Raw genomic sequence first — 57671 nt, 5'->3', positions numbered from 1 at the left:
AAGCGCTTGAACTATATCAAAAAAGCATTAAAATTGGGCAACGAACCCTAAATAGCGGAACTTGGTACAAAAGTTTTTTAGGTGCCGTGGCCGCTTTGTCTCTAAAGAAAAACAATGAAGCTCTTTCTTATCTTAATACAGTAACTACTGATTATCCTCCTCAAAGTATTTTTGATAAAATGCTGGTAGCTTTTACGAAAGCTAATTGTTACGCTACTTTAAAAAAGTATGATCTGGCAGAAAAATATTTTATCGAAATGGATTTTTATGCTAAACAATTAAAGACACCCGAAACCTTTAGAGAAGTTATTCATGGTTATGCCACGATGTCTTATTTTTACTCATTTACAAATAACGCACAAAAAGCCAAACTTTATGCCAATAAGGTTTTTATGCTCTCTAAAACCAGCAATAAACATTACAACTCAGAAATTTTTCAATATTCATTATATAAAATTGATTCCATTAACGGCAATTATCTTGGTGCTTTAGAACATTACAGAAATGTAAAAAAACTAAGTGATTCTACACATGGTGTTTCTAAAACCAAGCAAATTGATGAGCTCAAAATTGAATATGAAACTAAAAATAAAGAGCAAAAAATTGCACTTCTAAACGATCAGTCGAAACTGCAAAAAAGCGAATTGCAAAAATCTAAACTTTTAAATAGTGTCTCGATCTGGAGCCTGATTTTATTACTTATTACAATTGGACTATTGTACAACAGATACCGATTAAAACAACGAAATCACGCCAAACTAGAACTTAAAGAAAAAGAAATCAATCAGAAAAATATAAATCTTAGACATTTATTGGATGAAAAAGAATGGCTTTTGAAAGAAATTCATCATCGTGTAAAAAATAATCTTCAAACGGTTATCAGTCTTTTAAATTCACAATCGGCATATTTGGATAATGATATGGCTTTGTCTGCAATAAAAAATAGTCAGCACAGAATTCATTCGATGTCATTGATTCATCAAAAATTATATAATTCTGAGAATATTTCGACAATTAACATGCCTAATTATATTAGAGAACTTGTCGAATATCTTAAAGAATCTTTTTCGCTTGGGCAAAAAATCAGATTTGAATTAAAAATAGATCAGCTGGAATTAGATGTAGCACAAGCCGTTCCGCTTGGACTTATTTTAAATGAAGCCATTACCAATTCTATTAAATATGCGTTTCCGGATGAACGAAACGGGATGATTTATGTAACGCTTGAAGCAACAACTGAGAATCATTATTTACTAACAATTTCGGATAACGGAATTGGAATTGATACTGATTTTAGTGCTAAAAAGCTAAACTCGTTTGGAATGAGTCTGATAAAAGGTTTAAGTGACGATTTAGAAGCCAAATTTTCGATGGAAAACAATAACGGAACTATTTTGAAAATTGAATTTTCACAAGAATTTCCAATGAATCAAAAAAGAAAAGTAATTTAAAACCTAAATTTGTAATGTTAAAATGAATTTCGATTTTAACCTTTTCCTCAAATGATACACAAAATTTTAATTATAGACGACGAAGAAAAACTTAGAAGTCTATTGGCACGCATTATAAAATCGGAAGGATTTGAAGTTATTGAAGCCAAAGATTTAAAATCAGGTTTTAAAAAATTGGAACAAACAGATATTGATGTTGTTTTGTGTGATGTAAAATTACCGGATGGAAACGGCGTTGATTTTCTTCAAAACATAAAAGGAAGTTTTCCTTTGGTCGAAGTTATTTTACTTACCGCTTTTGGGAATATTCCTGATGGTGTTCAGGCCATGAAAAACGGTGCTTTTGATTATATCGTAAAAGGCGATGACAACGACAAAATTATTCCGCTTCTTTATAAAGCTGTAGAAAAAGTACAATTACAGAAAAAAGTAAAACAACTCGAAAAACGTATTGGTGATAAATATTCGTTTAATACTATTATAGGAAAATCAAAAGGAATTGAACAGGTTATTGATTTGGCAAAAAAAGTCGCCAAAACCGATTCGACTGTTTTACTAACGGGTGAAACCGGAACGGGAAAAGAAGTTTTTGCACAAGCAATTCATGAAAATAGTAATCGTGTCGGTAAATCTTTTGTGGCCTTAAACTGTAGTACTTTTAGCAAAGAAATTCTTGAAAGCGAACTTTTTGGACACAAACAAGGAGCTTTTACAGGAGCTTTAAAAGATAAAAAGGGTTTTATTGAAGAAGCCAATGGTGGAACTTTATTTCTCGACGAAATTGGAGAAATGCCAATTGAACTGCAGGCCAAATTATTACGTGTTCTGGAAACCAGCGAATACATACCGATTGGTGATACAACTCCAAAAAAATCTAATTTCAGATTAATTGCCGCAACAAACCGGGATTTAAAAACAGAAAGTGATGAACACCGTTTTCGTTCTGACTTGTATTTTCGATTGAATATTTTCGAAATAAAACTGCCGCCATTACGCGAAAGAATTAAAGATATTGCTGCGATAACGAATTATTTCGTCAAACAATTTTCTGAAAAAACGAATAAAAAAACATTAAACATTTCAGATGATTTTCTTCAAAAATTAGAAAATTATTCCTGGCCGGGAAATATTCGGGAACTTAAAAATGTGATTGAAAGATCTGTTATTCTGAATAATGGAGACACTCTAACTTCAGATGTTTTACCTTATGAAATGCAGCATCAACCTGAAAAACCTACAAAATCAATGTCGGCATTTTCGATGCAAAGCGTTGAGAAATTACATATTCAGAAAGTTTTAAATTATACAAAAGGTAATAAAGCAGAAACGGCAAGATTACTGGAAATTGGAATTGCGACTTTGTATCGAAAATTAGAAGAATATAGTATTCAATAAAAAAATAAAATTCCAATCCCCATAGTTGTCTGGACAAATTCCAAATTCCATTTAAAAGCTCCAGCGGAGCGATATATCTGGGTTGCTAAATATGTCACCCCGATGGGGTTCTAACAACAAATCTATGTTTTTCTATAAATATGGCGTTCCTCCGGAACTCAAATTTTAAAATTAAAATCCTTATCATTTCAATAAAAGCTTATCATTTTGATAGGCTTTTTTTATGCCTGTTTTTTGGCACAAAACCACATTCCATTTATTTACAACACTTTATCTACAACTTTACTTTTTCGGAACATATTTTGGCATAAGGAGGAAGAACAAAAAAATTCATTCAAAATGAAAAATCAAGTCACCTCAATCTACAAACAAGCCGAACGCTTTGCTGAAATTACTAAAAAATCTATTATTTCCGGAAATATTGTGAGAGCCAAAAAATGTCTGGCACTTGCTGAACGGTTATTTATTACAGGAAGTTTTGAAACCAAAAATGCGATTTCAAATGTCTACATTTTCTCCGTCTCCTCTTTTATGGAAATGCGTCACTGCAATATTTCTCATCTTTTTCCTCAAACGCTTAAAGCGGAATATATCAAGCAGGTTAATACTTCTGGCGTATAAAAAAGTTTAATCGGTTAATTGTTTAATCGAATGACAATCTAAAATCTGAACTCTAAAATAATCTTATGATCACTTTTCTTTTACTCGCATTGGCAGTTTTACTATTTGCCATTTGTTTTAAATCTGTAGAATTCTTTGAAAAAATCTAAATCATGACAGCACTATTTATTGTTTCCATCGCCGTTTTTGGTTATTTGGTTTATGTACTAATCAAACCAGAAAAATTCTAAAAAATGAAAAAGTCACAATCCCCAAAAAAGCTGCTACTATATGTATTTGCGGCCTGGACATTAGCTTTTGTAACACTTATTATGTTTTTATAAAAGTCTAAAATTTATTTAATTTCTAACAAACAAAATATGAACACAGAATTATTTGGCCTCATTAGTATTTTTATCATTTCGATAGTTTTAGCGATTCCCGTGGGAAAATATATTGCTAAGGTTTATTTGGGAGATAAAACTTTTCTTGACCCGATTTTCAATCCAATTGAAAAATTTATTTTTAAAATTAGTGGAATTAATTCCACAGAAGAAATGAACTGGAAAGAACATTTAAAAGCACTTTTAAGTGTAAATATGGTTTGGTTCTTTCTTTGCTTTTTTGTTTTACTTTTTCAGGGATCGTTATTTTTAAATCCTGATAATAATCCATCTATGACACCGGATTTAGCATTTAACACTGCTATTTCATTCGTTGTAAACTGTAATTTACAGCATTATTCAGGCGAAACCGGACTTTCATATTTGTCACAAATGGTTTTAATGTTCCTGCAATTTGTTTCTGCAGGTGTAGGAATGGCCGCTGCAGCAATGGTTTTCACTGCAATGCGAGAAAAAACAACCGACAAATTGGGTAATTTTTACAATTATTTCATCAAAAGCTGTACTCGCATTTTATTACCACTTTCTGCGATTGTAGCAGTTGTTCTATTATTTAGCGGAACTCCTATGACTTTTGAAGGCAAAGATGCAATTACCACTTTACAAGGAGACAATGTTGAAGTTTCCCGAGGACCTGCAGCAGCGTTTATTGCTATTAAACATATAGGTACAAACGGAGGAGGTTTTTTTGGAGCCAATTCAGCACATCCTTTAGAAAACCCAACTTATTTAACGAATGCAGTTGAACTTTGGGCACAATTAATTATTCCGTTTGCAATGATTTTTGCGCTTGGTTTTTTCCTTAACAAGAGAAAATTATCCTATATCATTTTTGGTGTAATGACGGTTGGTTTTTTACTATTGGTAATTCCAACAGTTATGACCGAACTTAACGGAAATCCGGCTATCGAAAAAATGGGAATCGCCCAAACAACCGGAGCGATGGAAGGAAAAGAAGTTCGTTTTGGTCCGGCTATTTCAGGCTTCTGGAGTATTGCCACAACGGTAATTTCTACAGGTTCTGTAAACAGTATGCACGATAGTTCAATGCCGCTTTCAGGAGCTATGCAGTTGTTAGCCATGATGGTTAATGCCTTTTACGGAGGCTGTGGCGTTGGTTATTTAAACTTCTACATTTTTATCATTTTGGCTGTATTTATTTCCGGTTTAATGGTTGGTCGAACTCCTGAATTTTTAGGAAAGAAAATCGAAGCACGGGAAGTTAAAATTGCTGCTTTTATTGCGATTCTTCATCCACTTTTAATATTAGCAGGAACAGCTTTGGCTTCTTATTTTACTGCACATGACACAGCAATGGGGTATTGGTTTAGCGGAAACGCTACAGGCTGGTTAAACAATCCGGGAAATCACGGATTCTCAGAAATGTTATATGAATATACTTCTAGTGCTGCTAACAATGGTTCTGGTTTTGAAGGTTTGGGAGATAATAATCCGTTTTGGAATATCACTACGGGAATTGTTTTACTATTAAGCCGTTTCATTCCTATAATAGGTCCATTGGCAATTGCAGGATTATTGGCTAATAAAAAATACATTCCTGAAAGTGCGGGAACATTAAAAACTGATACTACCATTTTTGGAGTTATGGTTTTTGCCGTAATCGCAATTATAGCTGCTTTATCATTCTTCCCGGCTTTGGCTTTAGGTCCATTGGCAGAATATTTTACACTAAAATAAAAATGCAGCAAATATTTTTAAACACATAAAACATAAACGCAAAATATTTCAAACATAGCCCGTGGTTTCAACCACGGGAAACGAATTCCGGGAACAAAGATTCTGACATACGTTGCGTCCCAGCGGTTGAAACCGCTGGCTATGCTCTATAATCTATGTGTTTTTAGTGCATAACATTTAACAAATAACATTTAACTTTTTACAAGAAAATGACAACTAATAAATCCGCATCATTGTTTGAAAGCAAACAGGTAAAAGAAGCCTTAGCGCAGTCTTTTGTGAAGCTTAATCCAAAATTGATGATCAAAAATCCGGTAATGTTTACCGTAGAAATAGGAACTGCTATTATGTTTGCCGTTTGTATTTCCATTTTAATGGGCGCGACAGACCAAGGCAGTTTCACTTATAATTTAATTGTGTTTTTAATTTTATTAGCAACGCTTTTGTTTGCCAACTTTGCCGAAGCAATTGCCGAAGCCAGAGGAAAAGCACAAGCAGATAGTTTAAGAAAAACACGTGAAGAAACTCCGGCAAGACAAATTTTACCTAACGGCGAAATCAAAAACATCAGTTCTTCTGAATTGAAAAAAGGAGATATTTTCGTTTGTGAATCTGGCGATTTAATTGCAACTGACGGAGAAATTATCGAAGGATTGGCAACCATTGACGAAAGTGCTATTACCGGAGAAAGTGCTCCTGTTATTCGGGAAGCTGGTGGTGATAAATCTTCCGTTACCGGAGGAACAAAAGTGTTATCTGATAAAATTAAAGTAATCGTAACATCAGAACCAGGCGAAAGCTTTCTGGATAAAATGATTGCTTTGGTTGAAGGTGCAAGCCGCCAAAAAACACCAAACGAAATTGCCCTGACTATTTTATTGGCAGCATTTACCTTAATCTTCGTGATTGTTTGTGTTACGTTAAAACCATTTGCAGATTATGCTAATGCGCCAATTACAATCGCTGCATTTATTGCCTTATTCGTCTGTTTGATTCCAACTACAATTGGCGGTTTACTTTCTGCAATTGGTATTGCGGGAATGGACAGAGCGTTGCGTGCCAACGTAATTACAAAATCAGGAAAAGCGGTTGAAACTGCCGGAGATATTGATGTATTGCTTTTGGATAAAACCGGAACAATCACTATTGGAAACAGAAAAGCAACCAATTTTTATCCTGCAAATGGAGTTACTGAAGAAGATTTTATAAAATCTGCCGTGTTAAGCTCACTAGCAGATGACACTCCGGAAGGGAAAAGTATCGTGGAACTGGCAGGAGCCGAAACTGCCAATAAATTATCAATTGAAGGTGCTACTTTAATAAAATTTACTGCAGAAACCAGAACTTCCGGAGTTATTTTAAAAGACGGAACCAATATTAGAAAAGGTGCTCAGGATGCTGCAAAAAATATTGCTAAACAAGCCGGAAATGCATTTCCCGAAGATACCGCTCAAAAAGTAATTGATATTTCTACAAACGGAGGAACGCCGTTGGTTGTCATTAAAAACAATCAGGTTCAGGGTGTTATCGAATTGCAGGATATTATTAAAACCGGAATGAAAGAACGTTTTGACCGATTGAGAAAAATGGGTGTAAAAACAGTTATGGTTACGGGAGATAACCCGCTTACGGCTAAGTTTATTGCAGAAGCTGCCGGTGTTGATGATTTTATTGCCGAAGCAAAACCTGAGGATAAAATGAACTACATCAAAAACGAGCAAAACCTTGGTAAACTTGTTGCCATGATGGGTGACGGAACCAACGATGCTCCTGCCCTTGCGCAAGCCAATGTGGGTGTTGCCATGAACAGCGGAACCCAGGCTGCAAAAGAAGCCGGAAACATGGTCGATCTTGACAATGATCCAACAAAATTGATTGAAATTATTGAAATTGGAAAACAGCTTTTAATGACTCGCGGAACGCTTACTACTTTCTCGATTGCGAATGACGTTGCGAAATATTTTGCTATTGTTCCGGCACTTTTTATAACTGCAATTCCAGCTTTGCAAGGTTTGAATATTATGCATTTGCATAGTCCGGAAAGTGCGATTTTATCAGCGGTAATTTTCAATGCGATTATCATTCCGATTTTGATTCCGCTTGCGTTGAGAGGTGTTGATTATAAGCCAATCGGAGCAAGTGCAATCCTTAAAAGAAACCTGTTGATTTATGGTTTAGGTGGTTTAATCGTCCCTTTTATCGGAATTAAATTAATTGATTTACTGGTAGCTGTATTTATTTAAGGTTCTGAGATGCTAAGACTCTAAGATGCTAAGGTTTCCTATTGGAGTCAAAAATCCTGAACCTTCAAAAACTCAAATTAAAAACACGGACTTTGATTGCTAATCTTCGAAGAAAAAAAACTTAGAACCTTAGCAACTTAGTCCCTTAGAATCTCAAAAAATGAAAACTATATTCTCACTATTAAAATTCACCTTGATTACTGTAATTCTGTTTGCAGTTATTTATCCTCTTGCAATTTACGGAATTGCACAATTTGCTCCGAATCAGGGAAAAGGAGAAACTATTTCGGTTAACGGAAAAGTGGTTGGTTACCAAAAAATTGGTCAGAAATTCGATAAGTCAAATTATTTCTGGGGAAGACCTTCGGCTGTGGATTACAATGCTGCAGGAAGCGCCGGAAGCAACAAAGGACCAAGCAATGCCGATTATCTGGCTTTGGTTCAAAAAAGAATCGATACGTTTTTAATTGTTCATCCTTATTTGAAAAAATCGGAGATTCCATCAGATATGGTTACGGCTTCTGGAAGCGGATTGGATCCGAATATTTCTCCAGCAGGCGCTTTGATTCAGGTGAAACGTGTTGCTAAAGAACGAAAATTATCTGAAGAAAAAGTAAAAGCTTTGGTTGAAGCGAATATTAATACTCCAAAAGTTATGGGAACTCCAACGGTTAATGTTTTGGAATTGAATGTTGCTTTGGACGGATTGAAGTAATACGTTTTTAAACCCGACAGGTTTTAAAAACCTGTCGGATTTGACAAAGCGTTAGAAAATAAATACCTACAAGGTTTTAAAAACCTTGCAGGAGAATAAAACACCTTTTTACCCCAAAAGCCCTAGCCCCGATAGTAGTGGAAATCCTTTTGTGCGGGGGTTCCGCACAAAAGATTGAAACGGATAGCGGGAAACAGCTCCTTAAAAACCTACTAATAAATACTTACACGGTTTTAAAAACCTTACAGGAAAAACAAACACTCTTTTACCCCAATAAAAATGAAAAAAATAATACTTACAGCTTTAATCGCATTCGGTTTTAGCAATTTACAAGCACAAGAAGAATCAAAAAGTCCGTTTACGTTTTCAGGATATGTAGACGTTTATTATAGCTATGATTTCGCAAAACCGGAAGATCATACTCGTCCGGGATTTTTTTACAGTTATAACCGAAGCAATGAAGTGAACCTGAATTTAGGTTTGGCAAAGGTGAATTATTCAAAAGATAATATTCGCGGGAACTTTGCTTTAATGGCGGGAACTTACGCCCAATATAATATGTCTGCAGAACAGGATTTATTGAAAAATGTTTATGAAGCTAATGTTGGTGTGAAGATTTCGCAAAGTCATAATTTATGGATTGATGCGGGAATTATGCCTTCTCACATTGGTTTTGAAAGTGCGATTGGAAAAGATTGCCAAACTTTAACCCGAAGTATTCTGGCTGAAAACTCTCCGTATTATGAAGCGGGAGTAAAAATTGGCTACACATCAGAATCTGGTGCGTGGTATTTGGCCGGAATGTATTTGAACGGCTGGCAGCGAATTCAGAAAATTGACGGGAATCAAACGCCTGCTTTTGGAACGCAAATTACTTATAAACCAACGGATAAAGTGGTTTTGAACTGGAGTACGTATGTTGGAAATGAACAACCTGATATTGACAAAAAATGGCGTTATTTCAACAATTTTTACGGGCAATTTAAGGTAACAGATAAAACAAATATTACGGCTGGTGTTGATATTGGTTCGCAACAATCGGCTAAGAATAGTGACAAATATGATACTTGGTTTTCACCGGTTTTGATTTTGCAATATAAACCAACGGATAAAATTCAATTAGCAGCGCGAGGTGAATATTATAGTGATGAAAAAGGTGTTATTATCCCGATAGCTATCGGGACGGAAACGCCAAACGGATTTAAAACTTACGGATTTTCGGCTAACTTTGATTACTTAGTTACTGATAATGTAATGTTTAGAATCGAAGCAAGAAATCTTTCCAGCAAAGATGAAATCTTCACAAAAAATAACGTTCCAACGGATACAAATACGTTTGTAACGACTTCGTTGGCGATTAGTTTCTAAACATTAAAATTGATTTTTTTTACCATTAAGATATTACGAAAGTTAAGCTTTGCCTTAATGAACCTATATTGAGAAAATTAAGCTTTGCCTTTATTGACTTAATATCTTAATGGTAAAATAAAAAACTTTGTGACTTAGCGCCTTCGTGGCAAAAAACATGAAAGAAGAAAAAGAAAATAACGCACAGCACTTTCTGGATTTAATTCAGAAATCACGAAAAGGAAAGTTTAAAGTCTACATTGGTATGAGCGCCGGTGTGGGGAAAACTTTTCGTATGCTGCAGGAAGCGCATTCGCTGTTGAAAAACGGAATTGACGTAAAAATTGGTTACATCGAAACGCATATGCGAAAAGAAACGCATGAACTTTTATCTGGTTTGCCCGTGATTCCGCGGCGAACCATTTTCTATAAAGGAAAACAGCTTGAAGAACTTGATGTGCAGGCAATAATTAACTTAAGACCCGAAGTTGTTATTGTCGATGAATTGGCGCACACAAATATTGAAGGAAGCAAAAATGAAAAACGCTGGCAGGATGTTTTGGAGATTCTGGAAGCGGGAATTAATGTGATTTCGGCTGTGAATATTCAGCATATTGAGAGTTTGAATGAGGATGTAAAACGTATTACAGGAATTGACGTTCAGGAGCGGATTCCGGATAATGTTTTGCGTTTGGCTGATGAAGTTGTCAATATCGATTTAACTTCAGAAGATTTGATTGCGCGTTTGAAGGAAGGAAAAATTTATACGGCTGATAAAATTCAGACAGCTTTAACCAACTTTTTCAAATCGGAACAAATTCTGCAATTGCGTGAATTGGCTTTGAAAGAAGTTGCAAGTCAGGTCGTTAGAAAAGTCGAAAACGAAGTACCTCAACTGCACGCTTTAAAACACGAAAAATTGTTGGCATGCATTAGCAGTAACGATAAAACAGCAAAAATTGTTATTAGAAAAGCGGCGCGTTTGGCCAGTTATTACAACGGATCCTGGTATGTTTTGTATGTTGAAACTCCGCAGGAAAGCAGCACCAAAATCGCATTAGACAAACAACGCCATTTGATTAATAATTTTAAACTCGCGGTACAATTAGGTGCAGAAGTCATTAAATTGGAACACAAAAATATTGCCGATGCAATTGTAATTGCGGTAGAAGAAAAACAAATTACAACTGTCTGCATCGGAAAACCACATTTGAATTTATTTAAAGTAATTTTGTCTACAACAATTTTCAGGCGTTTGTTAAATCGGCTTTCATTATCAAATGTTGACCTGGTTATTTTATCGTAAAAAATTTCTAAACCATATAAGTTATATAAGTTCATTTAAATTAGGGTGTGTGAAAATTAACCGCAAAGTTCGCTGAATTTTTTTGCTCGCAAAGTCGCAGAGATGCAAATTTTTGTCTTCTTTACTTAATTATGCATCTTCTTATATTACTTTATATGGTTCAAAAAAATAAATGTTTTTTAAACAAACATCATGAGAATTAAAACTAAATTGAATCTGGGAGTTGGGTTATTATTTTTATTAATAATTATACTCACATTGGTAAGTGCTTTTTATATTTTTTCGATAAAAAAAGACACTGAGAATATTCTAAAAGCGAATTATAATACGCTGGAATATTCCAGAAATATGCTTTTGGCATTAGACGAAATTAACGCTAATAAAGAAAATGCGATTGTTACTTTTAAAGAAAATCTCTTAAACCAAACGAAAAATGTTACCGAAGCCGGAGAGAAAAAAGGTACCGATAGTCTAAAGAAAAACTTTGCTCTTTTAGAAAAAAACAGTTCTGATGAAAGTTTAAAAATGCAAATCAGACAGGATATTTTTGAGATCATGAAACTCAATATGAATGCCATAAAACAGAAAAGCGATATCGCCAAACATACCGCCGAAACTGCCAATTTATGGATTGCTATTGTGGGAACTTTGTGCTTTTTAATCGCCTTTAATTTGCTGATTAATTTGCCTCATAATATTGCCAACCCAATTAAAGAATTAACGTTGAGTATTAAAGAAATTGCCAATAAAAATTATTCAGAACGTGTGCATTTTACCAACCACAATGAATATGGAGATTTGGCAAAATCGTTTAATACCATGGCGCAAAAACTTCAGGAATACAACAATAGTAATTTGTACAAATTATTTTTTGAGAAAAAACGACTGGAAACGCTTATTAATAATATGCACGATCCTATTATTGGTTTGGATAATGAAGGAATTATTTTGTTTGCGAATGATGAAGCCTTGAAAATTATTGGTCTAAAACTGGAAGATGTTATTGGGAAACCCGCTTCTGATTTGGCTTTATCGAATGATTTAATGCGTTCCTTAATTTTAAAAGAATTAGATTCTGATTCGCAGAAAAAGAAACCTTTGAAAATTTTTGCTAACGGAAAAGAAAGTTATTTCGATAAAGAAACGATCAATATTACGATAACGCCAACGGGTGAAGAAAAAGAAATTAATATTGGCGATGTTATTATTCTGCGAAATATTACCTTGTTTAAAGAACTTGATTTTGCCAAAACCAATTTTATTGCCACCGTTTCGCACGAATTAAAAACGCCAATTGCTTCGATAAAACTGAGTTTGCAATTGCTTCAAAATAACAAAACCGGCGATATGAACGACGACCAGAAACAATTGGTTGAAAGTATTAAAGATGACAGTCAGAGGTTATTAAAAATTACGGGCGAACTGCTGAATTTATCACAACTGGAAACCGGAAATATTCAGTTGAATATCGAAAAAAGCAATCCTTATGCGATTGTAAATTATGCTGTTGAAGCGGTAAAAGTTCAGGCAGAACAAAAGCAAATTAAACTTATTATTGATGCCGATGAAAACTTGCAGGATGTAAAGGCCGATAGCGAAAAAACAGGCTGGGTTTTGATTAATTATTTATCGAACGCGATTACATATTCATCTGAAAAAAGTACGATTCTTATCAAATTAAAAAATGAAAACGATCAGATTGTATTTCAGGTTATTGATACCGGAAAAGGAATTGACGCGCGATACAAAGACAAAGTTTTCGACAAATATTTTCAGATTCCGGGAAGTCAGAAATCAGGAACAGGATTGGGTTTAGCGATTAGCAAAGAATTTATTGAAGCGCAAAATGGGATAATTGGCGTAGAAAGTAATTTAGGTTTAGGAAGTACGTTTTGGTTTTCGTTGAAAGTTTAGATTTTTTTTCGCCACGAATTCACGAATTATTTTAAATCAAAATTCGTGAATTCGTGGCGAAAAAAATTATGCATTCGAAGTATTATTCTTAATCTCCATAACCTCTCTTTTTACCTCCAAAAGCAAATCTTTCATACTTTGCGATTCTGTTTGCTCGTGTCGTTTATCACTGCGTCCGATATTGCATTCGTATTCCCAGATTTCTAAAATATCTGAGGCTTTTACTTCATAATTCGGATAAAAACGATTGTCTGATTCCAGAACCAAACTATTCTTTTTATTCTTGTTGAGACGTTTGTAGACCATTCCTTCATTTTTGGTAATCAGGATATAGGTTTTACCATCCATCACCTCACCCAGTCTTTCTACATAACGACCAATGATGATAGAACCGTCTTCGTGTGGTGGCATCGAATCTCCTTCTACAGGAAATCCGCGGTGTTTTCCCGGTCCTAAAAATGGAAGCGAAACTTGTTGCAGACTCTCGATATATTCCGGATCAGCATATCCGTTAAGGTAGCCGGCTTTTGCTTTTTGAGATACAATTTCAATATAATTCTCCCCAAAACTATCTACTTGTATGGGCAAAATAAGTCGGTTGCCTTCTAATTTTATCAAGTTTTCTATATTGATTTTACGTATGTCGACAGACAACAATAAATCGATACTCATATGAAAATATAAAGCAATCTGCTTTAAGATATCATACGGTGCTTCTGAAGTTCCGTCTTCGTATTTAACGTATCTACCACGGGTAATTCTAAGGTTTTCAGCTAATTTCTCCTGCGATATTTTATGCTTAACCCTCAATGCTCTGATATTATCTGAAAATAAGGACATAATTAATTTGTTATAATTTGGAACAGCAAATATACAAAAAAATGTTATCATCTGTACTAATTTTGTGATGTGCAAAAAATAAATTTTTGAAGTGATTATGAAATTGATGAATATAAATACCACGAAATCAATAGAATTCTACATTCCGGATGTAAGTTCAGAAGTAAATTTGCCATTTTTTGACGTTGGGATTAGCGCCGGTTTTCCTTCGCCTGCTGATGATTTTATCGAATTATCGATTGATCTCAACAAAGAATTCATTAAACATAAATACACCACTTATTTTGCAAGGGTAAAAGGCCATTCTATGAAAAATGCCGGTATCAGTGATGGTGATTTATTGATTATTGACAAAAGTCTGGAACCGCAAAACAATAAAATTGCTGTTTGCCAAATTGATGGTGAATTTACTGTAAAACGTATCAGAATAGAAAAAGACATCATCTGGCTTATTGCCGAAAATGAAGATTATCAGCCTATAAAAGTAACTCCGGAAAACAACTTTGTAATTTGGGGAATTGTGATTCATAGTATTAAATCTTTTTGAGTTATTGTCAGTCTGAGCGAAGTCGAAGACCTTTTACACAATGAAGCCCTTCGACTCTGCTCAGGGTGACAGAATAAGAAATAAAAAACACGTTTAGAAATGTTTGCTTTAGTTGATTGTAATAATTTTTATGCTTCTTGTCAAAGAGTATTTGATCCACGTTTAAGGGGAAAACCTATCGTTATTCTCTCTAACAATGATGGTTGTGTTATTTCGCGTTCTGACGAAGCCAGGGCTTTGGGCATACCAATGGCTATTCCTGCTTTTAAGTATGAATCTGTTTTTAAGGAAAAAAATATTTTTGTTTATTCTTCTAATTATCCGTTATATGGCGATATGAGCAATCGGGTAATGAACCTCCTTCAGACTTATACTCCTGAAATCGAAATTTACAGTATTGATGAAGCTTTCCTGAAATTTTCAGGTTACGATTTATTTGATTTAAATGTGCTTGGTTTAAAAATGCGGAAAGAAGTGACACAAGGAACAGGCATTCCTGTTAGTATAGGTTTTGCGCCTACGAAAGCTTTGGCAAAAATGGCGAATAAAATTGCCCGAAAATTTGCAGATCGTACACAAGGTGTTTATTGTATTGACTCTGAAGAAAAAAGGATTAAAGCATTAAAGTGGACTAAAATTGAAGATGTCTGGGGAATTGGAAGAAAACATGCCAAACGACTTAAATTAAAAAAAATCAACACAGCTTACGAATTTACCCAATTTCCGGATGCCTGGGTAAGAAAAGAAATGTCTGTAGTAGGACTTCGATTGAAACATGAATTAGAAGGGAAACCAACTTTGGAATTAGAAGATGCCACAGACCGAAAAATGATTGCCACTACGAGATCTTTTGAAAAAAAATATACTACTTATGAAGAAATATCAGAAAGAATCAGCACGTTTACAGCTTCTTGTGCAGAGAAATTAAGGCGTCAGGATTGTCATTGCAATATGGTAACTGTTTTTATTCAAACTAGTTTTTTAAAGAACGAGCCATCACATTATTCGCGAAGTATTACCATCACAACTGATTTTCCAACCAATTCGACAATAGAGCTGAATGAAGCTGCCCAAAAAGGATTTAAAGCTATTTTTAAAAAAGGCTATCGTTATAAAAAAGCAGGTGTAATTGTAATGGGCTTAACACCAAATAGTGAAACGCAGCTTAATTTATTCGAAACTTCAAATCCCAAACATCGACCTTTAATGAAGGTTATCGATGAAATGAACCAAAATTATGGCAATAATAAAATCAAATTCGGTGTGCAGTCTTTGGGACGCCAATGGAAAATGAGGCAGAACAGATTATCTCCCAAATTTTCTACTTTACTCAAAGATGTTATTACAGTTAATGTTTAATAAAAAACAGAAAAAATAGGTTTTACGTTATATAATAGAGATGAAAAAGCTGGAATATGCCATAGTAGATATCGAAACCACAGGTGGAAACGCCAGTGGCAGCCGCATTACAGAAATTGCCATCATTATTCATGACGGAACCAACGTAATCGAACGTTTTGAAACGCTTGTTAATCCTGAAAAAGAAATACCGATTTCTATTTTTGGTTTAACAGGTATTAATAACGAAATGGTGGCTAACGCTCCTATATTTGATGATATTGCAGAGAAAGTACTGGAAATGCTTACTGATCGCGTTTTTGTTGCACACAATGTCAATTTTGATTATTCTTTCGTACGCCATCAACTTGAACAAGCGGGGTTTAAGTGGACTGCGAGGAAATTGTGTACCGTTCGCGCGACTAGAAAGATTAGACCCGGATTGGGATCTTACAGTTTGGGAAATCTTTGCAATTCATTAGATATATCTTTAGAAAACCGACATCGTGCCGGTGGAGATGCCGATGCTACAGCTATATTGTTTTCCAGATTATTAAAATGGGATGATGAAGGTGAAATCGAAAAAATGCTCAAAATTACATCGCAGGATCAGCGTTTGCCTCCTAATTTACCTCCGGCAGATTTTGACCAATTACCGGAAAAACCCGGCGTATATTATTTTTATAATGATGTAAAAAAGGTAATTTATGTTGGAAAAGCCATCAACTTAAAAAAACGAGTGGCTTCGCATTTTAGCGGTCATAAAATTAATCCGCAAAGGCAAAACTTCTTACGTGATATCTACAGTATTTCTTTTGAAGTTTGTGGCAACGAACTAATGGCGTTGCTCTTAGAATGCACAGAAATTAAAACACTTTGGCCAACATACAACAGAGCATTAAAACGTTTTGAGGCAAAATATGGCCTTTACCAATATGAAGCCCGGAGTGGATACAAATATCTGGCAGTTGGAAAACTAAGCAAATTTCAGGTTTGCATTCATGAATTTAATAGTCTGTATGACGCAATAAATATATTGCGAAATCTGGCCGAACAGTTTGAAATCGATCAACGATTTTGCAAATATTCTAAACAGGAAGAAGCCGAATTTTTTCTGAACCAAGACATTAAAATATTGCCTGATGTGACGATTCATAACGATCAGGTCGAAAATGCCATTGACTTTTTATTAAGCAACAGACCCACTTTTGCTATTATAGACAAAGGCAGATCTCCAGATGAGCGCAGTTTCATTTGGGTTGAAAATGGACATTTTTACGGAATGGGCTACATAGCATCTGATATTACAATTACTGAACCATCAGATATAAAAGATTATATAACCCCTTATAAGAGCAATCAATATATAACACATTTAATTTATGCTTATGCCGAGAAATATCCACGGAAAGTTTTTTTCAGCAAGCACTTCTTAAAATAAATTTTAAAATAGAGCTATAAACTTAAACATTGACTTATGACACTATTTAACGATACCGAATTATTTACTACTGGAAATCGTGGTAAAATTGTATATAATCTGCCTGACACAGAACTAATTTTGATTGATAATTTCTTCACTAAAGAAGAATCTGATCGTTATTATGAAAAACTGCTTCATCAAACCAAATGGAGAGAATATGAAATGGAAATCTATGATAAAACTTATACTGCACCAAGAATGATTGCCTGGTATGAAGACAAAGACAATCACGGATCAAGTCCGAATGGGCTTGACTGGACTTATGAATTGCTGACAATCAGAAGCCGGGTGGAAAAAGAAACACAGCTTGATTTTAATGCCGTATTACTCAATTTATACCGAAACGGCAAAGATGGCGTGGGATGGCATAGTGATAAAGAACACAATACGGGACAAAATCCGATTATTGCTTCGGTGACTTTTGGAGAGACGAGAATGTTCAGACTGCGTCATAAATTTAGAAAAGATATTCCGCAGGTCGAGATTCCTTTACATCATGGTTCTTTTCTGTTAATGGCAGGAACAACTAACAGTTTTTGGCAGCACGAGGTTCCTAAAACAGCCCGAAATGTGTTACCCAGAATCAATTTGACTTTTAGAAGAATTTATCGTAAAGAAGATAACGTACAACATTTTCACACTAGAAATAGTGTACAAAAATTCCTCCTCTAAAAGTTAAAACGCTCACAGTATGAACCTTTTATTAGGCATACCGTATTTTTTTTAGTACTTTCGCACCCTTTTTTTCATATATATAATACCAAAATGGCTTACTCAAACAATGATTTAATGCGTTTTTTAGATGCACAAAATAAACTTTATCTTACTGCTTTTTCTGAAATCAAAAAAGGAAAAAAAGAGACACACTGGATGTGGTTCATTTTTCCTCAATTAAAAGGATTGGGCACCAGCGATACTGCAAATTATTATGCCATTAATGATCTAAAAGAGGCTTCTGCATTTTTAGAACATCCTATTTTAGGAAAACATCTTATAGAAATATCAGAGTTGCTATTGACTTTTAAAAGAAAATCAGCAGATGGTATTTTTGGAGATCTGGACGCTCGAAAACTTCGTTCGTCAATGACTCTTTTTTCTTTGGCAGAAAATACAAATCCAATATTTAAGGAAATACTGGATGCGTTCTTTTCCGGAGAAGAAGATCCACTTACTTTGACCATTATTAATTCAACTATAAAACCTTCTATTGAATCTACTGTTTTTTAACCGAAAAGTTTAGACAAAAGTTCACTACGAATGGTTTTCTGCTCGCAAATTCGCTAAGGCGCAAAGTTTATTTTCTTTGCGATTCTAATGAGTTTGCGAGATTTTTATTTCACGCCAGATTCTAAGATTTCATTGTTATTTTTTCCCTTTTTAATAATTGATTATTTCGCACCATAATTAATTCTATATTAGTAGTTACTAAATCAATCTCTTAAATCAACCAAAATGACCGAAAAAATCAAAACTCTCCAGATAATACATTTTGCACTTTGTGCAGGATTAATAGTTGCTTATTTTGTAATAGGAGAAATTTCAGTTGAAAAATTAAAAACAATTCCTACTATCGATTCTTCGTCGATTGTATTTGCTATTATACCTTTTTTAGCCATTATCATGGCTAATTTTCTATTTAAATCACAATTAAAACAAGTAGATCGAAATTTGAAACTTGAAGATAAATTACCTGTTTATCAAACGGCTTCGATCATTCGCTGGGCAATTCTTGAAGGTGTAGCTTTTATAATATTAATTCTGAAACCTGATTTTATAATATTTGGAATACTGGTTATTATATATCTTATCTTTTTGAGACCAACAGAAGAAAAGATTACTAACGATTTTTCAGAATAGTGATTTTACTGCAAAGGACATAAATCCGTCAAGAAAAATAACTTTACAAAATTCTATTTTTCACATTTACATTTCACAATTTCTCCTAACGAAATTTCACTAAACTAAAATAAATTAGCGAAATACAGTTCTTTTCAATAAGCTAAAAAAACGCGTAATTACTACTCTTTCAGCATTTCTTCGCTGTGGCATATATATTGGTTTCTTATAAAAAATTAATCTTAAAACCACTTTACGATGAAAAATTTTGACTATCAAAAAAAAGTATTAACCCTGTTTATTATTTTAGCAAATACCACTATGAAAAGCTATGCACAAGTTGATTACGCCACAGATCCGCATTTGACACCTGCGGTAAAAGATTTTTTGAAACCACTAAATTCGGGAGGAGCACCATTAGAATCACTTCCGGTTGGCGATGCCCGAAATGTACTTGTTGGTGCACAAAATGCATTTAAAGTCGATTTATCAGGAATCGATGAATCTGAAAAAGAAATTACTGCCGATGGATATAAAATAAAGCTCAAGATTGTTCGTCCAAAAGGAGCAAAAGGAAAACTACCCGTTTTCATGTTCATTCATGGCGGAGGCTGGGTTTTGGGTGATTATCCCACACACAAGCGTATGGTTCGCGATTTAAGTGTACTTACTGGTTATGTTGGTGTTTTTGTAAACTATTCACTTTCGCCAGAAGTTAAATATCCACAACCTGTAAATGAAGTTTATGCAGCAGCAAAATGGATCGCTGCACATGGAGATGAAATAAATGTTGACGGAAGCAAATTGGGAATTGTAGGTAATAGCGCCGGTGGAAATTTAGCCACTGCAAGTGCTTTAATGGCAAAAGAAAAAGGAACGCCATTGTTTAAAGTTCAAATTTTATTCTGGCCTGTAACCGATGCAAATTTTGAAACGGAGTCGTATAAATTGTATGGAAAACAGCGCTTTTTAACCAGCACTTTGATGCAATGGATGTGGGACCAATATGTTGATCCATCAAAAAGAAAAGAAATTTACGCTTCGCCTTTACAAGCTAGTTTAGCGCAGTTAAAAGGTTTGCCTCCAACCTTGATTCAGGTTGCCGAAAATGATATTTTAAGAGATGAAGGCGAAGCTTACGGACGTAAACTAAGCGATGCGGGAGTGGTTGTAACAACAATTCGTTACAACGATGTAATTCATGATTTTGGCTTATTGAATGGTTTAGCCGAGATTCCGCAAACGAAAACCTTGTTTCTTCAGGCTGCTGCCGAACTTACCAAATATTTAAAATGATTGTATCAGCAGACATATTTATAAAAAACAAAGCGCCTTGAAACAAGGCGCTTTGTTATTCTATTTAAAGTCTTAAATTTTCTCGCTAGAAAAAATCCTTAGAATCTTAGCAACTTAGAACCTTAGCATCTTTCTTTAACTCTCTTTCGGTTTTGTAAAATAATAAACCGGAATTCCTATTAGCATAATTAAAATTCCCCAGCCACAGGTTGAAAATTTTGTAATTAATAAGGAAATACAAATTGCAGTTGCAATCACGATATACAACATGGGTAAAAACGGATATCCAAAGGCTTTATATGGTCTTTCTGCATCCGGCATTTTTTTGCGCAAAATAAAGATTCCGTAGATTGTTAGGATGTAAAAAATCAAAACAATGATAATTACAAAGTCTAATAAATCTCCATATTTTCCTGTTAGACACAAAGCCGAAGCCCAGATACATTGCGCCCATAATGCCCATTCAGGAACGCTTGCTTTGTTCAGAACTGCCGCTTTTTTAAAGAATAAACCGTCGTTTGCCATCGTATAATATACTCGTGCGCCCGCCATGATTAATCCATTATTGCAGGCAAAAGTCGAAATCATAATCATAATGGCAATGATTAGCGTTCCAATATTTCCAAAAATATATTGAGAAGCCACTACTGCTACCCTATCAGATTTTGCTGTTGCTATTTCGTCTAGTGGAATTACAGCCAAATACATCAAATTTGTTAAAACATAAATAATTGTTACGATAAAAGTTCCAAGAAATAAACTAAAACCAACGTTGCGTTTCGGATTCTTAATTTCTCCTGCAATAAAAGTTACTCCGTTCCAGGCATCACTTGAAAATAATGATCCTACCATTGCAGCAGAAATTCCTGTAATCAAAGCCGTACCGCTAATTGGCAACCAAGAACCACTTTCTACATTATAAGAACGTGTTGTCCAGGCATCTGCCCAATTGGCATCCCATATTGAAGATTTTGCTGCAAGCGTTAATCCAAAAACGATTAAACCTACTAATGATAAAATTTTGATAATCGTAAGAACGGTTTGAAGAATTTTTCCGTTTTTAACACCGCGACTATTAATATAAGTCAATAAAACAATTGTCAAAATCGAAACAATTTGTGCGGCATTCAATTTAAAAGAACCTAATTCAAAAAGTATATTTTCATCACTTAATGGTTCATAAAGATAAGCTGCAAATTTCGAAAAAGCCACACCAACAGCAGCAATAGTTCCGGTTTGAATCACGGCAAAAAAGCTCCATCCGTACAAAAAGGCAATCAATTTGTTGTAAGCTTCTTTTAGATAAACGTATTGTCCGCCTGCTTTTGGAAACATGGCACTCAACTCGCCATAACTTACAGCAGCAATAATCGTAATTAATCCGGAAATAAGCCAAATCAGTGTTAACCATCCCGCAGATCCTACTTGTCTGGCGATATCGGCGCTTACAATAAATATTCCTGAGCCAATCATAGAACCCACAACAAGCATGGTTCCGTCTAGTAATCCGAGTTCTCTCTTAAAGTTTTCCTGGTTTTCTTCTTGCATTATTTTGTTTTTTGGGTTGGTTAAAGATATACTTTTTTCTGAAATTCTAGATTTTAGTTTATAGATTTTAGATGCTGCAAAAATATTTTGGGCGTGTCCCTCCGGGTCGTCCCGAAACTTCGGGATCGGCTATATCTTTTGTTCCGTTTCACTTCACAAAAGGATACCGCCTCTATCCCTCACGCAAACCTCGTTTCATTAGAAGTTTTTAGATAATAATTGCGTTTACGGTTTTCCATAAAATAATACTTTTTCATCTGTCTACATTTGAAAATCAAAAAACATTAAACCATTTATTTTAATACTGATATGGCTAGAATCATTTTACAAAACGACAATATAAATCTTGATACAAATCAAAAACAGAATTTAACAACTGGTTTTATCAGTGACAGAGATATTCTAAAAAAACGATCAAAAAAATATCTTGATCTTATTTCCGGACTTGATGCAAAAACACTAACCAATACAAAAGGAATAGATGAACTCATAAAGGCAATTCAGGAAGAATTTGGTACTGCTGAAGTGGCTAGTTTACCACTCGGAATTGTCGCTAAATGTTTTTTGGGACATCCTCATGAAGTCCACACTCTTGATTTGAGCGGTAGCCAAATCATCAAACATTATAAGGCAAATGAAACGATGGAAACTGAATTCGAAAAGGGCCGAACAGTTGCCAAACACAATGCTTATGCAATGGTTGAAATCTATAACGATAAAATCATTTTAATTCGCGAAGATGGAACAGCTACAAAATTATAACACCAATAAACTAAATAAATTATGTCACAACAAGTAATCTCTTATGCTGACCTTTCAATCATAAATAGTGCTTTAAGGTCAATCAGTTCAGATATGTCAGGAGTGCATTCTGAATTAGGAACATTAAACTTCAAACAAGATCAGTTAGAAAGCGAACTAGTACAACTTGCTGACTCGTTTGCAGATTTTGTAGAAGCAGATATAAAACACAAAGCACTACAACTTGCCGAAACCAGACAAGGTAACTTAAAACAAGATCTGCAAATTAAATTTGGTTATTATGCCGAAGTTCGAAGAATGGCCACTGGTATTCTTCAAGGAGTAGATACAGGAGTAATAAGTGATGAGACTTTAAAATTTACAACGGAAGAAGTAATGATAAAAGCGCCCGGCTATTGGTTAGCACCTGCTTTGGTTTCATTAGCAGCTTGGGTTAGAAATGATAAAAACACAACCGAAAAAGCCTTGAACGAAGCTTTAAAAAGAGATGATTACAAAACAACTCTTTTCTTTATGATGGTAATGCGAAGACTAGCACGAAATGACACCAGTTTAAAATGGTTGGAACGTTATTTTATGCATCAAAACCCTCATAATCTTGACAGAGAATTTATAATTATACTCGAGGCTGTAACTACAGGAGTATTCCCTCCTGCGGCAAGACAATTAATGATGGTAAATGTAAAAAAATGGCTAGATCAACTTACACAAGGTGATACATTTATAAATGCACAAAAATCACAATGGGTCGATTTTTTTGAAGCATTAGGCCCTTTGTCTGATGGTAAATATACGTTACTCGAAAAATTTTCTATTAACTGGAATTCCCTTGAAAATTCTTTAAAAGAAGCCAAAACTCATGATATTTTAAATACTCATTTTAAAAGTATTATATCCTCATCAGCAGACTTTTCAAAAGGTGTTAAAATTCAATTAGATGAAATTTTATCTTTATTAGTTACAAATTTTGATGATGAAGAATTACCATTACAGGAACAAGTAAGATTTAATCAGCTCATTATTCAAATGGATGGCGATAAAGCTGCTGCCCAAGCCATTATGGATGCTGAAAAACATATTTTTGAAGAACATGTTGACTTCCTGCAATTACTTACCAATGCATCATTCAACCCTGAATTATCCGGAGCAACAAAAGTAACCCAAGCGCTTGCCGTTTCAATAAGTCAGCCTTGGATATTGGAAGCACACGATACTTTTACAGCACAAAGCAGAAATAAAATTCCTGAATATGTTGAGCTTTCAATTGATGATTTTAAAACTTGTGCAAAAGACGGAAGTGAAGAAAATGAAATTCTAAAAAAACAAGAAGTTTTTTATAGCAATGTATTAGAAACAGAGCTTAAGAAACTTTCATATCCCTACGCAGGAATCATCATTGGTATACTAATTTGTTTACTTGGCATTTGGGCATTTAGCCTCCATGTTATTGTAGGTGTTTTAGGAAGTTGCATTGGCGGTGTTATAATTTGGAATTCTATCAACAATCATAAGAAAGCTAAAAATGCAATTATTGAAAATGTTGAGGAGAGAAAACAAAAAGCAAAAGAAGTTTTAAGAGGTTGTCTTGCAGAAACTGTAGACTACAGAAAAGAACATTCCGACGAAGATAATAACGCAGAAAAAGTCAGACAGTTATTAACTTCAATTACTCCTGAAGATTTCTCAAGTGTATCAAAAGAAACTGTAAGAAATATTATCTAATCATTTAAAAATTCAAAAACATGACCAAAATAATTTTAGGTAATCATTCAGAAGAATCTGAAAATACCTCACACGAAATAAAGAAAGAAATCAATATAAAACCTAATTTATTTCAAGGCAGAACAGAAGCCGAATTGGGTAATGCAAAATTTCCTGATTGGGATATTGTACCTCCAAACCAATTTATAAACCCCAGAATTAAATCTCAGTAATGGAAGGTCCAAGTACTTATTCTCAATGGACAAAATTGCTTGATCAATTTGGAAATGGAGATGATTCTGTTTTAGAAGAATTAAATAAAGGAAGTTTTATTATTGATGCCGGAACAGCAACACGATTTTATACTAAAGTTGAAGAAGCATATAAAAAACGTAAACAGAATTGGTTAGATAAATTCCAACATTCTTTTCAACTTCAAAATTTTAGAACATATGAAGAATTTGAAATTGCTTTAAGAAATGGCAAACAAAATCTTTTTACTCTACATAAGTTTATTAATCTAAATGGTTTTCCAATTGATTTAAAGAAAACATTAAAAAAAGATATGGAAGATTTTGTTGATGAAATTAAAACGTCATTAAAAGATAATAATTCCAAGATTTCAAAAGGCCGAGAAAAAATATTAATCTTATTAAAGTCTTTTGAACTCAATACTATTCCTGAGGAAATTAAACATATTCCAGATAATAACGAAATAATTGCTCCGACGGGCAGAAAAATAATATTCTAAAATGGCAAATAAGGCAGAATTTAAGACTTCGCTTTTGCGAATGTTCAGAGCAAGAATACCTTTTATATCTATTCGAAGTATTGAAAGAGCGAGGGTTTTAGAAGTAATTCAGCAACTAGCGGAAGAAATCAACATCCCAATTTATTTTCATAGTTTATCACATGGTACTATTGATATCAAGTCAAAAAAAAGCGTAAATGACGACCGATCAATTTCCGGTGGTCTAGATTATGCTGTTCAAAATATTTCACAAAGACAAAATTTAACTTTTGTTTTTACAGAAGTTAGTGATATTGAAGATGACAATTTGGTTTCGAGACATCTTTATGATTGTGTTGTTCAGGCTATTGAAAGAGGCGGAAGCATTTGTTTAATTACAACCAAAACAATCTGGCCTCAGTTACAGCGTTTAGGAATGACAATTACACTTGACGCTCCAAACGAAGAAGAAATGTTAGAAGTTGTCAGAGATTGTGTTACGCCTTATAAAGGTTCAATTCCGCTTGAATGGGAAGAAAACGATTATAAAATGGCTGCAACAATTTTAGCAAATATGACTAAAATTGAAGCTGAAAATGTTTTGGCAACCCAAATGGCAAAAGGATCATTAACCAAAGAAGACATTAAAGAATTAAGTAATGCAAAGGACAAATTATTTAGCGATATATCCGGATTAGAAAAAGTTAAACTTGATAATTCTAATTTATCCGTTGCTGGTTTAGCCGGTTTACAACATTGGCTTGATAATCAAAAGCAACTTTTAACTGCAGATTTAAAAGCGAGAAAAATGAGACCTCCCAGAGGGGTTTTATTGGTAGGAGTTCCTGGGTGTGGTAAATCCTTATCTGCCAAATTTATTGCTGCAAATTGGAATTTACCTCTTTATCGACTCGATCTTGCAGCTATTCAGGGGCAATATCTTGGGCAATCTGAAAATAGATTAAAAGAAGCATTGGCTTCTGCAGATAATGCAGCTCCTTGCATTTTGTGGATTGATGAAATTGAAAAAGGACTTTCGGGAGCAACAGGTTCTAGTGATGGAGGAACATCTACCAGAATGGTTGGACAATTTTTATTTTGGCTTCAGGAAAGTACCGCTAAAGTTTTTGTTGTTTCTACTGCAAATGATGTTAGTAAATTACCTCCTGAACTTTTACGCAGAGGCCGTTTTGACGAATTGTTTTTTGTTGATTTGCCAGGAGCAATAGAGAGAAAAGACATCATTAATTTATATATAAAACGCAATTTATTATTACTACCCTCAACACATACATTAGAACAACTTGTTGAGATTTCTGAAGGATTTGCTGGTTCTGACATTGAAGGTGCTGTTAGAGATGTTGCAATTCAGGCAGTAATTCATGGAGATAATATCGTAGATGATATACTTTTCGAAAAGTGTTTTAAAAACATTGTTCCTTTAAGTAAAACAGCACCAGAAAAAATTGAATCAATAAGAATATGGGGGCGCGAAAGAGCTGTACCTGCTTCAGGTACTTCTTGGGAAACTACATTAAATGAAAAAGTAATTGGTAAACGTTCAATAATTATATAATGTACGTAGTATTTCTCTAAAAAGAGAGATTCTTTAAATAAAAAAATTTGACAATTCAAAAACTGTAAGTTATAAAAACCTTACAGTTTTTCATGTTTAAACCCCTAAATAAAGCTAAACAAAAATAAGCTCATTAATTCAGTAGGTGAATTTCTACTGCAGCATTAAAAATTCACATTCTCTCTTTTAAAAATTAAAAACACAATTAACAATAATTCAATTAATTGAAAATAAACAACTTAACCATTGAAATTTTGACAAATAAAATTAACCAGAAAAAACAAGCCATTTGTAAAACCGTAATATTTTTTTACTAATTTTGAGTTAAGCGATATACTGATGTTAAAATTTATTTTTTTTATTAACATTTGTTTAATAATTACAATAATCTCGCTCCAAAGATTATTGTCAAGGAATATCTTTTTTCTACAAAAGACAACCAAAAATTAGAATCAGATTATCAACCAACAAATTCGAAAACTATGTCTAAATCCCAATTTTTTAAGAAGTTGCGTTTTGCAAATGTTTTCATTCTTATTTTGATAGTTTTTGTTTGTTGTGCTTTATTAATTTGTATTAACTTTTTCACCATCAAAACATTGTCTGCAACCAGAGCTTATGTAAATGGTGAATCACATTATTCAAAAGGACAAAAAGATGCTTCCCGCCATTTAATAACCTATTTATACACTAAAGACAAAAATCAATGGAAATTATATCTTGAAGAACTAAAAGTTCCGCAAGGTGACGGAACCGCCAGAGTTGCATTACTAAAAGCCGGAGATAATGCAATTGCCCGCAAAGCATTACTAATTGGCAGAAATCATCAGGAAGATTTAGATGATCTTGTTTGGTTATTTGTGAATTTTAAAAAGGTTTCATTTTTAGCCAAAGCCATTAACGAATGGGAACAGGGCGACAAACTAATCTTCAAATTATTCATTATAGGAGAACAAATTAATGCCAAAATAAAACATAACATATTAACCGCTGCCGACCAACAAAAATTCCTCCAGCAAATTAGCATAATAAGTGATAAACTCACCATTAATGAACGCAATTTTTCGAATACATTAGGCGAAGGAACACGCAAAATAAAAGACTTACTGATCTTTACTAATGTTTTTTTTATTCTGATTATCATTTGCAGCGTTTGCCTTTATTATTCGATAATGGTAAAACGCCTCATTGTTTCTAAAAAAGAAATAGAAGTTAAAAATGAAAATTTAATATTGGTTAATCACGAACTCGATCATTTTGTTTACAGTGCATCACATGATTTGAGATCTCCTATAACCTCTTTACAAGGATTAATCAAAATTACCCAAGAAGAAGACAACCTTAATCAAATTAGGGAATATTTGACTTTAATGCATACGAGTCTGGCCAGGCAAGACCAATTTATTAGTGATATTATCGATTATTCTAAAAATAAGCGAAAACAAATCATCTTGGAGCCTGTTAGCTTACAGGAAATATTTGATGAAGCAATCTCACAATTAATGCATTTTGAAAATGCCAGCCAAATATCCATTACAAAAGAATTATTGGTAGATGAAATTCAGAGTGATAGTTTACGCTTAAAAATTATTATCTTCAACCTACTTTCAAATGCCATTAAATATGCCGACAATACCAAACAGCAAATGTTTATTGCTATTAAAACCTACATTGCTGATGGTTGTAATAAAATTGAAATATCTGACAACGGAATTGGAATTAAAGATGAATTTAAAGACCACATTTTTGAAATGTATTTTGGAACAAACAAAAACAAAGGATCAGGACTGGGGTTATACATTGTAAAAGAAGCCGTTGAAAATATTAGAGGAAATATTTATGTTTTGTCTGAAAACAATATTGGAAGTAAATTTATTGTAACAATCCCTAACTGTCATGGATCTTAAACCTGTATTTTTATTAATTGAAGACAACCTGATAGATCAGCTCGTCATCAAACAGCTTATAAAAAAATCTCTTGATAGTGACATAAACATCACTAACAATGGCAAGGAAGGCTTGCAATGGCTATACAATCATCAGAACTTAAACCAAACTTTAATTATTCTATTGGATATACAAATGCCAATAATGAACGGTTTTGATTTTTTGGAAGAATACGATAAATTAAGTGACGAATTTAAAAAAGAAATCCAGATTTATGTACTTTCATCAACTTTAGATACTGACGAAATAAAAAAAATCAAAGAGAATAACTATGTAACTGAATTTTTAAACAAACCCTTTCCAATTGAGGATTTCAAAAAGAAATTACATTTTAATTAATTTCTCTTTTATTGCAAAACTCTGTTTACTTGTGAAAAAGCTCGTTGGTAATAAGGTTCTTTTGTTGACGAAATCATTACACCGCCATGAGTTGAAGAGTGAACAAATTTAATTTCACCATCAACAACTTCTACTACCATTCCAACATGATTAATTTGTCTTCTTCCATTTGTTTTAAAGAAAATCAAATCGCCTTTTTGGGCTTCATCAGTAGTAACTTTCATTCCAATGCGGGATTGCTCTATTGAACTTCGGGGCAATTTAATATCAAAATTACTAAAAGTCGAAATCATTAAACCTGAACAATCAAAACCTGCTTTTGTAGTACCGCCCGATCGATATCGCGTCCCGATATTTTCTGTAGCGTTTACAATTAATTGATCGACTAATTCAGAATGATTACTCACTTTTATAATTGTACTCGTTGAATCAGTTTGAATTGCCGGAGGTGTGTTTTCTGCAATTTGTGTTTCTGATGATGGTGTTATTGTCTCTTTTATTTCTTGTGGAGAAACCAAAGCTGCAGCAGCATCTGCTTTTTCTTTTGAAGTTCTAATTTTCAAAACATAACCAACCGGTAATTTCCCTTTAATAAATGGATTTTGCCTTTCTAATTCAGCAACTGTTAATCCGTATCTTTTTGCAATTGCGTATTTAGTTTCTTTTGGCTGAACTTCTACAACCACTTCAACATCTGTTACAATTTTAAGATCATCAATTGGTTTTTGCGAAACTGCAACGGAATTGGACGGAATAATAATTTGCTGCCCAATTTTTAAGCCTTCTGTTTCCAGAAGCGGATTGGATTTTTTTAAATCTTCGACTGAAATATTGTATTTTTTGGATATTCCCCACAGCGTTTCTTTAGCTAAAACCTCGTGTGTTCCAGGAGTATTATTATTTACAGCAACTTCATTTGTTGTTGCTACAGTAGTTTGATTTGTATTGGGAATTAGCAAAACCGAGTTTAGCTTTAAAATTTTAGGTGCATTAGGATTTGCATCTATAATAGCTTTAGGTTTTACTCCGTACTTTTTTGCAATTGTAGTGATATTATCACCTTTAGAAATAGTATGCTTAATATATTTTTCCTGTGAAAAAACACTTAAACTTAAAAACAACATTATGACGACTAACTTAAAATTCATTTCTTGGGGGGAATTTTTTTTTAAATTTTGTAGTTCATTTTATAAACTCAAAAAAAGAACGATTCTTTTACTAATAAGGCGAATTTAACATTTTTATGCAAAAAAAACGCCTTTTTTAACAGCTTATTAAGTTCAAATTAACAAAATTCAACTGATTTTAAAGTAATAAACTCAAAATCACTGCATTAAACAAAACGTATAAACTTCATTATTAAATCAAAAAATATAAGTTTTATCCTGCAAATATAATCTTTTTTTTATTAATACTATATAACAGCTTACCTGAAATAAAAAACGCCCTGTTTTCACAGGGCGTTTTTAGCATATTAAATCATATCGATTAAGCTTTTCCGGCAGCAATTAAATTTAATGCTGAACCTGCAACGAACCAGCCAATCTGACCTGCATTGTAAGTATGGTTTGCCAGGATAATATCTTTAGAACCATCTGTATGAAGAAACTCTAACGTTAATGGTTTTCCAGGAGCGAACTCAGTTAAATCAGTAAAGTTAATTGTATCATTTTCCTGAATTTTATCGTAATCTGCTTCATTAGCAAAAGTTAATCCTAAAAGCCCTTGTTTTTTAAGGTTTGTTTCATGAATACGTGCAAACGATTTTACCAATACCGCTTTAACACCTAAGAAACGTGGCTCCATAGCAGCATGCTCACGAGAAGAACCTTCACCATAATTGTGGTCTCCCACAACGATTGATGGAACTCCTGCAGCTTTGTATGCACGAGCTACAGCAGGAACTGCATCATACTCTCCTGTTAACTGATTTCTAACAGAATTTGTTTTTTGATTGAATGCATTTACAGCACCGATCAACATATTGTTAGAAATATTATCCAAATGTCCACGGAAACGCAACCATGGTCCAGCCATAGAAATGTGATCTGTAGTACATTTTCCAAATGCTTTGATCAACAATTTAGCACCTGTAATATTTTTACCATCCCAAGCATCAAACGGAGCTAATAACTGCAAACGTTCTGATGCAGGATCTACCACAACCTGAACACCTGAACCATCTTCAGCCGGAGCCTGGAATCCAGGATCTTCGGCATCAAAACCTCTTGGAGGCAATTCGTCTCCTGTTGGCGCTTCAAGTCTTACTTCTTCTCCATCTTCATTGATCAAAGTATCTGTTAATGGATTGAAGCCTAAATCACCAGCTATAGCCATTGCAGTTACCAATTCAGGAGAACCCACGAAAGCTAAAGTATTCGGATTACCATCTGCACGCTTTGAGAAGTTACGGTTAAAAGAGTGAACGATTGTATTTCTTTCTTCTTTTTCTGCCCCATCTCTGTCCCACATACCAATACATGGTCCGCAGGCGTTAGCAAAAACGGTAGCTCCAATTTTTTCGAAAGTATCGATAAATCCATCTCTTTCAATTGTATAACGAACTACTTCAGAACCCGGAGTAATTGTAAATTGAGATTTTGTTTTTAAGTTTTTATCACTTACTTGTTTTGCCAAAGAAGCAGCACGAGCAATATCCTCGTAAGAAGAGTTTGTACAAGAACCAATTAAACCAACCTGAATTTGCAAAGGCCAGTTATTTTTGATCGCTTCTTCTTTCATTTTAGAAATTGGAGTTGCCAAATCCGGTGTAAAAGGACCGTTTAAATGTGGCTCTAATTCTGATAAATTGATTTCGATTAACTGATCAAAATATTTTTCCGGGTTAGCATAAACTTCCGGATCTCCTGTTAAGTAAGAAGCTACTTTATCTGCAGCATCTGCAACATCAGCTCTTCCTGTAGAACGCAGGTAACGACTCATAGAATCATCATATCCAAAAGTTGAAGTTGTAGCTCCAATTTCGGCACCCATATTACAAATAGTACCTTTTCCTGTACATGACATAGAAGTTGCACCTTCACCAAAATATTCAACTATAGCACCTGTACCACCTTTTACAGTAAGTATACCAGCCACTTTAAGGATGACATCTTTAGGAGCTGTCCATCCTGATAATTTACCAGTTAGTTTTACTCCAATTAATTTAGGAAATTTTAATTCCCAAGCCATACCAGACATAACATCTACAGCATCAGCACCACCAACGCCAATTGCTACCATTCCTAAACCACCTGCATTTACAGTATGAGAATCGGTACCAATCATCATTCCGCCCGGGAAAGCATAATTTTCAAGTACTACCTGGTGAATAATTCCGGCTCCTGGCTTCCAAAAACCAATTCCGTATTTATTAGAAACTGACGATAAGAAATCGAAAACTTCGTTACTTTGTGTTTTTGCTCTGGCCAAATCGGTTGCAGCATCCACTTTTGCCTGAATTAAGTGATCACAGTGAACTGTTGTAGGAACTGCAACTGTTTTCTTTCCGGCATGCATAAATTGTAATAATGCCATTTGTGCTGTTGCATCCTGACATGCAACACGGTCCGGTGCAAAATCAACATAATCAACACCCCTTCCAAACGCCTTCGTTGGATTTCCATCCCAAAGGTGATTGTACAAAATTTTCTCCGTTAAAGTAAGTGGACGACCAACAATCTCGCGTGCTTTATCAACACGACCGGGCATGTTCTCATACACTTTTTTTATCATTTCAATATCAAAAGCCATAAGTTATAATTGTTTTGTTTTTTTTATTTTGAACACGACAAGGTACAAAAAATAGAGTAGCCAGAAAAGAAAAAGCCCGAGTTTATCACTCGGGCTTTTTATATATAATGATTATAACTAATAGTATTATTACATCACTAGTTGCTTGCTGGAAGGCGCAAACTTAGTCAAACTAATACCTTCTACTGCAGCTGTATATTCATCCATTGTAGGAGTTCTGCCAAGAATTGTAGACAAAACTACTACTGGCGTTGAAGAAAGCAATGATTCTCCTTTTTTACCTTCAGTATCTTCTACAACTCTTCCCTGGAATAAACGTGTCGAAGTTGCCATTACAGTATCTCCTTTTGCAGCTTTTTCCTGGTTACCCATACAAAGGTTACATCCTGGACGTTCTAAGTACAACATGTTTTCGTATTCTGTACGTGCTGCACCTTTAGGAGCATTATCGTCGAATTCGAAACCTGAGTATTTCTGTAAAACTTCCCAATCTCCTTCAGCCTTAAGTTCATCTACGATGTTATAAGTTGGCGGCGCTACTACAAGCGGCGCTTTAAACTCAACTTTGCCATGTAAATCTTCTATATTTTTAAGCATTTGGGCAAGGATTTTCATATCCCCTTTGTGAACCATACAAGAACCGATAAATCCAAGGTCTACTTTTTTCACTCCTCCATAAAAAGAAAGAGGTCTGATAGTATCGTGCGTATATCTTTTAGAAACATCAACATTGTTAACGTCCGGATCGGCAATCATTGGCTCTACAATTTGATCAAGATCCACAACTACTTCAGCATAATACTTAGCATTTGCATCTGGAGTTAAGGCTGGTTTTTCAGCAGACTTAATTTCAGAAATTCTCTTATCTGCTTTATTGATCAATCCTTGAAGAACTTGTTTGTGATTATCCATCCCTTTATCGATCATAATCTGGATTCTTCCTTTTGCAATCTCCAGTGAATCAATCAAAGTATCATCTTCAGAAATACAGATAGAAGCTTTTGCTTTCATTTCTGCAGTCCAGTCTGTAAACGTAAATGCCTGGTCAGCAGTAAGAGTACCAAGATGAACTTCAATAATCCTTCCTTGGAATACGTTTTCACCACCGAATTTCTTAAGCATTTGAGATTGTGTTGAATGAACTACATCACGGAAGTCCATATAACCTTTCATTTCTCCAATAAAAGTAACTTTTACAGATTCTGGAATTGGCATTGAAGCCTCACCTGTTGCAAGTGCAAGAGCAACTGTACCTGAGTCAGCACCAAAAGCAACACCTTTTGACATTCTTGTATGAGAGTCACCACCAATAATGATAGCCCATTCATCTATTGTAATATCGTTTAAAACTTTATGAATTACATCCGTCATTGAATGATAAATAGCTTTCGGGTCACGTGCCGTGATTAAACCGAAATCATTCATAAATTTCATCAATTTTGGAATATTTGCCTGAGCTTTTTTATCCCATACTGAAGCTGTGTGACAACCAGATTGGTAAGCACCATCAACGATTGGCGAAATAACTGTAGCAGCCATAGACTCCAATTCCTGAGCAGTCATAAGACCGGTCGTATCTTGTGAACCTACGATATTAACTTCTACACGAACATCAGAACCAGCGTGTAATACTTTACCCGGAGTGATACCAACAGCATTTCTGTTAAAGATTTTTTCCACAGCTGTAAGACCTTGCCCTTCAATAGAAATCTCTTTTGATGGAGCAAATACAAGTGGTGCTTCAATATCAAGAACTTTCGCTGCTAATGTTTGAAGTTTTTTACCAAATACAATTGCATATGACCCTCCAGCTTTAATGAATTCCATTTTCTGAGGCGTGAATGCCTTTGAAATATCAATTAACTCTTTATCGCCATTATAAAGCTTCTTAGTTTTTGTATTTATTGTTAATACAGTTCCTGTAGCAACAGAGTATGCTTCTTCCAAAATTGGCTCATTATTCTCATTACGAATAATATCACCATTTGCGTCAAGCTTTTTTACCCAGTTTTTAAGGTCTAAACCAATTCCACCAGTAACATCAACCGTTGTTAGGAAAATTGGAGAAATACCATTTGTTCCTGCAACAATTGGAGCAATATTAATAAATGGAACGTATGGACTTGCTTGTTTACCTGTCCAAAGTGCCACGTTATTTACACCTGACATTCTTGACGAACCTACACCCATTGTACCTTTCTCTGCAATTAACATCACACTTGCATCAGGATACTGAGCTTGTAGCATCTTGATTTCGTCTTGTGCCTGAGGAGTAATCATACATTTACCGTGAAGTTCACGGTCAGAACGAGAGTGAGCCTGATTACCCGGAGATAATAAATCTGTAGAAATATCTCCTTCACCAGCAATATATGTAACTACTTTAATTTCTTCAACTACTTCTGGTAATGAAGTAAAAAACTCTGCCTTTGCGTAGCTTTCCAGAATTTCTCTGGCAATTGGATTTTCATTTTTAAATGCTTCTTTTAAACGGTCTGTATCTGCCTCATAAAGGTAAACTTGCGTTTTAAGAACGTTTGCTGCTTCTTTTGCAATAGCAGCATCATTACCAAGTGCTAAATCAAGTAATACCTCGATTGAAGGCCCACCTTTCATGTGTGATAATAACTCAAAAGCAAAAGCAGGTGTTATTTCTTTTACTATGGATTGACCAAGAATGATTTCTTTTAGAAATTTAGCCTTCAGACCAGCTGCGCTCGTCGTTCCCGGTACAACATTATAAATAAAGAACTTAAGAGAATCTTCTCTGTATTCATTATTCAAATCTTTAATTTGTTCAATGATTTCGCTTAATAATTCAGCACCATCAATTGGTTTCGGGTGAAGCCCTTGACCTTTTCTTTCTTCAATTTCTTGGATGTAATCCTTATAAATGTTCATAGTAGAGGTATTTCTAGGTATTTTTATTTTTTTGTTCGCAAATTTAGCTATTAAAGCCGAGAATTAAAAAAAATATAATAGAAGTCGCCTTTTCAAAAATTATTATTGTTAAAAAACGATTTTGACAGCTTGTTATTGCGAAAATATTAATTTTGAAATAAAAAAATGAATTATTGATATTTTAAAATCTTTTCTTTAACAAAGTCGAAATTTGTTGTTATAAACAAACCCTATTTTGAGCCTGTTTTAAGTAAAGAATCTTTCTAAATTAGAATTTACATCGTTATAGTTGACATCAAATTCACTTTTTCAATGATATTGAAATAGAATTTTATCGAAGTTTTATTAAAGATTATTTTACGATATAAATTCCCAAATCAAACAAAAAAAAAGCCTAACAATTTAATGTTAGGCTTTTCGCAAACTTTGTTCGTTTTATAATAATTTCTGAATAATAATTTCTTCAGTTATTCCTTCAGCATCAGCTTTGTAGTTTTTAATAATTCTGTGGCGTAAAATACCAATTGCAACTGCTTTTACATCTTCAATATCAGGTGAAAATTTACCATTAAAAGCGGCATGTGCTTTTGCTGCCAAAATTAAATTTTGAGACGCTCTTGGTCCAGCTCCCCAATCTAAATAATTTCTAACAAAGTCATTCGTCAGCTTATTATCCGGACGAGTTTTACTAACTAAAGACACCGCATATTCAATAACATTATCTGCTACAGGAATTCTGCGGATTAAATGTTGAAAATCGATAATTTCCTGTGCTGTAAATAATGGATTTATAGTTGTTTTAGCATCAGAAGTTGTACGTTTTACGACTTGCACTTCTTCTTCAAAACTAGGATATTCTAATTTTATAGCAAACATAAAACGGTCTAACTGAGCTTCCGGCAACGGGTAAGTTCCTTCTTGTTCAATTGGGTTTTGAGTTGCTAATACAAAATATGGTAAATCTAATTTATGATTTTCACCAGCGATTGTAACAGAACGTTCCTGCATCGCTTCAAGCAAAGCTGCTTGCGTTTTTGGCGGTGTTCTATTAATCTCATCAGCCAGGATAATATTAGAAAAAACGGGTCCTTTTATAAATTTAAACCTTCTGTTTTCATCTAAAATTTCACTTCCTAAAATATCTGACGGCATTAAATCCGGCGTAAATTGAATTCTTTTAAAATCTAAACCTAATGCCTGAGACAAAGTATTTATTAATAATGTTTTTGCTAATCCCGGCACACCTATCAAAAGAGCATGTCCGCCCGAAAATATACAAAGTAAAATTTGATCTACAACGGCGTCCTGCCCTACAATTATTTTTGCTATTTCGGTTTTTAATCCGTTACGTTTTTGAACTAAATTATGAATTGCTGTTACGTCAGACATTTATGAATGTATTTAAAATTAAAAAGAGTTAGTACTATGAAATCATAAAACTAACTCTTTTTATTTATTTAATAAAAATTATTTTTTCAACCAATTGTTTGTAAAAGTACAATCTCTGTACTCTCCAATAATTTTGATATAGGTATCTTTTATTTTTTCGTCAAACCATTTAGCAATGGCATTGATTTGTTTTTCTTTTAATGCTAATTCTTTAATTTTAGTATAATCTTTAGCATAATCCGCCGTATGCTCTTCAATTCTGTTGGTAACAGTAATTAACTTATATGTTTTTTTACCTTTTTCATCTGTGTTTAAAAGTGGCTGAGAAATTTCAGCATCCTTTAAATTCGAAACCTGACTGTATAATGTCGGATCCATTTTAGTCAATTCAAAACGTGTGTCTTGTGTATTAGGATTTACTAAAGTACCACCATTTGCTCTTGTTTCTTTTTCATCAGATTCTGTTCTGGCTGCATCAGCAAAAGAAATTTCTTTACTTTCAATCTTTTTTCTAATATTTATGATTCTTTCTTTAGCTTCTTTCAAAGCATCTTCAGAAACAGTTGGAGCTATTAAAATATGACGTAATTCAACTTCTTGCCCTTTAATTTTATCTACCATAATAATATGATATCCAAAATTAGTTTTAAATGGTTCCGAAATTTCTCCTTCTGCCAAACTAAATGCAACATCTTTAAACTCTTTTACGAAAGGAGTTTTTCTTGTCATTTTATAGAAACCTCCACTAGAAGATGATCCCGGGTCTTGTGAATATAAAACTGCTTTGGTAGCAAAACTAGATCCGTCTAATACATCTTTTCTAATACCATTTAATCGGTCAATAACCTTTTGCTCGTCTTCTTTTGAAACTTTTGGTTCTACAACAATTTGTGCTACTTCCATTTCTGCTCCAAAAGTTGGCAATTCATCTTTTGGTATTTTTTTAAAGAAATTACGAACTTCTTCCGGTGTAATCTCAACTGCATCAATAATTTTTTTCTGCATTTCAGAAGCTAACTTTTGCTCTTTTAAGATATCAGCAAAGTAAGTTTTGAATTCTTCTACAGAGTTTTTCTTATAATAAGCTACAACCTTATTTATGTCTCCAACTTGCTGCATCATATAGTTTAGACGCTCTTCCATCATTCCTCTTACTTCAGCATCGCTTACAATAATACTATCCTGAATAGCCTGATGCGCATATAATTTATCCTCTAAAAGTTTACCAAGCATTTGGCATCTTGTAATATCTTTTGTAGAACCTCCCTGACTGGTAATTTCTAAATATCCTTTATCAATATCAGAATCTAAAACAATATAATCTCCAACAGTTGCAATAATACCGTCAATTTTTTGCTTCTGTCCAGAAGGAGCTTCAACTGGTTTTTCTGCTACAACAACATCCGGAATAATTTCCTGTGCTGAAATAAATGAGTTGAAAAAAAGTAAAAAACATATTGTTAACCCAAATTTGTAATCAATTGTTTTTAGCTGAATTTTTTTTAATAACATTATTTTAAATTTAATTTGAATGCTTTTAGACTTTATTTAAACTACCAATTCATTTATTTCTCTTTCAAAAATTCATTCTGAAACATTAAATAATTAACTTCTAGTTTCTTCTAACTTATAACGAACAAAAATAACAATTCAATTACATAATACAACTATCAGCAATACTATTAACAAAAAATTATGGGATAGCTCGTAAATTCAATTAATAAGAAGTTGTTTATCAGCAGAAATACTTCAAAATACAATCTCCAAATAATAAAGCTCATATCGATATAATTGTGGTTTTATTTATGACGGAATTGTTTAAATTTTTTACTCCTAAAATTAAAAGTTTTCAACACTACAACGTTTTCGTGATATAAAAAATTTCCTATAATTTACAATATAACAAAATTTATATACTTTAGATGAGTAATTAATATTTTATATGTGATAAAATTATGAATAATTCACTTTTATCATTAATATCCGACACAATTACAACTTTATTAATCTAACCTTAACCAAATCATTATTATGAAAAAACCTTTTGTGAAATTTTATTGCTTTGTTGCAATTACTGCATTGTTTTGCGCTTGTTCTGACAATGAAACATCTGAAAATGGCGCAAGTGCAGCGAGTAAAGAATTCAAAATCATCAATGTAACACATCATGACGGAAAACCTTTTAGTACCGGCGAAACCAAATCATCCCTAACAGGCAAATATGTTGATAATCCTGGTGGAGGCGTTATGATGCAGGCTTTTTATTGGGATGTTCCTGCGGGCGGAAACTGGTGGAATACTGTTACGACTAAATTAACCGACTGGTCTAATGCCGGAATTGGATCTGTATGGCTTCCTCCTGCCTCAAAAGCGCAAAACGGAGCATTTTCTATGGGATATGATCCAACGGATTATTTCGATTTTGGAGATTATAACCAAAATGGAACTATCGAAACCAGATTTGGTTCTAAAACCGAATTGGTAAGCCTGATTACAAAGGCACATACTGAAAACATGAAAGTATATGCTGATATCGTAATTAATCACAATAGCGGTGGCCAATCAGAAGCGAATCCTTTTACGGGAACAAATACCTGGACAAATTTTACCGGAGTTGCTTCTGGAAAATTTAAACGTACTTATAATGATTTTTATAAAAATAGTTATGGCAATAATGATGAAGGAAGTTTTGGTGGATTTCCGGACTTATGCCACGCAGCTCCTAATGTGAAAGATTGGTTGTGGCTGAGAGCTGATGGAGTTGGTAAATATTACAAAAACACAATGAAATTTGATGGCTGGAGATTTGATTACGTTAAGGGTTTTGGTTCTTGGGTTGTTAGGGACTGGAATGCAAATGTAGGTGGGTTTTCTGTAGGTGAATTATGGGATTCTAATGTAAACATATTAAATGACTGGGCGAATAATGCTAATAGTTCTGTATTTGATTTTGCTTGTTACTACAAAATGAATGATGCTTTTGACGGAAATAATCTGGCTCTTTTAAATGACGATATGATGTGGAAAAGAAATCCATATAAAGCGGTAACTTTTGTAACCAATCATGATACGGATGAAATTTCAAATAAATTATTGGCGTATTCTTATATTTTAACGCATGAAGGATATCCAACAATTTTCTATAGAGATTACGAGGAATGGCTGGATAAGAGCAAATTAAACAATCTAATCTGGATTCATAACAACAAAGCAACTGGTACAACTTCAATTTTATATTCTGATAATGATGAATATGTTGCCAGAAGAAATGGATACAACGGAAATCCGGGATTAGTGGTTTATATCAATAATTCATCTTCCTGGCAAGAAAGATGGGTTGAAACTAATTGGGCAAATACTCAAATTAAAGATTTTACAGGAAACTCAACTTGGTATCCAACCACGCAAGCAGACAAATGGGTAAAAATACAATGTCCTCCAAAAGGATATTCAGTTTGGTCAATTAATCAGTAATTTAAAATGACTAATGTAAGGCTGTTATAATAACAGCCTTATTTTTTTCTTTAAAAGAAAGACTTCCCAAATTAAGAAGTGAATATTTTTATTAAGCGGTAATTAATAGTACTTTTGCAACCTATTTATACAAAATATGAGCTTTTTAAAAGAAATACAACGCAGAAGAACATTTGGAATTATATCGCATCCCGATGCCGGTAAAACAACTTTAACTGAGAAATTATTGTTGTTTGGAGGGGCAATTCAGGAAGCTGGTGCTGTAAAAAATAATAAAATTAAAAAAGGAGCAACGAGTGACTTTATGGAAATCGAACGCCAAAGAGGTATTTCGGTTTCAACATCTGTACTTGCTTTTAATTATAAAGATAAAAAAATCAACATTCTTGATACTCCTGGACACAAGGATTTTGCCGAAGATACTTTTAGAACTTTAACCGCAGTTGATAGCGTTATTGTTGTAATTGACGTTGCAAAAGGGGTTGAGGAACAAACGGAGAAATTAGTTGCCGTTTGTAGAATGCGTAACATTCCGATGATTGTTTTCATCAATAAATTAGACCGTGAAGGAAAAGATGCTTTTGACTTAATGGATGAAGTGGAACAAAAACTGGGATTAAAAGTTACACCTTTAAGTTTCCCTATCGGAATGGGTTATGACTTTCAGGGAATTTATAATTTATGGGAAGAAAATATCAATCTTTTTAGCGGTGACAGCCGTAAAAATATCGAAGAAACGATCGCTTTCTCTGATGTTCAAAACAATCCTGAATTAGATAAAATTGTTGGTCAAAAAGCAGCTGACAAACTTCGTGAAGAATTAGAATTAATCGATGAAGTTTATCCAAAATTTGAGCGTCAGGATTATTTAGACGGAAAAATTCAGCCAGTATTTTTTGGATCGGCATTAAATAACTTTGGAGTTCGTGAATTGCTAGATTGTTTCGTAACAATCGCTCCTTCTCCAAGAGCAAAAGATTCTGAAACCCGTTTGGTTGATCCTAAAGAAGAAAAAATGACAGGTTTTGTATTTAAAATCCATGCTAATATGGATCCAAAACACAGAGACCGTTTGGCATTTATTAAAATTGTTTCTGGAACTTTTGAAAGAAATAAACCTTACTACCACGTTCGTCAAAAGAAAAATTTAAAATTTTCGAGTCCGAATGCTTTCTTTGCTGAGAAAAAAGAAATTGTAGACATTTCATACCCAGGTGATATTGTAGGTTTACATGATACCGGAAATTTTAAAATTGGAGATACTTTAACAGAAGGCGAAATCATGAGCTTTAAAGGGATTCCAAGTTTCTCTCCTGAGCACTTTAGATATATTAATAATGCTGATCCTATGAAAGCCAAGCAATTGGACAAGGGGGTTGATCAGTTAATGGATGAAGGCGTTGCGCAGTTATTTACTTTAGAGATGAATAATCGTAAAGTTATTGGAACGGTTGGAGCGCTTCAATACGAGGTAATTCAATATCGTTTAGAGCATGAATACGGTGCAAAATGTACATATGAAAATTTCCCTGTACATAAAGCATGTTGGGTAAAACCTGACGATGCTAAAAATGATGAATTCAAAGAATTTAAACGTATTAAACAAAAATTCTTAGCACATGATAAATACGGTCAATTGGTATTTTTAGCCGATTCTGATTTTACAATTCAAATGACTCAAAATAAATATCCAACTGTAAAATTATTCTTTACTTCAGAGTTTGATTAATTTTCATTTCAAAAAAATAACAAAAAAAGCGCTAATTTAAATATTAGCGCTTTTTTTTAATCTGAATTAAATCAACCTTACTAAGTCATTATATTTCATAAATCAAACCTCTTCTATTAAGAAAGTCTAAATTAACCTAATAGAATTGCATTAGGAAATTTAGTCGATAAAGTGAAATAAAAATCGGACAAACTACAGATTTCTATATTTCAATTTCAACAAAAAAAAAGCCCCATTTCTGGGGCTTTTTATATTATGCTTGTCCCGCAGGACCAAAATTAAGCGGTATTGGTGCTTGTTCAGTGTCTTTGATCTCGCCGTGAGCTACTTCAAAACGATGAATATTTTCACCAATTGCTTTTAATAATCTTTTAGCATGTTGTGGTGTCAGGACAATTCTTGACTTTACCTTGGCTTTAGGAATACCCGGCATAATGCTCACAAAATCTAAAACAAACTCTGATGATGAGTGATTTATAATCGCAAGATTAGAATAAATTCCTTCTGCGATAGTTTCATCTAACTCGATATTAATTTGCTCTTGTTGTTGTTTCGGATTACTCATAGTTTCCTAATTAATAAATATATTCTTCTTTATTGGCCATCATTTCATTGTAATCGTCTTTAGATCCTACGATAGTGTTATCGTATTCTCTCATACCAGTTCCCGCAGGAATTCTGTGTCCAACAATTACATTTTCTTTTAATCCTTCTAAATCATCTACTTTACCAGCTACAGCAGCTTCGTTAAGTACTTTTGTTGTTTCTTGGAAAGAAGCAGCAGAAATGAATGATTTAGTTTGTAACGAAGCTCTTGTAATACCTTGTAAAACTGGCGTTGCAGTTGCGGTAATTACATCTCTTGCTACAACAAGATTTTTATCAGTACGTTTCAACAATGAATTTTCATCACGTAAATCACGAGGAGAAATAATTTGTCCTGGTTTCAATACAGCTGAATCTCCAGCATCTTCAACTACTTTCATACCATATAATTTATCGTTTTGAACGATAAAGTCTTTAGTATGAATTAATTGATCTTCTAAGAACAATGTGTCTCCCGGATCCTGAACTCTTACTTTACGCATCATTTGACGAATAACTACCTCAAAGTGCTTATCGTTAATTTTCACCCCTTGTAAACGGTATACCTCTTGAATTTCATTTACCAAATACTGTTGAACAGCAGCCGGACCTTGAATTCTTAAAATATCATCTGGTGTAATTGCACCGTCAGACAATGGTACTCCTGCTCTTACAAAGTCATTTTCCTGAACTAAAATTTGACTAGAAAGTTTAACTAAATACTTTTTAATCTCACCAAATTTAGATTCGATAACAATTTCACGGTTACCTCTTTTGATTTTTCCAAAAGAAACAACACCGTCAATTTCAGAAACAACTGCAGGGTTTGAAGGGTTACGAGCTTCAAGCAACTCAGTAATTCTTGGTAAACCTCCCGTGATATCGCCTGCTTTAGAAGAACGACGTGGGATTTTCACTAATACTTTACCTGCTTTAATTTTCTCACCGTTCTCAACCATAAGGTGTGCTCCTACTGGTAAGTTATACGAACGAATCAATTCACCTTCTTTACCGTAAACCAATAAAGTTGGAATTAATTTTTTATTTCTTGCTTCAGAAATTACTTTTTCCTGGAATCCTGTTTGCTCATCGATTTCAACCATGAACGACTGTCCTTGCTCTAAATCTTCGTAAGCAATCTTACCAGTAAATTCAGAAACAATTACACCATTATATGGATCCCACTTACAGATCACAGATCCTTTAGTAACAGTTTCTCCATCTTTAACAAAGATACTAGAACCGTAAGGAATGTTATGTGTATTTAAGACGATTCCAGTTTTCTCGTCAACTAATTTTAATTCAGTTGAACGTGATACTACGATATCAACCGCATTACCTTCACTATCTTCACCTTTAACAGTTTTTAAATCTTCAATCTCAAGTCTACCGTTGAATCTTGTAACAATACTAGATTCTTCAGAAATACCTCCGGCAACCCCTCCAACGTGGAACGTACGAAGTGTTAACTGTGTACCTGGCTCTCCAATAGACTGAGCTGCAATAACTCCGACAGCTTCACCTCTTTGTGTCATTTTACCGGTAGCTAAGTTTCTACCGTAACATTTAGCACAAATACCTTTTAAAGCCTCACAAGTTAATGGAGATCTAACCTCTACTCTTTCAATCGGAGAAGCTTCAATAGTTCTCATAATTGCTTCAGTAATTTGTTGGCCAGATTGAACCATTACTTCATTAGTAAGTGGATTTATAACATCTTGCAATGCAACACGTCCTAAAATTCTTTCTCCTAATGACTCAACGATTTCCTCATTTTTCTTCAAAGCAGAAACTTCAACACCTCTTAAAGTTCCACAATCTTCGATGTTAACAATAACATCTTGCGAAACGTCATGAAGCCTTCTTGTTAAGTATCCGGCATCGGCAGTTTTAAGGGCCGTATCCGCAAGTCCTTTACGAGCACCGTGAGTAGAAATGAAATACTCAAGGATCGAAAGACCTTCCTTAAAGTTAGAAAGAATCGGGTTTTCAATAATTTCTCCACCACCAGCAGTAGATTTTTTAGGCTTAGCCATCAAACCACGCATACCAGTTAACTGACGAATCTGTTCCTTAGAACCCCTCGCTCCAGAGTCAAGCATCATATATACAGAGTTGAAACCTTGTTGGTCTTCTCTAATATTTTTCATTGCTAATTCTGTTAACTGAGCATTTGCTGAAGTCCATACATCAATAACTTGGTTGTAACGCTCGTTATTGGTAATAAGACCCATGTTATAATTCACAGAAATACCTTCAACTTGCTCTCTGGCATCTGCAATTAATTTAGTTTTTTGTTCTGGGATTCTAATATCACCAAGAGAGAAAGATAAACCTCCTCTAAATGCAAATTTATAACCCATATCTTTCATATTATCTAAGAAAGCTGCCGTTGTAGGTACATCAGTCACACTTAAAATGTGTCCGATAATATCTCTAAGGTTTTTCTTAGTCAATACATCATTGATATATCCAGCTGCTTCCGGTACTACTTCATTAAATAATACACGTCCTGCAGTTGTTTGAATAATTTTGAACACTAATTCTCCAGCGTCATTAAAATCTTTCGCTCTGATTCTTACACGAGCATTCAATTCTAATCTTCCTTCGTTTAATGCAATGTTTACTTCTTCAGCAGAATAGAAAGTTAAGTCTTGTCCTAAAATTACATGTTCTGGTGTCGAGATACGTTCTTTGGTCATATAATATAGACCCAAGACCATATCCTGAGAAGGTACAGTAATTGGAGCACCATTTGCAGGGTTCAAGATATTGTGAGAAGCCAACATTAATAATTGTGCTTCTAAAATAGCCTCTGGTCCTAATGGCAAGTGAACTGCCATCTGATCCCCATCAAAATCGGCGTTGAAAGCCGTACATACTAATGGGTGCAATTGGATTGCTTTTCCTTCAATTAATTTTGGTTGGAAAGCTTGAATACCAAGTCTGTGTAACGTAGGAGCACGGTTAAGCAATACTGGGTGACCTTTAATTACATTTTCAAGGATATCCCAAACTACAGGCTCTTTTTTGTCTATAATTTTCTTAGCAGATTTTACTGTTTTAACAATACCTCTTTCAATCAATTTACGGATTACGAAAGGTTTGTATAACTCAGATGCCATATCTTTTGGCAATCCACATTCAAATAATTTTAATTCAGGACCAACAACAATTACCGAACGAGCAGAATAATCCACACGTTTTCCAAGTAAGTTTTGACGGAAACGTCCTTGCTTACCTTTTAAGGAATCAGATAATGATTTTAATGGTCTGTTAGATTCTGTTTTAACAGCAGAAGCTTTACGAGTGTTATCAAATAATGAATCTACAGATTCCTGTAACATACGTTTTTCGTTTCTTAAGATAACTTCAGGAGCTTTAATCTCCATTAATCTTTTCAAACGGTTGTTACGGATAATTACACGACGGTATAAGTCATTTAAATCTGAAGTTGCAAAACGACCTCCATCAAGTGGCACAAGCGGACGTAATTCTGGTGGAATAACAGGAACCACTTTCATAATCATCCACTCAGGACGATTTTCGCGGTTTAAGTTAGACTCACGGAAAGATTCAACAACTTGTAATCTTTTTAAAGCTTCAGTTTTACGTTGTTTAGATGTCTCGTTGTTAGCGCTATGTCTTAATTCATAAGATAAAGCATCTAAGTCAATACGAGCCAATAAATCCATAATACACTCTGCTCCCATTTTGGCAACAAATTTATTAGGATCCATATCATCTAAATATTGATTTTCTTGTGGAAGAGTATCTAAAATATTCAAATATTCTTCTTCAGTTAAGAAATCTAATCTTTGTAATGATTCTCCATCTGCATTTTTAGCAATACCAGCCTGGATTACTACGTATCTTTCGTAGTAAATGATCATATCTAATTTCTTAGATGGAAGACCAAGTATATAACCAATTTTGTTTGGAAGAGAACGGAAATACCAAATGTGAGCAATTGGCACAACAAGGTTGATGTGTCCTACTCTGTCACGACGTACTTTTTTCTCTGTAACTTCAACGCCACAACGGTCACAGATGATACCTTTGTAACGAATTCTTTTATATTTACCACAAGCACATTCAAAATCCTTAACAGGTCCGAAGATTCTTTCGCAGAAAAGTCCGTCACGCTCTGGTTTGTGAGTTCTGTAGTTGATAGTTTCTGGTTTCAACACCTCTCCTCTTGATTCTTTCAAGATTGATTCTGGTGAAGCCAATCCGATTGAGATTTTATTAAATCTTTTAACTGGATTTTTATCTTTATTATTATTTCTATTATTCATCATAGTTTTTACTATTGATTTATTTGCAATTAAAAAATTGATTCTTGGTTAAGTCTAAAGTCAAATGTCATAAAGTTTTTAAAGTCACGAATGACTTTAGACTTTGGACTTTTAAACTTTCTACTTCAACACTACCTCGGGTTACTTCTCTAAACTTCAAACCTAATTATTTTGAAGTGCTAATTATAAAACTCTTAGGGCTTATATAAAAAATCGGAACGGGTTACGGGTATAAATCCTAAAAACTTCTATAAATGAGTAATCAGCCCCGATAAAAATCGGGACTGAAAACTTCCTAATACTTATTATTCTTCTAAACGAATGTCAAGTCCAAGACCTTTCAATTCATGCATTAATACATTGAATGATTCAGGTAATCCTGGCTCTGGCATAGACTCACCCTTAACGATAGCTTCGTAAGTTTTAGCTCTACCAATAACGTCATCCGACTTAACAGTTAAGATTTCACGAAGTGTACTTGATGCTCCATAAGCTTCAAGTGCCCAAACCTCCATCTCTCCAAAACGCTGACCTCCAAATTGAGCTTTACCTCCAAGTGGTTGTTGAGTAATCAACGAGTATGGACCGATAGAACGTGCGTGCATCTTATCATCAACCATGTGTCCTAATTTAAGCATGTAAATTACACCCACAGTTGCAGCTTGATGGAAACGCTCTCCAGTACCACCATCATAAAGGTGTGTATGTCCGAAACGTGGTACTCCAGCTTCATCAGTTAATTCATTAATTTGATCTAAAGAAGCACCATCAAAAATTGGAGTAGCAAATTTTCTACCTAAATTTTGTCCGGCCCATCCAAGAACAGTTTCATAAATCTGACCAATGTTCATACGTGAAGGTACCCCAAGTGGATTCAATACGATATCTACCGGTGTTCCGTCTTCAAGGAAAGGCATATCTTCATGACGAACGATTCTTGCAACAATACCTTTGTTACCGTGACGTCCTGCCATTTTATCCCCTACTTTCAGTTTACGTTTTTTAGCGATATAAATTTTCGCTAATTTCAAGATTCCAGATGGTAATTCATCTCCAACTGTAATAGTGAATTTTTCTCTTCTTAAAGATCCTTGTAAATCGTTCAGCTTAATTTTATAGTTATGAATCAAATCATTAACCATTTTATTTGTAGCATCATCAGCAACCCATTGACCTTTGCTTAAGTGAGCAAAATCTTCTACTGCGTAAAGCATTTTTTGAGTATATTTTTTACCTTTTGGTAAAACTTCTTCACCCAAATCATTCATTACACCCTGAGATGTTTTTCCGTTTACGATCAGGAATAATTTTTCAACCAATCTGTCTTTCAATTCAACAAATTTAGTTTCAAATTCCATTTCTAAAGCGCCTAAAGCATCTTTATCCTGAGTACGTTTACGTTTATCTTTTACGGCTCTTGCAAATAATTTTTTGTCAAGAACTACACCGTGTAAAGATGGAGAAGCTTTTAATGAAGCATCTTTTACATCACCTGCTTTGTCCCCGAAGATTGCACGAAGCAATTTCTCTTCCGGAGTAGGATCTGATTCCCCTTTTGGTGTAATTTTTCCGATCAAAATGTCGCCAGGCTTAACCTCTGCTCCAATTCTGATCATACCGTTTTCATCTAAATCTTTAGTAGCTTCTTCAGAAACGTTAGGAATATCGTTTGTTAACTCTTCATTTCCTAACTTAGTATCTCTAACCTCTAATGAATAATCATCAACGTGGATAGAAGTAAAAATATCATCACGAACTACTTTTTCAGAAATTACAATCGCATCCTCAAAGTTATACCCTTTCCATGGCATGAACGCAACTTTTAAGTTTCTACCTAAAGCTAATTCACCATTTTGAGTAGCATATCCTTCTGATAATACCTGTCCAGGAATCACTCTGTCACCTTTTCTTACGATTGGTTTCAAGTTGATACTTGTACCTTGATTGGTTTTTCTAAATTTAATTAGGTTGTATGTTTTCTCATCAGCATCAAAACTAACCATTCTCTCGTCTTCTGTACGATCGTATTTAATAGTAATGATATTAGCATCAACATATTCAACAGTTCCATGCCCTTCAGCATTGATTAATACTCTTGAATCTGAAGCTACCTGACGCTCTAAACCTGTACCTACAATTGGTGCTTCAGGACGGATCAAAGGAACTGCCTGACGCATCATGTTTGATCCCATCAACGCACGGTTCGCATCATCATGTTCCAGAAAAGGAATTAATGAAGCAGAAATCGAAGCGATCTGGTTAGGAGCAACGTCTGTATAATGAACTACAGATGGTTCAACAACCGGGAAGTCACCTTCCTCACGAGCAATAACATTGCTAGCTGTAATTTTACCATTTTCATCCATTTCAATGTTTGCCTGAGCAATCATTTTACCTTCTTCTTCTTCAGCACTTAAGTAAATTGGAGTACTTTCTAAATCAACTACACCATTAGTTACTTTACGGTATGGAGTTTCGATGAATCCCATTCCATTAACTTTTGCATAAACACCAAGAGATGAAATCAAACCAATGTTTGGCCCCTCAGGAGTTTCAATCGGACATAAACGACCATAGTGTGTATAGTGAACGTCACGAACCTCAAAACCAGCTCTTTCTCTCGAAAGTCCACCTGGTCCAAGTGCAGAAAGTCTTCTTTTGTGCGTAATCTCAGCTAATGGATTCGTTTGATCCATAAATTGAGATAACTGGTTAGTCCCAAAGAAAGAGTTGATAACTGACGATAATGTTTTAGCATTAATCAAATCAATTGGTGTAAACACCTCGTTATCTCTAACGTTCATTCTCTCACGAATAGTTCTAGCCATACGGGCTAAACCAACACCGAATTGTTGAGACAATTGTTCTCCAACTGTTCTAACACGACGGTTTGATAAGTGATCAATATCATCAATCTCTGCTTTAGAGTTGATTAACTCAATCAAATATTTTACAATGGTAATGATATCTTCTTTGGTAAGCACTTGCTTTTCCATTGGAATATCTAAACCAAGTTTTTTGTTCATTCTATAACGACCAACTTCACCTAAGTTATAACGTTGATCAGAGAAGAACAATTTATCTATAATACCACGAGCAGTTTCCTCATCAGGCGGTTCAGCGTTACGTAACTGACGGTAAATGTGCTCTACAGCTTCTTTTTCAGAGTTTGTTGGATCTTTTTGTAACGTATTGTGGATAATAGCATAATCTGCCTGATTATTATCCTCTTTGTGTAACAAAATAGATTTAACGTTAGAATCGATGATTTCTTCAACATTATCTTTGTCGATAATAGTATCTCTATCAAGGATGATTTCGTTACGTTCGATAGAAACTACCTCACCGGTATCTTCATCAACGAAATCCTCGTGCCAAGTGTTTAAAACACGGGCAGCAAGTCTTCTTCCAATATATTTCTTAATACCAGTTTTAGAAACTTTAATTTCTTCAGCAAGGTCAAAAATTTCAAGGATATCCTTGTCTCTTTCAAACCCAATTGCACGGAATAAAGTTGTTACCGGTAATTTTTTCTTTCTATCGATATAAGCATACATTACGCTGTTGATATCTGTAGAAAATTCTATCCAAGATCCTTTAAAAGGAATTACTCTGGCAGAATATAGTTTTGTTCCATTTGCGTGGAATGACTGTCCAAAGAAAACCCCAGGAGAACGGTGTAATTGTGACACTACTACACGCTCGGCACCATTAATAACAAAGGTACCACTTGGAGTCATATAAGGTATTGTTCCAAGATAAACATCTTGTACAATTGTTTCAAAATCTTCGTGTTCTGGATCAGTACAGTATAGTTTTAACCTTGCTTTTAAAGGCACACTATAAGTAAGACCTCTCTCTATACATTCTTGAATTGTATAACGTGGCGGATCAACAAAATAATCTAGGAATTCCAATACAAAGTTGTTTCTTGTATCTGTGATTGGAAAGTTTTCCATGAAGGTGTTGTATAACCCTTCGTTGCCTCTTTCGTCAGATTTAGTTTCTAATTGAAAGAAATCTTTAAAAGATTTAACCTGAACATCTAGGAAATCCGGATAGTCAGGGATATTTTTTGTAGAGGCAAAATTCAATCTTTCAGTCTGATTTGTTATCATCAATGGACAAAATTTTGATTAAAAAAAAGTAATTTTTTGTGTAAACACACACTGTTTAATCTATACTTTCTTATTATAATCAATACATCTTTAAAAATAAACTAGTAAGAATTCAGTTCAATTTTTTTTCTTCGTATTGATCAAAAACTTTTTCGTATTTTAAACTATTTGATAATAAAACTTGATCTATTTTATTATACGAAAAATGGTTTAGGCCATTGAGCGTTGACTCAAGACCTAAACCTAGTTCTTAAAACCGAGTAAACTTATTTAAGTTCAACTACAGCTCCAGCTTCTTCTAATGATTTTTTAAGACCTTCAGCCTCTTCTTTAGAAACACCTTCTTTAACGTTACTTGGAGCACCGTCAACTACATCTTTAGCTTCTTTAAGACCTAAACCTGTAAGTTCTTTAACTAATTTTACAACAGCTAATTTAGAAGCACCAGCTTCTTTTAATACAACTGTAAACTCAGTTTGTGCTTCTTCAGCAGCACCTTCTCCACCACCAGCAGCAACTACTACAGCTGCAGCAGCAGGCTCGATACCATACTCGTCTTTTAATATTGTTGCTAATTCGTTAACTTCTTTAACTGTTAAGTTAACTAATTGTTCTGCGAATTGTTTCAAATCTGCCATTTTTTCTATCGTTTAAAATGATTTGTAAAATATAATTTATTTATTGTGCGCTTATTTAAGCTGCAAGGAAATTAAATTCCTTACAATAATTATTATGCTTCCGCTTCTTCTTCGCTACCAGCGAATTTGTTTTGTAAAGCAGAGATAATTCTTTGTGCTGGTGATTGCAATAATCCAATAAGTTCTCCAAGAAGTTCTTCTTTAGATTTAATAGTTGCTAATGCATCTAATTGATTATCTCCAATATAAATTTCATTATTAATGAAAGCACCTTTTAAAACTGGCTTATCAGATTTCTTACGGAAATCTTTAATAATTTTTCCAGGAGCGTTAGCTACATCAGAAATAAATATAGCACTGTTACCAGTCAATACTGAAGGTAAATCACCATAATCATTAGCAGAAGCTTCCATTGCTTTTGCAAGCAAAGTGTTCTTTACAACTTCTAATTTGATACCAGCTTTAAAGCAAGCTCTACGTAAGTTTGAAGTTGTCTCTGCGTTTAATCCAGAAATATCAGATACATAAATGATATTTGTACCAGCTAACTGCGCAGTTAAATTTTCAATCGCGATTGATTTTTCTTCTCTAGTCATACTAAAAATTTTTAACTACCAATTATACTGCTTTTGGATCCAATGCAATTGCAGGACTCATAGTGCTTGTAAGGTGAATACCTTTAATGTAGGTACCTTTAGCAGCAGTTGGCTTAAGTTTTATTAATGTTTGAATAATTTCGTGTGCGTTGTCAACAATTTGCTCAGCTCCAAAAGAAACTTTACCAATTCCTGCGTGAACGATACCAGTTTTATCAACTTTAAAGTCAATTTTACCAGCTTTAACCTCTGCAACAGCTTTTGCAACATCCATAGTTACAGTACCTGTTTTAGGGTTTGGCATTAAACCTCTAGGTCCTAAAATACGACCTAATGGACCTAATTTACCCATAACAGCCGGCATAGTGATGATAACATCAACATCTGTCCAACCATCTTTAATTTTTTGTAAATAATCATCAAGACCAACATAATCAGCCCCAGCTTCTTTAGCTTCCGCTTCTTTATCTGGAGTAACTAATGCTAATACTTTAACGTCTTTACCTGTTCCGTGAGGTAATGTAACTACACCTCTAACCATTTGATTCGCTTTTCTTGGATCTACACCCAAACGAACTGCGATATCAACAGACTCATCAAATTTTGCAGAAGCAACTACTTTTAATAATGCCGCAGCATCTTTAAGAGAATATAGTTTGTTCTTTTCAATCTTTGAAGCAGCCTCTTTTTGCTTTTTTGTTAATTTTGCCATGTCTTTTTCTTAATTAAAAAGGAGCTTCTCCTGATACAGTTATACCCATAGATCTAGCTGTTCCAGCAACCATACTCATTGCAGCCTCAATAGTGAATGCATTTAAGTCAGGCATTTTGTCATCAGCAATTGCTCTAATTTGTTCCCAAGTAACACTAGCTACTTTTTTACGATTAGGCTCACCAGAACCAGATTTTAGCTTTGCAGCTTCCATTAACTGAACCGCTGCTGGAGGAGTCTTAACAACAAAATCGAATGATTTGTCTTTATACACAGTGATTTGCACTGGGCATATTTTGCCAGGTTTATCCTGAGTTCTAGCATTAAATTGCTTACAAAACTCCATGATGTTTACCCCAGCAGCTCCTAAAGCAGGTCCAACCGGTGGCGACGGATTCGCAGCACCTCCCTTAACTTGTAGTTTAACTACCTTACTAATTTCTTTAGCCATTTTTAAAAAATTTAACACTGCAATCAATGGAAGCGATTACAATGGTTATTATATATGTAACAAAAAATTATACTTTTTCAACTTGCATAAAACTTAATTCTAATGGTGTTTTTCTTCCGAAAATCTTAACCATAACTTCAAGTTTACGCTTTTCTTCATTGATTTTTTCAACTGTTCCGTTAAATCCGTTAAATGGACCGTCGATCACTTTAACAGTTTCTCCTAAGTTGAAAGGAATAGCACGAGTATCTGTATTAACAGCCAACTCATCCACTTTACCCAACATTCTATTTACTTCAGAAAGTCTCAAAGGAACAGGTTCTCCTCCTTTGATCTCACCTAAAAATCCAATAACACTAGTAATAGACTTGATAATATGAGGTATCTCACCAACTAAATTGGCTTCGATCATAACATATCCAGGAAAATAAACTTTATCCTTAGACATTTTCTTTCCCTCTTTTACAGTAACTACTTTTTCTGTAGGCACTAAAACTTGGGAAACATAATCACCCATACCTAATCTGGCAATCTCAGTTTCGATGTAAGCTTTGACTTTGTTTTCCTGTCCGCTTACAGCTCTAACCACATACCATTTTTTTACATTATTATCTGCCATCACAAAAAAATTATCCTTTTAACCAGTTAAAAAATCCAGCCAAAGCTTTTGCAAAAAATTCATCTACTCCCCATGTTGCCAAAGCGAATAGAACTGAAAATACAGCCACAACAATTGTCAATTTTTGAACCTCAGCCCAAGCAGGCCAAGTAACATTTGACTTTAACTCTTCGAAAGCCTCTGATAAATAATTAGTAACTTTTGTCATTTGATATATTTTATATTGCACGGGCGGAGGGATTCGAACCCCCATCAACGGTTTTGGAGACCGCTATTCTACCCTTGAACTACGCCCGTAATTAAAAGCCAGTGATTTCAGTTAAGAAAACAACTGGCTTTTTATAATTTTTATAGGATTATCCTACGATTTCAGTAACCTGACCAGCCCCTACTGTTCTACCACCTTCACGGATAGCGAAACGTAAACCTACGCTCATTGCGATTGGGCTTAATAAAGAAACATTGATAGTTAAGTTATCTCCTGGCATTACCATCTCTACTCCTTCTGGTAAAGTAATAACTCCTGTTACGTCAGTTGTACGTACGTAGAACTGTGGACGGTAGTTATTATGGAATGGAGTATGACGTCCACCTTCTTCTTTTTTCAAGATATAAACCTCAGCTTTGAAAGTAGCGTGTGGTTTTACTGATCCTGGCTTAATGATAACCATTCCTCTTTTGATAGATTCTTTATCAATACCTCTTAACAATAAACCTACGTTATCTCCAGCTTCACCTCTATCAAGGATTTTACGGAACATCTCAACTCCTGTAATAGTAGAAGTTAATTTATCAGCTCCCATACCAATGATTTCAACTGGATCTCCTGTATTAGCAATACCTGTTTCGATACGACCTGTAGCAACAGTTCCACGACCAGTAATTGTAAATACATCTTCAACCGGCATCAAGAATGGTTTAGCTACGTCACGCACTGGCTCTTCGATCCAAGCATCAACAGCTGCCATTAATTCAATGATTTTTGGTACCCAAGCAGGATCATTATTCAATCCTCCTAAAGCAGAACCTTGAACTACAGGACCATTATCTCCATCATATTCGTAGAAAGATAATAAATCTCTAATTTCCATTTCAACAAGCTCTAACAATTCAGCATCATCAACCATATCCACTTTGTTCATGAAAACAACGATTCTTGGAATACCAACCTGACGACCTAAAAGGATGTGCTCACGAGTTTGTGGCATTGGACCATCTGTAGCAGCAACTACTAAGATAGCTCCGTCCATTTGAGCAGCACCAGTAACCATGTTCTTTACGTAATCCGCGTGACCTGGACAGTCAACGTGAGCGTAGTGACGGTTAGCTGTTTCATACTCTACGTGTGATGTATTAATAGTAATACCTCTTTCTTTCTCCTCTGGAGCGTTATCGATTTGATCAAACGATTTTGCTTGACAGTAACCAGCATCAGACAATACTTTTGTAATTGCTGCAGTTAATGTAGTTTTTCCGTGATCCACGTGTCCAATTGTACCTATGTTTAAGTGCGGTTTGGAACGATTAAAATTCTCCTTTGCCATTTTACTTAATTTTTAATCTTAGTTATATATTAATTTCAATTTCCTACTTACTTGAGCCAATGTCGGGAATTGAACCCGAGACCTCTTCCTTACCAAGGAAGCACTCTACCCCTGAGCTACACCGGCAGAGTCCTGATTTTAGACTGTAGATTTAAGAATTTAGACTTTAACAATCTAAAACCAACAATCTGAATTCTAAACTTTTTTTTGTGGGGAGAGCAGGATTCGAACCTGCGAAGTTCACACAGCAGATTTACAGTCTGCCCTCGTTGGCCGCTTGAGTATCTCCCCTTTTTTTTATCAATAATTGCATGAACAATTTCAAATCGCATTTGAAATATTTAGAGCCGGCGGAGGGACTCGAACCCACGACCTGCTGATTACAAATCAGCTGCTCTAGCCAACTGAGCTACGCTGGCAATATCAATAAAAAAGTCCGCTATTTCTAACGGACTGCAAATGTAGCTATTTTATCTTTGTATCAAAACATTTTTTGAAAAAAATTTTCAATTATATGTGTGCTCTTATTTTTTCTTTCCTTTTTACCAGCAAACGTTCTAAAGATTCTGCCGAAAGCTCTACTGCTTCTTCGAATGTTTTGCATTGTTTTTTAACCAAAAATTCGTCTCCAGGAACATTAATCTTAATCTCTACCGCCTTATTCTCCTTATCACTTGTTCTTTCCACTTTTAAAAAAACGTCAGCCGAGACAACTCGATCGTAATATTTTTCTAATTTATCCATTCTCTCCTGAATAAAATCAACCAACTTTCTGTCAACAGTAAAGTTAACGGCATGAACATCTACCTTCATAATACTAATTTTAGGGTTAAACATTTAAGAATTACTATTTATTTCTCGGATGCGCATTAGTATACACTTTCTTAAGCTCCGCTAAACTATTATGAGTATAAACTTGCGTAGACGCTAAACTCGAATGTCCTAATAATTCTTTAACTGAATTTAAATCTGCTCCATTATTTAAAAGATGAGTTGCAAAAGTATGCCGAAGCACATGCGGGCTTTTTTTCACCTTCTCAGAGACTTTACTAAAGTAAGAATTTATTAATCGATACACAAAAGATTCGCTCAATTTTAACCCTTTTTTTGAAATAAAAAAATATTCACCATCAACGATGTTCTCAACTAAAGCCCGCTCGTTTAAATACAATTTAAGCTGATCAACAATAACAGGTAAAAGTGGAATAATGCGTTCTTTATTTCTTTTCCCTAAAACCTTAATAACACTGGAAGACAAATCCACATTACGCAGCATCAAATTTATCAGCTCCGCCCTCCTCATTCCGGTTGTATAAAACATTTCAACAATAAGCCTATCTCTTATTTCTTCAAATCCTACCGGATTACCTACTTCCTGAATTAAATCTGTAAGTTCTTTTTCTGAAAAAGGAATCTGGACAATCTTGGGAGTTTTTAAAGCTTTATGCTTTAGCATCGGATTTATATCTATCTGCTTTGTCTTTAAAAGAAATTTATAAAAAGACTTTAACGAAGCCATTTTTCTATTGACAGAAACATTAGAAACATTCTGATCAACCAAAGAAACAATCCAGCTTCTGATTTGACTGTAATTTACCTGATCAATATTATCCTGGTCAAAATGAGTTTTATTGAAATCTTCAAAAAACGTCACATCATTTAAATAAGCATTAACAGTATGGGGAGAATATTTTTTTTCGAATTGAAGATAATCACGAAACGCTTCTTTATTTGATTTCATAAGAATACATTCTTTTACTTTACACAAAAATCCAATATTACACCTATATATAATATCTTCAAAATCTTATTTACTTCAAAATTAAGCATAAAAAAACCGTTAGTATC

45 protein-coding genes and 4 tRNA genes (1 of these 49 running past the window's edge) are annotated in these 57671 nt (G+C 34.3%); 26 read left to right on the top strand and 23 right to left on the bottom strand.

Features of this window, described 5'->3' with window-relative positions; genetic code table 11:
* From RT99_RS07270 to RT99_RS07230, 10 genes are all read left to right on the top strand, one after another.
* Window positions 1–1451, top strand: partial view of a sensor histidine kinase gene (locus tag RT99_RS07270; RefSeq protein WP_082036928.1) — the 3' portion only. Its footprint begins 988 nt before the window's first position; 1451 of the gene's 2439 nt are visible here — the last part of the coding sequence; its start codon lies beyond the left edge, outside the window; the stop codon is at window positions 1449–1451.
* Between the two features lie 51 nt (window positions 1452–1502).
* Window positions 1503–2846: a sigma-54 dependent transcriptional regulator gene (locus RT99_RS07265; RefSeq protein ID WP_042564036.1), complete on the top strand. Its 1344-nt coding sequence runs from the start codon at window positions 1503–1505 to the stop codon at window positions 2844–2846.
* A 339-nt stretch (window positions 2847–3185) separates the two neighbouring features.
* Window positions 3186–3467, top strand: a complete 282-nt coding sequence (locus RT99_RS07260; RefSeq protein ID WP_042564085.1) for a hypothetical protein — start codon at window positions 3186–3188, stop codon at window positions 3465–3467.
* 152 nt (window positions 3468–3619) lie between these two features.
* The gene (gene kdpF, locus RT99_RS24955; RefSeq protein WP_073075461.1) at window positions 3620–3697 is read left to right on the top strand and encodes a K(+)-transporting ATPase subunit F; all 78 of its coding nucleotides are present in this window, start codon (window positions 3620–3622) and stop codon (window positions 3695–3697) included.
* 129 nt (window positions 3698–3826) lie between these two features.
* Complete coding sequence (gene kdpA / locus RT99_RS07255) at window positions 3827–5548, top strand: potassium-transporting ATPase subunit KdpA (RefSeq protein WP_042564035.1); 1722 nt, start codon at window positions 3827–3829, stop codon at window positions 5546–5548.
* 209 nt (window positions 5549–5757) lie between these two features.
* Complete coding sequence (kdpB, locus tag RT99_RS07250; protein ID WP_042564034.1) at window positions 5758–7791, top strand: potassium-transporting ATPase subunit KdpB; 2034 nt, start codon at window positions 5758–5760, stop codon at window positions 7789–7791.
* 160 nt (window positions 7792–7951) lie between these two features.
* Window positions 7952–8506: a K(+)-transporting ATPase subunit C gene (locus RT99_RS07245; protein ID WP_042564033.1), complete on the top strand. Its 555-nt coding sequence runs from the start codon at window positions 7952–7954 to the stop codon at window positions 8504–8506.
* A 279-nt stretch (window positions 8507–8785) separates the two neighbouring features.
* On the top strand, window positions 8786–9874 hold the full coding sequence (locus RT99_RS07240; RefSeq protein ID WP_042564032.1) for a porin: 1089 nt from the start codon (window positions 8786–8788) through the stop codon (window positions 9872–9874).
* 157 nt (window positions 9875–10031) lie between these two features.
* Window positions 10032–11159: a universal stress protein gene (locus RT99_RS07235; protein WP_042564031.1), complete on the top strand. Its 1128-nt coding sequence runs from the start codon at window positions 10032–10034 to the stop codon at window positions 11157–11159.
* A gap of 192 nt (window positions 11160–11351) precedes the next feature.
* Entirely contained in the window at window positions 11352–13073 is a 1722-nt protein-coding gene (locus RT99_RS07230) for an ATP-binding protein (RefSeq protein WP_042564030.1), read from the top strand.
* A gap of 66 nt (window positions 13074–13139) precedes the next feature.
* Here the strand turns inward: RT99_RS07230 and RT99_RS07225 are convergent, their stop codons facing one another.
* Window positions 13140–13913 (bottom strand): LexA family transcriptional regulator, encoded by a 774-nt coding sequence (locus RT99_RS07225; RefSeq protein ID WP_042564084.1) that lies wholly within the window; start codon window positions 13911–13913, stop codon window positions 13140–13142.
* Between the two features lie 97 nt (window positions 13914–14010).
* Between RT99_RS07225 and RT99_RS07220 the strand changes: the two genes are divergently transcribed.
* From RT99_RS07220 to RT99_RS07190, 7 genes are all read left to right on the top strand, one after another.
* Window positions 14011–14460 (top strand): LexA family transcriptional regulator, encoded by a 450-nt coding sequence (locus RT99_RS07220; protein WP_082036927.1) that lies wholly within the window; start codon window positions 14011–14013, stop codon window positions 14458–14460.
* A gap of 99 nt (window positions 14461–14559) precedes the next feature.
* Window positions 14560–15819, top strand: coding sequence for a Y-family DNA polymerase (locus tag RT99_RS07215; RefSeq protein WP_042564029.1), 1260 nt, complete (start codon window positions 14560–14562; stop codon window positions 15817–15819).
* Between the two features lie 40 nt (window positions 15820–15859).
* Window positions 15860–17239, top strand: coding sequence for an exonuclease domain-containing protein (locus RT99_RS07210; RefSeq protein ID WP_042564028.1), 1380 nt, complete (start codon window positions 15860–15862; stop codon window positions 17237–17239).
* A gap of 36 nt (window positions 17240–17275) precedes the next feature.
* Complete coding sequence (locus RT99_RS07205) at window positions 17276–17953, top strand: alpha-ketoglutarate-dependent dioxygenase AlkB (RefSeq protein ID WP_042564027.1); 678 nt, start codon at window positions 17276–17278, stop codon at window positions 17951–17953.
* A gap of 93 nt (window positions 17954–18046) precedes the next feature.
* Window positions 18047–18508 carry a DUF1810 domain-containing protein gene (locus RT99_RS07200; RefSeq protein WP_042564026.1) on the top strand — a complete coding sequence of 154 codons (462 nt, stop codon included), beginning with the start codon at window positions 18047–18049 and terminating at the stop codon, window positions 18506–18508.
* Between the two features lie 225 nt (window positions 18509–18733).
* The gene (locus RT99_RS07195) at window positions 18734–19138 is read left to right on the top strand and encodes a hypothetical protein (RefSeq protein ID WP_042564025.1); all 405 of its coding nucleotides are present in this window, start codon (window positions 18734–18736) and stop codon (window positions 19136–19138) included.
* Window positions 19139–19375: 237 nt separating this feature from the next.
* Window positions 19376–20413, top strand: a complete 1038-nt coding sequence (locus RT99_RS07190) for an alpha/beta hydrolase (protein WP_117614796.1) — start codon at window positions 19376–19378, stop codon at window positions 20411–20413.
* A gap of 135 nt (window positions 20414–20548) precedes the next feature.
* On the opposite strand, the gene RT99_RS07185 is transcribed toward RT99_RS07190, so the two are convergent.
* The gene (locus RT99_RS07185) at window positions 20549–21961 is read right to left on the bottom strand and encodes an APC family permease (RefSeq protein WP_042564024.1); all 1413 of its coding nucleotides are present in this window, start codon (window positions 21959–21961) and stop codon (window positions 20549–20551) included.
* A gap of 309 nt (window positions 21962–22270) precedes the next feature.
* Between RT99_RS07185 and RT99_RS07180 the strand changes: the two genes are divergently transcribed.
* The 7 genes from RT99_RS07180 to RT99_RS07150 all read left to right on the top strand — a co-directional run bounded on the left by RT99_RS07180 (window position 22271) and on the right by RT99_RS07150 (window position 29016).
* Window positions 22271–22723: a hypothetical protein gene (locus RT99_RS07180; RefSeq protein WP_042564023.1), complete on the top strand. Its 453-nt coding sequence runs from the start codon at window positions 22271–22273 to the stop codon at window positions 22721–22723.
* 21 nt (window positions 22724–22744) lie between these two features.
* Window positions 22745–24445 (top strand): hypothetical protein, encoded by a 1701-nt coding sequence (locus RT99_RS07175; RefSeq protein ID WP_131494901.1) that lies wholly within the window; start codon window positions 22745–22747, stop codon window positions 24443–24445.
* Between the two features lie 20 nt (window positions 24446–24465).
* Window positions 24466–24657, top strand: coding sequence for a hypothetical protein (locus RT99_RS07170; RefSeq protein ID WP_042564021.1), 192 nt, complete (start codon window positions 24466–24468; stop codon window positions 24655–24657).
* Entirely contained in the window at window positions 24657–25175 is a 519-nt protein-coding gene (locus RT99_RS07165; protein ID WP_042564020.1) for a hypothetical protein, read from the top strand. Before RT99_RS07170 ends, RT99_RS07165 begins: the two co-directional genes overlap by 1 nt.
* 1 nt (window position 25176) lies before the next feature.
* A complete protein-coding gene (locus RT99_RS07160; RefSeq protein WP_042564019.1) occupies window positions 25177–26730 on the top strand; it encodes an ATP-binding protein in 1554 nt (517 codons plus the stop codon).
* A 599-nt stretch (window positions 26731–27329) separates the two neighbouring features.
* Entirely contained in the window at window positions 27330–28637 is a 1308-nt protein-coding gene (locus tag RT99_RS07155) for an ATP-binding protein (protein WP_242607175.1), read from the top strand.
* The gene (locus RT99_RS07150; RefSeq protein ID WP_042564018.1) at window positions 28627–29016 is read left to right on the top strand and encodes a response regulator; all 390 of its coding nucleotides are present in this window, start codon (window positions 28627–28629) and stop codon (window positions 29014–29016) included. Before RT99_RS07155 ends, RT99_RS07150 begins: the two co-directional genes overlap by 11 nt.
* Window positions 29017–29024: 8 nt before the next feature.
* Here RT99_RS07150 and RT99_RS07145 read toward each other — a convergent pair whose 3' ends face one another.
* The 5 genes from RT99_RS07145 to RT99_RS07125 form a co-directional block, all read right to left on the bottom strand.
* Window positions 29025–30164, bottom strand: coding sequence for a peptidoglycan endopeptidase (locus RT99_RS07145; RefSeq protein WP_042564017.1), 1140 nt, complete (start codon window positions 30162–30164; stop codon window positions 29025–29027).
* Window positions 30165–30504: 340 nt separating this feature from the next.
* On the bottom strand, window positions 30505–32769 hold the full coding sequence (locus tag RT99_RS07140; protein WP_042564016.1) for an aconitate hydratase: 2265 nt from the start codon (window positions 32767–32769) through the stop codon (window positions 30505–30507).
* Between the two features lie 129 nt (window positions 32770–32898).
* A complete protein-coding gene (locus RT99_RS07135; protein WP_042564015.1) occupies window positions 32899–35670 on the bottom strand; it encodes a bifunctional aconitate hydratase 2/2-methylisocitrate dehydratase in 2772 nt (923 codons plus the stop codon).
* Between the two features lie 435 nt (window positions 35671–36105).
* Entirely contained in the window at window positions 36106–37059 is a 954-nt protein-coding gene (locus RT99_RS07130; RefSeq protein WP_042564014.1) for a MoxR family ATPase, read from the bottom strand.
* A 78-nt stretch (window positions 37060–37137) separates the two neighbouring features.
* Window positions 37138–38571 (bottom strand): peptidylprolyl isomerase, encoded by a 1434-nt coding sequence (locus RT99_RS07125; protein WP_042564013.1) that lies wholly within the window; start codon window positions 38569–38571, stop codon window positions 37138–37140.
* 519 nt (window positions 38572–39090) lie between these two features.
* Here RT99_RS07125 and RT99_RS07120 point away from each other — a divergent pair.
* Together RT99_RS07120 and RT99_RS07115 are read left to right on the top strand one after the other, a co-directional pair.
* Window positions 39091–40533 (top strand): alpha-amylase, encoded by a 1443-nt coding sequence (locus RT99_RS07120; RefSeq protein ID WP_042564012.1) that lies wholly within the window; start codon window positions 39091–39093, stop codon window positions 40531–40533.
* Window positions 40534–40669: 136 nt separating this feature from the next.
* A complete protein-coding gene (locus RT99_RS07115; protein WP_042564011.1) occupies window positions 40670–42262 on the top strand; it encodes a peptide chain release factor 3 in 1593 nt (530 codons plus the stop codon).
* A 253-nt stretch (window positions 42263–42515) separates the two neighbouring features.
* Here the strand turns inward: RT99_RS07115 and RT99_RS07110 are convergent, their stop codons facing one another.
* The 16 genes from RT99_RS07110 to RT99_RS07035 form a co-directional block, all read right to left on the bottom strand.
* Window positions 42516–42827 (bottom strand): DUF3467 domain-containing protein, encoded by a 312-nt coding sequence (locus tag RT99_RS07110; RefSeq protein ID WP_026985797.1) that lies wholly within the window; start codon window positions 42825–42827, stop codon window positions 42516–42518.
* Window positions 42828–42837: 10 nt separating this feature from the next.
* Complete coding sequence (gene rpoC, locus RT99_RS07105; RefSeq protein WP_042564010.1) at window positions 42838–47148, bottom strand: DNA-directed RNA polymerase subunit beta'; 4311 nt, start codon at window positions 47146–47148, stop codon at window positions 42838–42840.
* 302 nt (window positions 47149–47450) lie between these two features.
* Window positions 47451–51263: a DNA-directed RNA polymerase subunit beta gene (gene rpoB, locus RT99_RS07100; protein ID WP_042564009.1), complete on the bottom strand. Its 3813-nt coding sequence runs from the start codon at window positions 51261–51263 to the stop codon at window positions 47451–47453.
* A 266-nt stretch (window positions 51264–51529) separates the two neighbouring features.
* Window positions 51530–51901 (bottom strand): 50S ribosomal protein L7/L12, encoded by a 372-nt coding sequence (rplL, locus tag RT99_RS07095; protein ID WP_007807437.1) that lies wholly within the window; start codon window positions 51899–51901, stop codon window positions 51530–51532.
* Between the two features lie 92 nt (window positions 51902–51993).
* Window positions 51994–52497: a 50S ribosomal protein L10 gene (gene rplJ, locus RT99_RS07090; RefSeq protein ID WP_042564008.1), complete on the bottom strand. Its 504-nt coding sequence runs from the start codon at window positions 52495–52497 to the stop codon at window positions 51994–51996.
* 22 nt (window positions 52498–52519) lie between these two features.
* Complete coding sequence (rplA, locus tag RT99_RS07085; RefSeq protein ID WP_017496725.1) at window positions 52520–53209, bottom strand: 50S ribosomal protein L1; 690 nt, start codon at window positions 53207–53209, stop codon at window positions 52520–52522.
* A gap of 13 nt (window positions 53210–53222) precedes the next feature.
* Window positions 53223–53660 carry a 50S ribosomal protein L11 gene (rplK, locus tag RT99_RS07080; protein ID WP_029273445.1) on the bottom strand — a complete coding sequence of 146 codons (438 nt, stop codon included), beginning with the start codon at window positions 53658–53660 and terminating at the stop codon, window positions 53223–53225.
* A gap of 67 nt (window positions 53661–53727) precedes the next feature.
* On the bottom strand, window positions 53728–54279 hold the full coding sequence (gene nusG / locus RT99_RS07075; RefSeq protein ID WP_029273444.1) for a transcription termination/antitermination protein NusG: 552 nt from the start codon (window positions 54277–54279) through the stop codon (window positions 53728–53730).
* A 10-nt stretch (window positions 54280–54289) separates the two neighbouring features.
* A complete protein-coding gene (gene secE / locus RT99_RS07070; RefSeq protein WP_041517377.1) occupies window positions 54290–54487 on the bottom strand; it encodes a preprotein translocase subunit SecE in 198 nt (65 codons plus the stop codon).
* 18 nt (window positions 54488–54505) lie between these two features.
* Window positions 54506–54576: transfer RNA gene (locus RT99_RS07065), tRNA-Trp, on the bottom strand.
* Window positions 54577–54635: 59 nt separating this feature from the next.
* The gene (tuf, locus tag RT99_RS07060; RefSeq protein ID WP_042564007.1) at window positions 54636–55823 is read right to left on the bottom strand and encodes an elongation factor Tu; all 1188 of its coding nucleotides are present in this window, start codon (window positions 55821–55823) and stop codon (window positions 54636–54638) included.
* A 54-nt stretch (window positions 55824–55877) separates the two neighbouring features.
* Window positions 55878–55949 (bottom strand) — tRNA-Thr (locus RT99_RS07055).
* Between the two features lie 84 nt (window positions 55950–56033).
* Window positions 56034–56114 (bottom strand) — tRNA-Tyr (locus tag RT99_RS07050).
* A gap of 54 nt (window positions 56115–56168) precedes the next feature.
* Window positions 56169–56242, bottom strand: a tRNA-Thr gene (locus tag RT99_RS07045).
* A 91-nt stretch (window positions 56243–56333) separates the two neighbouring features.
* Entirely contained in the window at window positions 56334–56636 is a 303-nt protein-coding gene (hpf, locus tag RT99_RS07040) for a ribosome hibernation-promoting factor, HPF/YfiA family (protein WP_042564006.1), read from the bottom strand.
* A 34-nt stretch (window positions 56637–56670) separates the two neighbouring features.
* Window positions 56671–57564 (bottom strand): tyrosine-type recombinase/integrase, encoded by an 894-nt coding sequence (locus RT99_RS07035; RefSeq protein WP_042564005.1) that lies wholly within the window; start codon window positions 57562–57564, stop codon window positions 56671–56673.
* Between the last annotated feature and the right edge of the window lie 107 nt (window positions 57565–57671).

The organism is Flavobacterium sp. MEB061 (assembly GCF_000834715.1).
Lineage (GTDB): Bacteria > Bacteroidota > Bacteroidia > Flavobacteriales > Flavobacteriaceae > Flavobacterium > Flavobacterium pectinovorum.
The sequence above is the reverse complement of the archived record's forward strand: the minus strand, read 5'-3'. Positions and strand labels throughout refer to the sequence as shown.

What these genes read in the sequence shown, in the direction of transcription:
- RT99_RS07265 (WP_042564036.1), top strand. Translation starts at nt 1,503, where the DNA reads ATGATACACAAAATTTTAATTATAGACGACGAAGAAAAACTTAGAAGT.
- RT99_RS07260 (WP_042564085.1), top strand. Translation starts at nt 3,186, where the DNA reads ATGAAAAATCAAGTCACCTCAATCTACAAACAAGCCGAACGCTTTGCT.
- kdpF (WP_073075461.1), top strand. Translation starts at nt 3,620, where the DNA reads ATGACAGCACTATTTATTGTTTCCATCGCCGTTTTTGGTTATTTGGTT.
- kdpA (WP_042564035.1), top strand. Translation starts at nt 3,827, where the DNA reads ATGAACACAGAATTATTTGGCCTCATTAGTATTTTTATCATTTCGATA.
- kdpB (WP_042564034.1), top strand. Translation starts at nt 5,758, where the DNA reads ATGACAACTAATAAATCCGCATCATTGTTTGAAAGCAAACAGGTAAAA.
- RT99_RS07245 (WP_042564033.1), top strand. Translation starts at nt 7,952, where the DNA reads ATGAAAACTATATTCTCACTATTAAAATTCACCTTGATTACTGTAATT.
- RT99_RS07240 (WP_042564032.1), top strand. Translation starts at nt 8,786, where the DNA reads ATGAAAAAAATAATACTTACAGCTTTAATCGCATTCGGTTTTAGCAAT.
- RT99_RS07235 (WP_042564031.1), top strand. Translation starts at nt 10,032, where the DNA reads ATGAAAGAAGAAAAAGAAAATAACGCACAGCACTTTCTGGATTTAATT.
- RT99_RS07230 (WP_042564030.1), top strand. Translation starts at nt 11,352, where the DNA reads ATGAGAATTAAAACTAAATTGAATCTGGGAGTTGGGTTATTATTTTTA.
- RT99_RS07225 (WP_042564084.1), bottom strand. Translation starts at nt 13,913, where the DNA reads ATGTCCTTATTTTCAGATAATATCAGAGCATTGAGGGTTAAGCATAAA.
- RT99_RS07220 (WP_082036927.1), top strand. Translation starts at nt 14,011, where the DNA reads ATGAAATTGATGAATATAAATACCACGAAATCAATAGAATTCTACATT.
- RT99_RS07215 (WP_042564029.1), top strand. Translation starts at nt 14,560, where the DNA reads ATGTTTGCTTTAGTTGATTGTAATAATTTTTATGCTTCTTGTCAAAGA.
- RT99_RS07210 (WP_042564028.1), top strand. Translation starts at nt 15,860, where the DNA reads ATGAAAAAGCTGGAATATGCCATAGTAGATATCGAAACCACAGGTGGA.
- RT99_RS07205 (WP_042564027.1), top strand. Translation starts at nt 17,276, where the DNA reads ATGACACTATTTAACGATACCGAATTATTTACTACTGGAAATCGTGGT.
- RT99_RS07200 (WP_042564026.1), top strand. Translation starts at nt 18,047, where the DNA reads ATGGCTTACTCAAACAATGATTTAATGCGTTTTTTAGATGCACAAAAT.
- RT99_RS07195 (WP_042564025.1), top strand. Translation starts at nt 18,734, where the DNA reads ATGACCGAAAAAATCAAAACTCTCCAGATAATACATTTTGCACTTTGT.
- RT99_RS07190 (WP_117614796.1), top strand. Translation starts at nt 19,376, where the DNA reads ATGAAAAATTTTGACTATCAAAAAAAAGTATTAACCCTGTTTATTATT.
- RT99_RS07185 (WP_042564024.1), bottom strand. Translation starts at nt 21,961, where the DNA reads ATGCAAGAAGAAAACCAGGAAAACTTTAAGAGAGAACTCGGATTACTA.
- RT99_RS07180 (WP_042564023.1), top strand. Translation starts at nt 22,271, where the DNA reads ATGGCTAGAATCATTTTACAAAACGACAATATAAATCTTGATACAAAT.
- RT99_RS07175 (WP_131494901.1), top strand. Translation starts at nt 22,745, where the DNA reads ATGTCACAACAAGTAATCTCTTATGCTGACCTTTCAATCATAAATAGT.
- RT99_RS07170 (WP_042564021.1), top strand. Translation starts at nt 24,466, where the DNA reads ATGACCAAAATAATTTTAGGTAATCATTCAGAAGAATCTGAAAATACC.
- RT99_RS07165 (WP_042564020.1), top strand. Translation starts at nt 24,657, where the DNA reads ATGGAAGGTCCAAGTACTTATTCTCAATGGACAAAATTGCTTGATCAA.
- RT99_RS07160 (WP_042564019.1), top strand. Translation starts at nt 25,177, where the DNA reads ATGGCAAATAAGGCAGAATTTAAGACTTCGCTTTTGCGAATGTTCAGA.
- RT99_RS07150 (WP_042564018.1), top strand. Translation starts at nt 28,627, where the DNA reads ATGGATCTTAAACCTGTATTTTTATTAATTGAAGACAACCTGATAGAT.
- RT99_RS07145 (WP_042564017.1), bottom strand. Translation starts at nt 30,164, where the DNA reads ATGAATTTTAAGTTAGTCGTCATAATGTTGTTTTTAAGTTTAAGTGTT.
- RT99_RS07140 (WP_042564016.1), bottom strand. Translation starts at nt 32,769, where the DNA reads ATGGCTTTTGATATTGAAATGATAAAAAAAGTGTATGAGAACATGCCC.
- RT99_RS07135 (WP_042564015.1), bottom strand. Translation starts at nt 35,670, where the DNA reads ATGAACATTTATAAGGATTACATCCAAGAAATTGAAGAAAGAAAAGGT.
- RT99_RS07130 (WP_042564014.1), bottom strand. Translation starts at nt 37,059, where the DNA reads ATGTCTGACGTAACAGCAATTCATAATTTAGTTCAAAAACGTAACGGA.
- RT99_RS07125 (WP_042564013.1), bottom strand. Translation starts at nt 38,571, where the DNA reads ATGTTATTAAAAAAAATTCAGCTAAAAACAATTGATTACAAATTTGGG.
- RT99_RS07120 (WP_042564012.1), top strand. Translation starts at nt 39,091, where the DNA reads ATGAAAAAACCTTTTGTGAAATTTTATTGCTTTGTTGCAATTACTGCA.
- RT99_RS07115 (WP_042564011.1), top strand. Translation starts at nt 40,670, where the DNA reads ATGAGCTTTTTAAAAGAAATACAACGCAGAAGAACATTTGGAATTATA.
- RT99_RS07110 (WP_026985797.1), bottom strand. Translation starts at nt 42,827, where the DNA reads ATGAGTAATCCGAAACAACAACAAGAGCAAATTAATATCGAGTTAGAT.
- rpoC (WP_042564010.1), bottom strand. Translation starts at nt 47,148, where the DNA reads ATGATGAATAATAGAAATAATAATAAAGATAAAAATCCAGTTAAAAGA.
- rpoB (WP_042564009.1), bottom strand. Translation starts at nt 51,263, where the DNA reads ATGATAACAAATCAGACTGAAAGATTGAATTTTGCCTCTACAAAAAAT.
- rplL (WP_007807437.1), bottom strand. Translation starts at nt 51,901, where the DNA reads ATGGCAGATTTGAAACAATTCGCAGAACAATTAGTTAACTTAACAGTT.
- rplJ (WP_042564008.1), bottom strand. Translation starts at nt 52,497, where the DNA reads ATGACTAGAGAAGAAAAATCAATCGCGATTGAAAATTTAACTGCGCAG.
- rplA (WP_017496725.1), bottom strand. Translation starts at nt 53,209, where the DNA reads ATGGCAAAATTAACAAAAAAGCAAAAAGAGGCTGCTTCAAAGATTGAA.
- rplK (WP_029273445.1), bottom strand. Translation starts at nt 53,660, where the DNA reads ATGGCTAAAGAAATTAGTAAGGTAGTTAAACTACAAGTTAAGGGAGGT.
- nusG (WP_029273444.1), bottom strand. Translation starts at nt 54,279, where the DNA reads ATGGCAGATAATAATGTAAAAAAATGGTATGTGGTTAGAGCTGTAAGC.
- secE (WP_041517377.1), bottom strand. Translation starts at nt 54,487, where the DNA reads ATGACAAAAGTTACTAATTATTTATCAGAGGCTTTCGAAGAGTTAAAG.
- tuf (WP_042564007.1), bottom strand. Translation starts at nt 55,823, where the DNA reads ATGGCAAAGGAGAATTTTAATCGTTCCAAACCGCACTTAAACATAGGT.
- hpf (WP_042564006.1), bottom strand. Translation starts at nt 56,636, where the DNA reads ATGAAGGTAGATGTTCATGCCGTTAACTTTACTGTTGACAGAAAGTTG.
- RT99_RS07035 (WP_042564005.1), bottom strand. Translation starts at nt 57,564, where the DNA reads ATGAAATCAAATAAAGAAGCGTTTCGTGATTATCTTCAATTCGAAAAA.